Annotated in this window: 43 protein-coding genes; 9 read left to right on the forward strand and 34 right to left on the reverse strand. The window is 58.1% G+C overall.

Features of this window, described 5'->3' with window-relative positions; translation table 11 throughout:
• The 7 genes from VZP09_RS13435 to VZP09_RS13465 all read right to left on the reverse strand — a co-directional run.
• On the reverse strand, positions 1-277 hold a 277-nt coding region (locus VZP09_RS13435), incomplete at its 3' end, for an AMP-binding protein (protein ID WP_142381422.1).
• Entirely contained in the window at positions 274-1,239 is a 966-nt protein-coding gene (menC, locus tag VZP09_RS13440) for an o-succinylbenzoate synthase (protein ID WP_004214603.1), read from the reverse strand. The genes menC and VZP09_RS13435, both read right to left, overlap by 4 nt.
• On the reverse strand, positions 1,239-2,096 hold the full coding sequence (menB, locus tag VZP09_RS13445) for a 1,4-dihydroxy-2-naphthoyl-CoA synthase (protein WP_002913098.1): 858 nt from the start codon (positions 2,094-2,096) through the stop codon (positions 1,239-1,241). Before menB ends, menC begins: the two co-directional genes overlap by 1 nt.
• A 14-nt stretch (positions 2,097-2,110) precedes the next feature.
• Positions 2,111-2,869 (reverse strand): 2-succinyl-6-hydroxy-2,4-cyclohexadiene-1-carboxylate synthase, encoded by a 759-nt coding sequence (gene menH / locus VZP09_RS13450; RefSeq protein WP_032415269.1) that lies wholly within the window; start codon positions 2,867-2,869, stop codon positions 2,111-2,113.
• Positions 2,866-4,536 carry a 2-succinyl-5-enolpyruvyl-6-hydroxy-3-cyclohexene-1-carboxylic-acid synthase gene (menD, locus tag VZP09_RS13455; protein ID WP_328795212.1) on the reverse strand — a complete coding sequence of 557 codons (1,671 nt, stop codon included), beginning with the start codon at positions 4,534-4,536 and terminating at the stop codon, positions 2,866-2,868. The genes menH and menD overlap by 4 nt, the downstream gene beginning before the upstream one ends.
• Before the next feature lie 82 nt (positions 4,537-4,618).
• The gene (menF, locus tag VZP09_RS13460; protein ID WP_032415271.1) at positions 4,619-5,908 is read right to left on the reverse strand and encodes an isochorismate synthase MenF; all 1,290 of its coding nucleotides are present in this window, start codon (positions 5,906-5,908) and stop codon (positions 4,619-4,621) included.
• A 135-nt stretch (positions 5,909-6,043) separates the two neighbouring features.
• On the reverse strand, positions 6,044-6,505 hold the full coding sequence (locus tag VZP09_RS13465; RefSeq protein WP_032415272.1) for a GNAT family N-acetyltransferase: 462 nt from the start codon (positions 6,503-6,505) through the stop codon (positions 6,044-6,046).
• Positions 6,506-6,562: 57 nt separating this feature from the next.
• Here VZP09_RS13465 and rnz point away from each other — a divergent pair, with 57 nt between their 5' ends.
• Positions 6,563-7,483 carry a ribonuclease Z gene (gene rnz, locus VZP09_RS13470; protein ID WP_328795213.1) on the forward strand — a complete coding sequence of 307 codons (921 nt, stop codon included), beginning with the start codon at positions 6,563-6,565 and terminating at the stop codon, positions 7,481-7,483.
• A 54-nt stretch (positions 7,484-7,537) separates the two neighbouring features.
• On the opposite strand, the gene nuoN is transcribed toward rnz, so the two are convergent.
• The 14 genes from nuoN to VZP09_RS13540 form a co-directional block, all read right to left on the reverse strand.
• Positions 7,538-8,995, reverse strand: coding sequence for an NADH-quinone oxidoreductase subunit NuoN (nuoN, locus tag VZP09_RS13475; protein ID WP_004151107.1), 1,458 nt, complete (start codon positions 8,993-8,995; stop codon positions 7,538-7,540).
• Between the two features lie 6 nt (positions 8,996-9,001).
• Complete coding sequence (gene nuoM, locus VZP09_RS13480; RefSeq protein ID WP_002913146.1) at positions 9,002-10,531, reverse strand: NADH-quinone oxidoreductase subunit M; 1,530 nt, start codon at positions 10,529-10,531, stop codon at positions 9,002-9,004.
• A 169-nt stretch (positions 10,532-10,700) separates the two neighbouring features.
• The gene (gene nuoL / locus VZP09_RS13485) at positions 10,701-12,542 is read right to left on the reverse strand and encodes an NADH-quinone oxidoreductase subunit L (RefSeq protein ID WP_032415273.1); all 1,842 of its coding nucleotides are present in this window, start codon (positions 12,540-12,542) and stop codon (positions 10,701-10,703) included.
• Complete coding sequence (gene nuoK / locus VZP09_RS13490; protein WP_002913148.1) at positions 12,539-12,841, reverse strand: NADH-quinone oxidoreductase subunit NuoK; 303 nt, start codon at positions 12,839-12,841, stop codon at positions 12,539-12,541. Before nuoK ends, nuoL begins: the two co-directional genes overlap by 4 nt.
• Entirely contained in the window at positions 12,838-13,392 is a 555-nt protein-coding gene (nuoJ, locus tag VZP09_RS13495; protein WP_002913150.1) for an NADH-quinone oxidoreductase subunit J, read from the reverse strand. Before nuoJ ends, nuoK begins: the two co-directional genes overlap by 4 nt.
• Before the next feature lie 11 nt (positions 13,393-13,403).
• Positions 13,404-13,946: an NADH-quinone oxidoreductase subunit NuoI gene (gene nuoI / locus VZP09_RS13500; RefSeq protein WP_002913152.1), complete on the reverse strand. Its 543-nt coding sequence runs from the start codon at positions 13,944-13,946 to the stop codon at positions 13,404-13,406.
• A gap of 14 nt (positions 13,947-13,960) precedes the next feature.
• Positions 13,961-14,938: an NADH-quinone oxidoreductase subunit NuoH gene (gene nuoH, locus VZP09_RS13505; protein WP_328795215.1), complete on the reverse strand. Its 978-nt coding sequence runs from the start codon at positions 14,936-14,938 to the stop codon at positions 13,961-13,963.
• On the reverse strand, positions 14,935-17,661 hold the full coding sequence (gene nuoG, locus VZP09_RS13510; protein WP_328795216.1) for an NADH-quinone oxidoreductase subunit NuoG: 2,727 nt from the start codon (positions 17,659-17,661) through the stop codon (positions 14,935-14,937). The genes nuoH and nuoG overlap by 4 nt, the downstream gene beginning before the upstream one ends.
• A 32-nt stretch (positions 17,662-17,693) precedes the next feature.
• A complete protein-coding gene (nuoF, locus tag VZP09_RS13515) occupies positions 17,694-19,031 on the reverse strand; it encodes an NADH-quinone oxidoreductase subunit NuoF (RefSeq protein ID WP_002913158.1) in 1,338 nt (445 codons plus the stop codon).
• On the reverse strand, positions 19,028-19,528 hold the full coding sequence (gene nuoE, locus VZP09_RS13520) for an NADH-quinone oxidoreductase subunit NuoE (protein ID WP_002913160.1): 501 nt from the start codon (positions 19,526-19,528) through the stop codon (positions 19,028-19,030). Before nuoE ends, nuoF begins: the two co-directional genes overlap by 4 nt.
• 2 nt (positions 19,529-19,530) lie before the next feature.
• Positions 19,531-21,339 carry an NADH-quinone oxidoreductase subunit C/D gene (gene nuoC, locus VZP09_RS13525; RefSeq protein WP_002913162.1) on the reverse strand — a complete coding sequence of 603 codons (1,809 nt, stop codon included), beginning with the start codon at positions 21,337-21,339 and terminating at the stop codon, positions 19,531-19,533.
• An 86-nt stretch (positions 21,340-21,425) separates the two neighbouring features.
• Positions 21,426-22,100 carry an NADH-quinone oxidoreductase subunit NuoB gene (nuoB, locus tag VZP09_RS13530; RefSeq protein ID WP_002913178.1) on the reverse strand — a complete coding sequence of 225 codons (675 nt, stop codon included), beginning with the start codon at positions 22,098-22,100 and terminating at the stop codon, positions 21,426-21,428.
• A gap of 15 nt (positions 22,101-22,115) precedes the next feature.
• A complete protein-coding gene (nuoA, locus tag VZP09_RS13535; RefSeq protein ID WP_002913181.1) occupies positions 22,116-22,562 on the reverse strand; it encodes an NADH-quinone oxidoreductase subunit NuoA in 447 nt (148 codons plus the stop codon).
• 651 nt (positions 22,563-23,213) lie between these two features.
• Positions 23,214-24,140 carry a LysR family transcriptional regulator gene (locus tag VZP09_RS13540; protein WP_002913183.1) on the reverse strand — a complete coding sequence of 309 codons (927 nt, stop codon included), beginning with the start codon at positions 24,138-24,140 and terminating at the stop codon, positions 23,214-23,216.
• Positions 24,141-25,012: 872 nt separating this feature from the next.
• Between VZP09_RS13540 and alaA the strand changes: the two genes are divergently transcribed.
• Together alaA and yfbR are read left to right on the forward strand one after the other, a co-directional pair.
• Complete coding sequence (gene alaA, locus VZP09_RS13545; protein ID WP_002913185.1) at positions 25,013-26,230, forward strand: alanine transaminase AlaA; 1,218 nt, start codon at positions 25,013-25,015, stop codon at positions 26,228-26,230.
• An 81-nt stretch (positions 26,231-26,311) separates the two neighbouring features.
• Positions 26,312-26,911 carry a 5'-deoxynucleotidase gene (gene yfbR / locus VZP09_RS13550; RefSeq protein ID WP_002913188.1) on the forward strand — a complete coding sequence of 200 codons (600 nt, stop codon included), beginning with the start codon at positions 26,312-26,314 and terminating at the stop codon, positions 26,909-26,911.
• Positions 26,912-26,955: 44 nt separating this feature from the next.
• Here the strand turns inward: yfbR and VZP09_RS13555 are convergent, their stop codons facing one another.
• The 4 genes from VZP09_RS13555 to yfbV form a co-directional block, all read right to left on the reverse strand.
• On the reverse strand, positions 26,956-28,788 hold the full coding sequence (locus tag VZP09_RS13555; RefSeq protein WP_009484760.1) for an SLC13 family permease: 1,833 nt from the start codon (positions 28,786-28,788) through the stop codon (positions 26,956-26,958).
• A 76-nt stretch (positions 28,789-28,864) separates the two neighbouring features.
• On the reverse strand, positions 28,865-29,524 hold the full coding sequence (locus VZP09_RS13560) for a sugar phosphatase (RefSeq protein ID WP_004174996.1): 660 nt from the start codon (positions 29,522-29,524) through the stop codon (positions 28,865-28,867).
• An 11-nt stretch (positions 29,525-29,535) separates the two neighbouring features.
• Positions 29,536-30,030, reverse strand: coding sequence for a YfbU family protein (locus VZP09_RS13565; protein ID WP_002913193.1), 495 nt, complete (start codon positions 30,028-30,030; stop codon positions 29,536-29,538).
• Between the two features lie 87 nt (positions 30,031-30,117).
• A complete protein-coding gene (gene yfbV, locus VZP09_RS13570; RefSeq protein ID WP_002913194.1) occupies positions 30,118-30,573 on the reverse strand; it encodes a terminus macrodomain insulation protein YfbV in 456 nt (151 codons plus the stop codon).
• A gap of 337 nt (positions 30,574-30,910) precedes the next feature.
• Between yfbV and ackA the strand changes: the two genes are divergently transcribed.
• Together ackA and pta are read left to right on the forward strand one after the other, a co-directional pair.
• Positions 30,911-32,113: an acetate kinase gene (gene ackA / locus VZP09_RS13575; RefSeq protein ID WP_002913195.1), complete on the forward strand. Its 1,203-nt coding sequence runs from the start codon at positions 30,911-30,913 to the stop codon at positions 32,111-32,113.
• A 200-nt stretch (positions 32,114-32,313) separates the two neighbouring features.
• The gene (pta, locus tag VZP09_RS13580; protein ID WP_002913196.1) at positions 32,314-34,461 is read left to right on the forward strand and encodes a phosphate acetyltransferase; all 2,148 of its coding nucleotides are present in this window, start codon (positions 32,314-32,316) and stop codon (positions 34,459-34,461) included.
• Positions 34,462-34,553: 92 nt separating this feature from the next.
• Here the strand turns inward: pta and yfcD are convergent, their stop codons facing one another.
• From yfcD to yfcF, 3 genes are all read right to left on the reverse strand, one after another.
• Positions 34,554-35,105 carry an NUDIX hydrolase YfcD gene (yfcD, locus tag VZP09_RS13585; RefSeq protein ID WP_002913197.1) on the reverse strand — a complete coding sequence of 184 codons (552 nt, stop codon included), beginning with the start codon at positions 35,103-35,105 and terminating at the stop codon, positions 34,554-34,556.
• Positions 35,106-35,162: 57 nt separating this feature from the next.
• The gene (gene yfcE, locus VZP09_RS13590; protein ID WP_004174991.1) at positions 35,163-35,714 is read right to left on the reverse strand and encodes a phosphodiesterase; all 552 of its coding nucleotides are present in this window, start codon (positions 35,712-35,714) and stop codon (positions 35,163-35,165) included.
• Positions 35,715-35,776: 62 nt separating this feature from the next.
• A complete protein-coding gene (yfcF, locus tag VZP09_RS13595; protein ID WP_004180746.1) occupies positions 35,777-36,415 on the reverse strand; it encodes a glutathione transferase in 639 nt (212 codons plus the stop codon).
• 180 nt (positions 36,416-36,595) lie between these two features.
• Between yfcF and yfcG the strand changes: the two genes are divergently transcribed.
• The 3 genes from yfcG to VZP09_RS13610 all read left to right on the forward strand — a co-directional run bounded on the left by yfcG (position 36,596) and on the right by VZP09_RS13610 (position 38,565).
• Positions 36,596-37,225: a GSH-dependent disulfide bond oxidoreductase gene (gene yfcG / locus VZP09_RS13600; protein WP_004174988.1), complete on the forward strand. Its 630-nt coding sequence runs from the start codon at positions 36,596-36,598 to the stop codon at positions 37,223-37,225.
• 65 nt (positions 37,226-37,290) lie between these two features.
• Positions 37,291-37,653, forward strand: a complete 363-nt coding sequence (gene folX, locus VZP09_RS13605) for a dihydroneopterin triphosphate 2'-epimerase (protein ID WP_002913200.1) — start codon at positions 37,291-37,293, stop codon at positions 37,651-37,653.
• An 18-nt stretch (positions 37,654-37,671) separates the two neighbouring features.
• Positions 37,672-38,565, forward strand: coding sequence for a TIGR01777 family oxidoreductase (locus VZP09_RS13610; protein ID WP_002913203.1), 894 nt, complete (start codon positions 37,672-37,674; stop codon positions 38,563-38,565).
• Here the strand turns inward: VZP09_RS13610 and VZP09_RS13615 are convergent.
• Positions 38,545-38,661 (reverse strand): hypothetical protein, encoded by a 117-nt coding sequence (locus tag VZP09_RS13615; protein ID WP_004217247.1) that lies wholly within the window; start codon positions 38,659-38,661, stop codon positions 38,545-38,547. The genes VZP09_RS13610 and VZP09_RS13615 overlap by 21 nt on opposite strands.
• Positions 38,662-38,780: 119 nt before the next feature.
• Between VZP09_RS13615 and VZP09_RS13620 the strand changes: the two genes are divergently transcribed.
• Positions 38,781-39,308, forward strand: a complete 528-nt coding sequence (locus tag VZP09_RS13620) for a GNAT family N-acetyltransferase (protein WP_004140943.1) — start codon at positions 38,781-38,783, stop codon at positions 39,306-39,308.
• 5 nt (positions 39,309-39,313) lie between these two features.
• On the opposite strand, the gene hisP is transcribed toward VZP09_RS13620, so the two are convergent.
• The 5 genes from hisP to argT all read right to left on the reverse strand — a co-directional run bounded on the left by hisP (position 39,314) and on the right by argT (position 43,391).
• Positions 39,314-40,087, reverse strand: coding sequence for a histidine ABC transporter ATP-binding protein HisP (hisP, locus tag VZP09_RS13625; protein WP_002913206.1), 774 nt, complete (start codon positions 40,085-40,087; stop codon positions 39,314-39,316).
• Between the two features lie 7 nt (positions 40,088-40,094).
• Positions 40,095-40,811 carry a histidine ABC transporter permease HisM gene (hisM, locus tag VZP09_RS13630; RefSeq protein WP_002913207.1) on the reverse strand — a complete coding sequence of 239 codons (717 nt, stop codon included), beginning with the start codon at positions 40,809-40,811 and terminating at the stop codon, positions 40,095-40,097.
• Positions 40,808-41,494: a histidine ABC transporter permease HisQ gene (locus VZP09_RS13635; RefSeq protein WP_002913208.1), complete on the reverse strand. Its 687-nt coding sequence runs from the start codon at positions 41,492-41,494 to the stop codon at positions 40,808-40,810. Before VZP09_RS13635 ends, hisM begins: the two co-directional genes overlap by 4 nt.
• A gap of 64 nt (positions 41,495-41,558) precedes the next feature.
• Positions 41,559-42,341 (reverse strand): histidine ABC transporter substrate-binding protein HisJ, encoded by a 783-nt coding sequence (gene hisJ / locus VZP09_RS13640; RefSeq protein WP_002913209.1) that lies wholly within the window; start codon positions 42,339-42,341, stop codon positions 41,559-41,561.
• 267 nt (positions 42,342-42,608) lie between these two features.
• Positions 42,609-43,391 carry a lysine/arginine/ornithine ABC transporter substrate-binding protein ArgT gene (gene argT, locus VZP09_RS13645; RefSeq protein ID WP_002913210.1) on the reverse strand — a complete coding sequence of 261 codons (783 nt, stop codon included), beginning with the start codon at positions 43,389-43,391 and terminating at the stop codon, positions 42,609-42,611.
• Positions 43,392-43,404: the final 13 nt, after the last annotated feature.

Genomic DNA, 43,404 nt, shown 5'->3' on the forward strand with positions numbered 1-43,404 from the left:
CCTGCAGCAACACCGCTGGCAGCTGCGGATTCAGCGGCAGCACCCGCGCCCCGCACTGTAGCAGCGCCAGCCATGCCAGCAGAGTTTCCGGCTGGTTATAGGCCCGGAGCGCCACGCCCTGCCCTTCCATTACGCCCTGCGCGGCAAAACCAGACGCCAGCGCGTCAACCCGCGCGCATAGCTCCCGCCAGGTCAGCGGCTGGTTATTCAGACGTAAGGCGAGGGCCTCTCCGCGCCGCTGACGCCAATGCCGCCAGGGCCAGTCGTTAAAGGTCACAGCAGCGGCTCCAGCGCATCAATGTTGAGCACCGGCAGCGCACTTTCGGGCCACGGCCGTACCAGCTGGGCGCCCATCAGCGCCAGCGTATCGAGTCCGGGGATGGTCTGCGGCGTCAGCCAGGCGGCAACCCGCGCCAGCTGGGTTAACCCAAGGCTGGACTCGATCGACGAGCTGATCACTACGCTCAACCCCAGCGCATGCGCCGCGGCGACCTGTTGCTGCACCTTCTGCAAACTGCCGGTTAGCGTCGGTTTGATCACCACCGCACGCACCCCCGGCTCGGCGACAAAGCGGAAATCCGCCTCGCGCAAGCTTTCATCCCAGGCGATAGCGATCCCTGTCTCGCGGCTAAAGGCCCGAGAATCCTCCCGCGTTTTGCAAGGTTCTTCAAGAAAAGCAATGCGCTGGCGGTACGCCGGATTAACGTATTTGGCGAACTGTTGCGCTTTGAGCGGCGTCCAGGCGCGGTTGGCATCGAGCCGCAGCTGCAGATCGGGGATCGCCTCCAGCAGCAGATTGACCACCATACCGTCGCGGACCGCCTCCCAGAGGCCAACTTTGACCTTAGCGACCTTCTCGCCGGGCATCGCCGCCAGTCTGGCGAATAGCTCATCCGGATCGCCGGAGCAGAGCGGCGCCGCGCGATAATCCGCGGCCTGCGGTAGTTCGCCGCCAAGCTCCGCCTGCGCGCAGCTGATGCCAAACGCGACGGAGGGCTGCGTGGGAAGCGGCGGCTCGGCGCCGTCGCGCCAGGCCTGTGCCCACGCTAACAGCGCCATTTGCGCCTCTTCCAGCGTCTCGACACTGAATCCCGGCAGGGGAGAAATTTCGCCCCAGCCTTCGCGTTCCCCCTCCTGCAGGCGGATGAACAGCCCGTCGCGGGTTTTTAACCGCCGCTCGCGCAGCACCACGCCCGCGTCCATCGGTATCTGCCAGCGGTAAACCTGCGAAACGCGCATTATGGATTCCGTTTAAATTTGCTGAAGTCCGGCTGACGTTTCTGGTTGAAGGCGTTGCGGCCTTCCTGCCCCTCTTCCGTCATATAGAACAGCATAGTGGCGTTGCCCGCCAGCTCCTGCAGACCAGCCTGGCCGTCGCAGTCGGCGTTCAGCGCCGCTTTCAGGCAGCGCAAGGCCATCGGGCTGTTCTGCAGCATTTCACGACACCAGCGCACGGTCTCTTTTTCCAGATCCGCCAGCGGTACCACGGTATTCACCAGCCCCATGTCCAGCGCCTGCTGAGCGTCATACTGGCGGCACAGGAACCAGATTTCGCGCGCTTTTTTCTGCCCGACGATCCGCGCCATATAGGAGGCGCCCCAGCCGCCGTCGAAAGAGCCGACTTTTGGCCCGGTCTGGCCGAAGATGGCGTTTTCCGCCGCGATAGTCAGATCGCACATCATATGCAGCACGTGACCGCCGCCGATAGAGTAGCCGGCCACCATCGCGACCACCGGTTTTGGACAGGTGCGGATCTGACGCTGGAAGTCGAGCACGTTAAGATGATGAACGCCGGAGTCGTCCTGATAGCCGCCGTAGTCGCCGCGGACTTTCTGGTCGCCGCCGGCGCAGAAGGCTTTCTCACCTTCACCGGTCAGCACGATGACGCCGATATTGTCGTCATACCGGGCATCCGCCAGCGCCTGGATCATCTCTTTGACGGTAAGCGGGCGGAAGGCGTTGCGCACCTGCGGACGATTAATGGTGATTTTGGCAATCCCGTCAGTCGATTTGTGATAGCGAATATCGGTATAGCCTTCGGAGCAATCGTGCCATTCAACGGGGGCGTAGAGCATTGCTTCATCAAGAGAGATCATAGAATGTCCTTCAGTTAACTTGCCAGAATCTGCGCCAGACAGGCAATCACCGCCGCCGGGTTGTCCCGGTGCGCGTTGTGTCCGGCATGGTGAATAAGATGGAGATCCGCCGCGAGCGTCTGCGCGATGGCGCGAAACTTCGCGTCGCGCTCGCCGCACAGGTAGTGAAAAGGAAAATCGCGCGCCTGCAGAGACGCGCGCAGATCGGCCTGCGCGGCAAGGGAGGTTGCCTGCAGCATCGCCGCCAGCGTCGCGCCGTTGTTCCGGCTGCGTAAGGCGACCAATGACTCACGCTGCGCGGCATTCAGCGAAGCGAAGACCGGCTGCTGATACCAGTCGGCAAAGACCTGCTCAAGCGGCTCGCGGCGAAAACGTTCCGCCCAGGCGCTGTCATTGCTGCGCCGCGCCTGCCGCGCCTCTGCATCCTGCAGGCCCGGATGGCCGCCTTCAACGATCAGCCCGCGCATGCCTACGCGCGGCTGGCTGGCGAAGTTCATTGCCACCCGGCCGCCCAGCGAGTAGCCGATCAGCCAATACTTATGTATGTTGTAACTATTAAACATAGACTGCAGCAGAGTATTGACCCCGGCAAAGTCCTGCACCGCGATATCCGCGGAGCCGCCGTGCCCCGGCAGATCGAGGTACAGCCGCGGCCAGGCGGGAAAGGCGTCGCCCACTTTCCGCCACTCGTTGCGGTCGCCGGAAAAACCGTGCAGAAACACCAGCCAGGGATAGCCCGGCTGGCCGTTGTCGACAGCAGCGCTGAGGATCACAGGCGACTTACCTGCGCCAGCAGCTGCTGGAGGGTCTGCGCGCCGTCGGTCTCATTGACCGCCAGCTCAATCACCGTCGCCCCTGCCCTGCGCCAGGCGCCGGCCAGCGCCTCATCCAGCGACGGCCAGTCATCAGGGCAATGATAGGCCAGGCCGAACATCGCCGCCGCGTGGCTGAAATCCACGTCCTGCGGCATTAAATAGAACTGACGGCGTTCGTCCTGCGGCGTCGGCAGCATAGAAAAAATCTGCCCGCCGTTGTTATTCACCACGATCAGCACCAGCGGCGCCGACGCCTGGCGCAGCAGGGCCAGCGAGTTGAGATCGTAGAGCGCGGAGAGATCGCCAACGATGGCCAGCGTCGGTCGGGCGCTGGCGCGCTGCACGCCGGCCGCAGTGGCGATCAGGCCATCGATGCCGCTGGCGCCGCGGTTGCTGTAGACCGGATACCCGGCCGGTAGCTGCGCCAGGGCGTCGATCAGGCGCACCACCAGGCTGTTGCCAACAAACAATTGGCCCTGCTCCGGCAGATAGCCCCGAATACGCTGCGCCAGCTGCGCTTCGCCAAAAGGCTCGTTGCTGGCGACCGCAGCCTGCCACGCCTGCCCGGCAAGCTGTGGGATCACCGTCGCCCACGGCTGGCGTTTCTCCGCCGGATGTAATTCGAGCCAGCGCTCAACGCTTGAGAGCAGACGGCGACCGCGGTGCTGCGCCGGGTCGAGGCGACCGGGCAGATTATCCACCAGCCAGTATTCATCCGGCTCGCAGGTCGCCTGCCACTGGAGCACGCGTTTGCCGGTCAGGCTGCTGCCGAGTTGCACGACGATCTGCGCCTGCGCCAGCTCGCTGACCGCTTTGCCGTTGCCCAGCCACAGGTCGGCGCACGGCAGCGGCTGCCCGGTCTGCGACAGGACATCGCCGATCAGCGGCCAGCCGAGGGTCTGCGCCCACTCAGCGACCTTTTTCCCTTCCGCGGCGCTCATTCTGCCCGCCACGACGACGCCGCGTTTTTGTCGCCAGAAGAACCAGTCGCGCTGCTTCTCGCTCTCTAACTGCAGCGCCTGGCGCAGCCAGGGTTTGTCGCTCTGCCACCAGTTGNCGAGCTGCTGCTGCCACTCCACGCCGGTCTCATCCATATCACCATACAGCGGTTCAGCGAACGGACAGTTAATATGCACCCCGCCGGCGTGCAGCGCCCCCAGCGCCTGGTCGATGGTTGAGACCAGCCAGCGGGCAGGAATATCCTGCGAGGGACGTGGCAAAGAAATCGTCTGCGCAGGATGGGAGGCAAACATCCCCGGCTGGCGGATAGCCTGGTTCGCGCCGCAGTCGATCAGCTCCGGCGGACGGTCGGCGGTTAACAGGATCAGCTTTTCACCGGTGAGCCCTGCCTCAATCAGCGCCGGATAGAGGTTTGCGGTGGCGGTCCCGGAGGTGACTATCACCGCCACCGGCTGCCGGCTGGCCTTCGCCAGTCCGAGCGCCAGGTGGCCGAGGCCGCGTTCGTCGAAATGGGTATGATGGATAAAGGCGCGGTTTTCCGCCGCCGCCAGGGTTAAGGGTGTCGAGCGCGAGCCCGGCGCGATGCAGATATGCTGCACGCCATGGCGCGTTAAAGCTTCCAGGATCACCGCCGCCCAGCGTCGGTTAAATGCGCTTACTGACATGAAATTGTCCGGTATCAAATATTGATGCTAAGTATAGATAAGGCAAAGTGACGTCGTTTTGATATGCATCGTCATTCAAGCTTTATGGACACAGCAGCGAGCGCAGCCCGGCCGCTTTGTTGTCTATCTCCTGCCACTCCTGCTGTGCATCAGAGCCGCTAACGATCCCCGCCCCGGCATACAGCCGCAGGGTGTCGTGGTTCACTTTCGCCGAACGCAGCGCCACGCAAAACTCGCTTTGCGCCAGTGACAGATACCCGGAGGACCCGGCGTACCATTCGCGGGAAAACGGTTCATGACGCTGAATGAACGCCAGCGCCGCCCGGCGCGGCAGGCCGGCCACCGCNGCGGTGGGCTGCAGCTGCAGCAGACAGCGGCTGTCGTCAGGCGCCGCCAGCTCGGTCCAGATGCAGCGTCGGAGATGCTGCACCTTACGCAGCCTCACCACCTGCGGCGGCAGGACGTCCAGCGTCGAGGCCTCACTCTGCAGGCGCTGGCAGATATCCTCTACCACCAGCATGTTTTCCCGCTGGTTTTTGTCGTCTTTCATCAACCAGTCGGCCAGTTGCTGCGCCTTCGCGTCTTCCTGATGGTTCGCGACGGTCCCCGCCAGCGCTTCGGTGCGCAGCAGCGCGCCGCGCCGGCGCCACAGCCGTTCCGGCGTGGAGCCGAAAAACGCCTGCCGGGCATTGAACGCCATCAGGAAATGAAAACAGTTAAGATTGCTGCGCCGGCTAGCCGCCATGATGCTCACGGCGTCCAGCGGGGCGGCAAACTGCAGGTCGGTTGCCCGCGCCAGCACTACTTTATCCATTTCACCGGCGCTGATCGCCTTAGTCGCCCGCGCAATCATTGCCTGCCATTGAGGATAGTCGGATGAGTGGCGCTCGCTCAGCAACGGCGGTATGGCGCCGGGAGTCGCCTGAGTGGTTGTCAGGCTGGCGAGAAACGCGCGGGCCGTCGCGGCATCCTCACGCAGGGAGATATCACTATGCAGCACCAGCCGCAGCACGGCCCTGCCGCCGCACCGGCGCCACTCCAGACGCGGCAGCGCCAGGCTGCCCTGCTGCGGTTCAAACGCATTCAGGCCGCAGATACGCAGATCCTGCCGGCCGGCCTGGCGTAAAAAGCGGTTCGCCGCGTCGAGCGAGAAAAAGGTTTTTACCGCCCCCAGCGTCGCCAGTTCCTCATCGCCATTGCGCTGCTGCCAGTAAAACTGCGGCCATTGCGCCTGCTGGCCACACCATAGTAGCGGATCGAAGGCATCATTCAGCGGAAAGGCAACATCGATAATTCGCGTGCCGGGCGAGTCTGGAAATGACTCGCCCAGGCCGTCTTGCAAACGGGCCAGCGCAGTGGAAACAGACAGCACGCAAACCTCCACGGTAGTAAAACCCCACATTATAAGGGGTTCGACGGCGGAATAGCAGTACCCATGATGAGGGAGCGGGTTTTATCTTACCCGCTCGCCGGACCAGAGCTACGTGTGGACGAGGGTGCAGAGGAGTCAGACAGCGCGCTTTTCTCGCGCCATGCCAATGTGGGGGATGCCATCCTCATCATAGACCTCAGTCACCGGCGTAAAACCAAAGTGGGCGTAAAAGGATTGCAGGTGCGCCTGCGCCCCGAGGTAAATCGCCTTTTGCGGCCAGTGCTGCTGACAGCTGGCCAGCGCCTGCTCCATCAGCTGATAGCCGAGCTTCGCACCACGGGCGGCGGGGCTGACGATGACCCGGCCAATCACCACCGGCGCAAACTCCTCTTCACTTTTGAGGATCCGCGCGTAGGCCATCAGTTCGCCATCGCGCCAGCCGAGCAGATGGCGATTTTCACCAACCAAATCATCGCCGTCGACATCCTGATAGACGCACTGCTGCTCTACGACAAAGACTTCACTGCGCAATTTCAGCAGCGCATACAGCTGGGGAACGGTGAGTTCACTATGGTGGAGATCCTGCCAGGTCATCATCTGCTGCTCCTTATTGATATACTGATACTTTGCGACTCGCCCTGAGGATACTGGACGATGGAATTAACTTTTTTGGGGACATCCGCCGGGGTGCNGACCCGCACGCGTAATATGACGTCGATAATACTGAATTTGCAACAGCCGACCCGCGCTGAAATGTGGTTGTTTGACTGCGGCGAAGGGACCCAGCATCAGTTTCTTCACACGCCCTACCATCCCGGCAAACTGAATAAGATTTTTATTACCCATCTGCACGGCGACCACCTGTTCGGCCTGCCCGGTCTGCTGTGCAGCCGCTCGATGCAGGGAAACTCTCTGCCCCTCACCCTCTACGGGCCAAAAGGACTCAAAGAGTTTGTTGAGACCGCGCTGCGCCTGAGCGGTTCGTGGACCGACTATCCGCTCACCATCATCGAAGTCGGCCCTGGTCTGGTGTTCGACGAAGAGGGCTATCGGGTCACCGCGTATCCGCTCAGCCATCCGGTGGAGTGCTATGGGTATCGCATTGCGCAGCATGACAAGCCCGGCACCCTCGACGCCGCCCAGCTGATTGCCGATGGCGTACCTCCCGGGCCGCTGTTCCATCAACTCAAGCGCGGACAGCGCGTCGAGCTGGCAGATGGCCGGGTCATCGACGGCAGCCGCTATCTGGGGCCAGCGACCCCGGGTAAAACGCTGGCCATCTTCGGCGATACCGCCCCCTGCCCGCAGGCGCTGGAGATGGCTCGCGGGGCGGATGTGATGGTCCACGAAACCACCCTTGAGCAGGCGATGGCGGAGAAAGCCAATAGCCGCGGCCACTCTTCCAGTCAGCAGACCGCGGCGCTTGCCAAAGAAGCGGGGGTCGGTACGCTGATCGCCACCCACTTTAGCTCGCGCTACGATGCCGAAGGCTGTCTGCGTATGCTGGCGGAATGCCGGGAGATTTTCCCTAACACGCTGCTGGCGGAAGACTTTATGGTCTACAAGATGGCGTAAAATCCGGGCATAAAAAAACCGCCATCCCGGCGGTTTTTTATTGAGTCAATCAACTTACATCAGCGGCGTCGCCAGCTGCACGATGCTAATCAGCGGCTGCGGCCAGATACCGAGCACCAGCACCAGCAGCGCGGAGATCAGCACCACGATACCGCCGGCGCTGTACTGCCAGTTTGACGGCGCATCGCGATTCAGTTGCTCCGGCGCGCTCAGGTACAGGCTCACTGCCACGCGCAGGTAGTAGTAGAGACCGATCGCCGAGCCGACAACCACCGCGGCAACCAGCCACCACAGATGCGCATGCACACCGACGGCCAGCACGTAGAACTTACCGATAAAGCCGAGGGTCATCGGGATGCCGGCCAGGGAGAGCATCATCACCGTCATCACAGCCGACAGGATCGGACGGTGCCAGAACAGGCCGCGGTAGGAGAACAGCGAGTCAGCATCCGGGCCGCGGTACGGGCTGGACATCAGGCTGACCACGCCGAACGCGCCGAGGCTGCTGAACAGGTAACCGGCCAGGTAAACGCCCACGGCTTCCATCGACATTTCACCGCTCTGCAGGGCAATCAGCGCCACCAGCAGATAGCCGAGATGGGAGATGGAAGAGTAACCGAGCAGGCGCTTAATGTTGGTCTGGCTCAGCGCCATCAGGTTACCGAAGATGATAGAGGCGAAGGCGATCAGGCCCAGCACCACGCGTACCGCTTCGCTGTTGCCCACCGGCATGTACAGGAACAGACGCATCACTACGCCGAAGATAGCGATCTTGCTGGCGGTCGCCAGGAAGGTGGAGACCGGCGCAGGCGCCCCCTGGTAAACGTCCGGCGTCCACAGGTGGAACGGCACCAGCGACAGTTTAAAGCCAAGACCGACGATCATCAGACCGAGGCCCGCCAGCAGCAGCGGCTCGTGCAGCATGTTGTCCGCCAGGCTTTTGCCCAGCGCGAGGAAGGACAGGTTGCCGGAGTTCGCATACACCAGCGCCATACCGAACAGCAGGAAGGACGAAGCTGCCGCGGAGAGGATGGTGTATTTGATGCTCGCTTCCAGCGAACGCTTCTGGCGGAAGGCGTAACCAACCAGGCCGAACAGCGGCAGCGAAATCAGCTCAATACCGAGGAACAGCGCCGCCAGATGATTCGCACCGGCCAGCAGAATGCCGCCCAGGGCGGCGATCAGCACCAGCAGGTAGAACTCTTCTTTGTTGTCCTTGTAACCCTCAAGCCACGGGTAGGCGAAAGTACAGGTCGCGAGGCTCGCCAGCAGCACCAGACCGGTGTAAAGCATGGCGTAGCCGTCAACGCGGATCAGCGGCGTGACGTCCATCGCCCCGTTCTGGCCGACGAACCAGAGCGAGACCAGCGCGGCGTTAAGTCCAAGAACCGACAGCGTGGCATTGAGAAAATGATTGCGTCGCCACGCAATGGAGAGCATCACAACCACCACCGTCAAGCCGACGATCAGCAGCGGTAGCAGTGCGATCAGTTGTTGTGGAGTTATTGTCATGGCGAATTACGGCCTTGTAGTAGAAACAGAATTAACAAACCACTGCTGAATGTTGCTCATCGCAGCATGCGAGGTGTCGAGGATCGGCTGCGGGAAGAAGCCCAACAGCACCAGCAGCACCACCAGCAGCAGGATGATAGACAGTTCACGCAGGGACATCCCCGGCAACTCTTTCGCCGCCACTTCGCTCTTCGCTTTACCGAAGTAAGCGCGATGTAACATCGACAGCGAGTAAACGGACGCGAATACCAGACCAAAGGTGGAGATGACGGTGATCGTCGGCACCACTTTATAGCTGCCGAACAGGATCATAAATTCGCCGACGAAGTTACCGGTGCCCGGCATCCCCAGGGTGGCGACAGCGAAGAACATCGACATCGCCGGCAGCCATTTAATTTTGCTCCACAAGCCGCCCATCTGGCGCATATCGCGGGTGTGCAGACGTTCGTACAGCTGGCCGCACAGAATGAACAGACCCGCCGCGGACAGACCGTGAGCAATCATCTGGATCACCGCTCCCTGATAGGCCAGCTGGCTGCCGGTGTAGATAGCAATCAGCACGAAGCCCATGTGGGACACGGAGGTGTAGGCGATCAGGCGTTTAATATCGGTCTGGGCGAAGGCCATCCACGCGCCGTAGAAGATACCAATCACGCCCAGCCACATGGCGATGGGCGCAAACTCGGCGGAGGCATTCGGGAACAGCGGCAGCGCAAAGCGCAGCAGACCGTAGGCGGCGGTTTTCAGCAGGATCCCCGCGAGGTCGACAGAGCCGGCGGTCGGCGCCTGGGAGTGAGCGTCCGGCAGCCAGCCATGCAGCGGCACCACCGGCATTTTCACCGCGAAGGCGATGAAGAAGCCGAGCATCAGCAGGTATTCCACGCCGTGAGACATTGGGGTTTTCAGCAGATCTTCATAGTTGAAGGTCCACACGCCGGTGGCGTTGAAGTGGACGAAGGCCAGCGCCAGAATGGCAATCAGCATCACCAGACCGCTCGCCTGGGTATAGATGAAGAACTTGGTCGCCGCTGTGATACGCGTTTTACCGTCCGAGGCTTTGTGGCCCCACAGCGCGATCAGGAAGTACATCGGCACCAACATCATTTCCCAGAAGAAGAAGAACAGGAACATGTCGATGGCGAGGAACACGCCGATAACGCCGCCCAGGATCCACATCAGGTTGAGGTGGAAGAAGCCCTGGTATTTTTCGATTTCACGCCACGAACAGAGCACCGCCAGCACGCCGAGGAGACCGGTCAGCACCACCATCAGCAGCGACAGGCCGTCGATCGCCAGATGGATGCTAATGCCGAAGCGTGGGATCCACGGCAGCACGAATTCCGACTGCCATTGCGGAATACCCGCGGATTGCGTCAGAGAATAGCCGCCCTGCATCCACAGCTGCAGGCCAAGCACCAGCGTCAGTCCCATGGTAATCAGCGCGATCCAGCGCGGCACTTTCACGCCAAAGCGTTCGGTCTGCCAGCACAGGAAGCCGCCGATAAAGGGAATTAATATTAGCCAGGGTAGTAACATGGCGATTTTTATTCCTTGTTAAAGTCCCGTTCAGGACCGATTTTCAACGAATTCGACTACATTCACGTTTGAGTGCGGTTTGTTGTGTCGGGTGGCGCTTCGCTTACCCGACCTACGGTCTCGTAGGCCNGGTAAGCGAAGCGCCACCGGGCAAAACCGCGCGATCAAATCAACGCAATACCATCAGCAGCGCCAGCACCACCACCGCGCCGATGCTCATTGAAGCCACATACCAGCGCAGATAACCGTTCTCGCTCACCAGCAGGCCTTTGCCTGCGAAGCGGGAAAGGATCGCCGAGATATTCATCAACGAGTTCAGCGGATCGCGTTTCAGCAGCCAGGCAATACCGAGGAATGGTTTTACGAACACCTTGTCGTATAACCAGTCGAAGCCCCAGGCATGGAACCACCAGGTACCGAAGAAGCGGCCAGGCGCACTGTTGGCGATGGAGGTCACCAGCGTGCGTTTGCCCAGCCACAGCCATGCAGCGATCAGAATCCCGGCAATGGCGATGATCCCGGAGGCAATCTCCAGCGTCATCACGCTACCGTGGGCGAGCTCAGTGGTCTGCGGCAGTACGCCTTCCAGCGGCGGCACAATCAGCGCGCCAACGAAGGTGGATAGTACCAGCAGCACAATCAGCGGCAGATGATGGGTAATCCCCTTCCCTGCGTGCGCGTGAATTTGCTCTTTACCGTGGAATACGATGAAAATCATCCGGAAGGTGTACAGCGAGGTCATAAAGGCGCCGACCAGGCCTGCCACCATCAGATTGATATGGCCATTGGCCATCGCGCCTGCCAGAATCTCATCCTTACTGAAGAAGCCTGCGGTGATAAGCGGCAGTGCGGACAGCGCCGCGCCCCCCACCAGGAAGCAGACGTATACCAGCGGAATCGATTTGCGCAGGCCGCCCATCTTGAAGATGTTCTGTTCGTGATGGCAGGCCAGAATGACCGAACCAGACGACAGGAACAGCAGCGCTTTAAAGAACGCGTGAGTCATCAGGTGGAAAATCGCCGCGTCCCATGCCTGCACGCCCAGCGCGAGGAACATGTAGCCAATCTGGCTCATGGTAGAGTAGGCGAGAACGCGTTTGATATCGGTCTGCACCAGCGCGGCGAAGCCCGCCAACACCAGGGTGACCGCCCCGACGATACCGACCAGATGCAGCACTTCCGGCGTCATCAGGAACAGGCCGTGGGTACGGGCGATCAGATAGACGCCCGCGGTGACCATGGTCGCGGCGTGGATCAGCGCAGAGACCGGCGTCGGACCCGCCATCGCATCGGCAAGCCACGTTTGCAGCGGCAGCTGGGCGGATTTACCGACCGCGCCGCCAAGCAGCATCAGCGTCGCCCACTGCAGCGTGGTGCTGCCGTTAGCGAAGTGCTGCGGCGCCAGCTCCACCATTTCGCGGAAGTTCAGGGTGCCCAGTTCGTTATAAAGAATGAACAGCGCGAAGGCGAGGAACACGTCGCCGACGCGGGTCACCACAAACGCTTTCATCGCTGCGGCGCCGTTCTTCGGATCGGTGTAGTAGAAACCGATCAGCAGGTAAGAACAGAGGCCCACGCCTTCCCAACCGAGGTACATCAGCAGCAGGTTATCGGCTAGTACCAGAACCACCATGCTGGCGATAAACAGGTTGGTATAGGCGAAGAAGCGGGAATATCCCTCTTCACCGCGCATGTACCAGGAGGCGAACATGTGGATCAGGAAGCCGACGCCGGTAACTACGGAGAGCATGGTCAGCGACAGGCCGTCCAACACCAGGTTGAAGCCGATGTTGAAATCACCGACCGACATCCAGGTCCACAGCGGCACGCTGACCGCCTGTTTGCCGTTAGCGAAAAAGTCGACGCCAACGTACGCGGTGACCAGCGCCGCCAGGCCTACCGAGCCCATGCCAACGGTGGCGGAAAGATTTTCCGACCAGCGCCCGCGGGAGAAGGCCAGCAGCACAAAGCCAATCAATGGCAAAAGAATGGTTAAGGCAAGCATGTTCATCCACGCAACTCACTTACTGAATCGATGTTCAGGTTCTGGCGGCGACGATGGAGCTGCAGCAGCAGCGCCAGGCCGATACTCGCTTCCGCAGCCGCGAGGCTGATGGCGAGGATATACATTATCTGACCATCTGCCTGACCCCAGTAGCTACCCGCCACCACAAAGGCCAGCGCGGCGGCGTTAATCATGATTTCCAGGCTAATCAACATAAACAGCAGATTGCGGCGGATCACCAGCCCCGTCAGACCAAGCACAAACAGGATGGCCGCGAGGATCAGTCCATGTGTTAAGGGGATCATGCGTGTTCCTCCGTTTTTCGTTTGTCGCTGTCGTTCAGACGGTTGCTCAGCACCTCGCCGGCGCGCTCTTCGCGGCCAATGTGGAAGGCAACCACCAGGCCCGCCAGCAGCAGCATGGAGGCCAGCTCCACCGCCAGGACGTACGGCCCAAACAGCGCAATGCCCACTTCTTTGGCGTTAATCGCCGCACCGTCGATACCCTGGTCGTTAATGCCCAGGATGGCGTAAACGATAACCACCAGCAGCACCGCGGAGAGGATGGCCGGGCCAATCCAGATCCCCGGCTGCAGCCACTTGCGCTCCTGTTCGATCTCGGTGCCGCCCAGGTTGAGCATCATCACCACGAAGACGAACAGCACCATAATGGCCCCGGCGTAGACGATGATTTCCAGCGCTCCGGCGAAGTACGCGCCCAGCGAGAAGAACACCCCGGCAATCGCCAGCAGCGAAATAATCAGGTACAGCAGCGCATGCACCGGATTGGTGTGGGTGACGACCCGCAAGGTTGCGAGGATGGCTATCAGGCCACAGATATAAAAAGCGAATTCCATTGCCCCTCTCCTTACGGTAACAGGCTCTTGACGTCGATTGGCTTAGCTTCATTTTCCGCTTCGCCCTTATCTTTGCCGTCGATTGCCATACCCGCCATCCGGTAGAAGTTATATTCCGGGTATTTGCCCGGACCGGAAATCAGCAGATCCTCTTTTTCGTACACCAGATCCTGACGCTTGTATTCACCCAGCTCGAAGTCCGGGGTCAACTGGATCGCCGTGGTCGGGCACGCTTCTTCGCACAGGCCGCAGAAGATGCAACGTGAGAAGTTGATGCGGAAGAACTCCGGATACCAGCGGCCGTCTACCGTCTCTGCTTTCTGCAGCGAGATACAGCCCACCGGGCAGGCTACCGCACACAGGTTACAGGCGACGCAGCGCTCTGCACCGTCCGGATCGCGGGTCAGCACGATGCGGCCGCGATAGCGCGGCGGCAGGTAGACCGGCTCTTCCGGATACATCCGGGTTTCACGTTTGGCGAAGGCATGCAGGCCAATCATCCAGATACTACGGACCTGGGTGCCGAACCCCACCAATAATTCTTTTAAGGTCATGTTCAATTCACCCCTTATTGCGCCTGCCAGAGAATGACAGCCGCCGTTACCAACAAGTTGACCAGCGTTAACGGCAGGCATACCTTCCAGCCAAAGGACATTACCTGGTCATAGCGCGGACGCGGTAATGATGCGCGGATCAAAATGAACATCATCATGAAGAACGCGGTTTTCAGCGCGAACCAGATGAAAGGAGGTAACCACGGGCCATTCCAGCCGCCGAAGAACAGCGTGACGATCAGCGCTGAAACGGTGACGATACCGATGTATTCCCCGACGAAGAACAGACCGAATTTCATGCCGGAATATTCAATGTGGTAACCATCGGCCAGTTCCTGCTCCGCTTCCGGCTGGTCGAACGGGTGACGGTGACACACCGCCACGCCGGCGATGGCGAAAGTCACGAAGCCGAAGAACTGCGGGATAACGTTCCACAGATGCGCCTGGTTGTTGACGATATCGGTCATATTGAATGACCCCGCCTGCGCCACCACGCCCATCAGGGAGAGACCGAGAAACACTTCGTAGCTCAGGGTCTGCGCGGAAGCACGCATCGCCCCCAGCAGCGAGTATTTGTTATTGCTCGACCAACCGGCGAACAGCACAGCGTAGACCGCCAGGCCTGCCATCATCAGGAAGAAGAGGATGCCGATGTTCAGGTCGGCCACCACCCACGTCGGGCTAACCGGCACGATAGCGAAGGCCAGCAGCAGCGAGGTAAAGGCGATAACCGGCGCCAGAGTAAAGATCACGCGATCGGAGAAGCGCGGGATCCAGTCCTCTTTAAAGAACATCTTGATCATGTCGGCGACCAGCTGCAGCGAACCGCCCCAGCCGACGCGGTTAGGTCCGTAGCGGTTCTGGAACAAGCCGAGCAGACGACGCTCGCCGAAGCTCATGAACGCGCNGCAGGTGACAACCACCAGCAGAATGACCACGGCCTTCAGGATGCTTAACAGAATGTCGATAAGATCCGGCGTTAACCAGCTCATGCTTTCGCCTCCTGCAGTGAATCAATACGCGATCCGGTCAGCACCGGCGCAATGCCCGGCATGCCCATCGGTAAGCCAACCTGTCCCGCGGTCAGGCCTTCAGAGATAACCAGCGGCAGACGCAGGGTCTGGCCTTCCACGCTAAAGGAGAGCATTGCGCCTGGGTTGACGCCAAGCTTCGCGGCATCCGCCGGGTTCAGCTTGATGTACGGCTCAGGCATCCGGCTCTGGAACACCGGCGCGCGCTGAGACAGCTCATCGCTGCCGAACAGATGGTAGTACGGCGCAATTCGCCATTTGCCCTCTTCCGCCTGGAAGCTGGCCGGCACCGCCGTGAAGTACTCCAGTCCGCTGGTGGACGCTTCAAACAGACGAACGCCCGGATCGCCGTGGCGCAGTTTCCCGCCCACTTCATCCTGGAACTTGTTCCATGCCTGCGGGGAGTTCCAGCCCGGCGCCCAGGCGAACGGGATCTGCGAACGCGGGGCGGACGGCTGGTTGTTCCCTTCCATGGAGAAGGCGAACATCGTGTCTTTATCCTGCGGCTGACGCGGCTCGTGCACGCTGATGTTAGCGCGCATCGCCGTGCGGCCGCTGTAGCGGTGCGGTTCACGCGCCAGCTTCTGGCCGCGAATGCGGAAGGTCGCATCCGGCGCGGCGTCTTTAATGCCCGCCAGCTGCGGCAGCGCCGCAATCGCCGCATCAATGACGTGGTCCAGCTGAGTCCAGTCAACCTGACGGTTGTTGACGGTGCTGTGCAGCGAATGCAGCCAGCGCCAGCTTTCCAGCATTACGGTTTTCGCGTCGTAGTAAGCCGGATCGTAAACCTGGAAGAAACGTTGGGCGCGGCCTTCGTTGTTCACCACGGTACCGTCGCTTTCCGCAAAGCTTGCCGCGGAGAGCACCAGGTGCGCTTTGTCCATAATCGCGGTGCGCTGATGATCCACCACCATCACCAGCGGCGCTTTCGCCAGCGCAGCGTCAACGCGCGCGGCGGAAGCATGACGGTGAAGGTCGTTTTCCAGCACGATAACCGCGTCTGCGGCGCCGCTTTCCAGTTCGTCCAGCGCCTCTTCAAGCGAGCCGCCGCCGATCATGCCCAGTCCGACGCTGTTAACCGCCCGGGCGACCATGGTCACCCCGACATCGGCGCCGCGGCCTTTCAGAGCTTTCGCCACGTTAGCGGCGGCCTGGATGATCTCCATGCTGCCGGCGTTGGTCCCGGAGATGATCAGCGGTTTTTTCGCCCCGGCCAGCGCCTGAACGATAACGTCAACTTTACCCTGCAGGTCCTGGCTCAGGCCGTCAACCGCCGGCGCGCTGTCGTCCAGCGCATGGGCAATAGCAAAGCCGAGACGCGCCTGATCTTCTACCGGCGCGCGGTAGGTCCACGCCGCGATGTCATCCAGGCGGGTGTCATCGACGTTGGTGACGAATAGCGGGTGCTTGGCGCGCTGGCCGATGTTGAGGATCGCGGCGATCTGCCAGTCGGCCACTTTCTGCGCCGCCGCCATTTCGCGTGCTTTCCCTTTCACTGCCTGGCGTACCGCCAGGGCCACGCGCGCGCCGGTCTGGGTAATGTCTTCGCCCAGCACCAGTACCGTATCGTAGGATTCGATATCGCGCAGGCTTGGCGTGTGGATCCCGCCCTCGCGCAGCACTTTCAGCATCATCTGCAGGCGCGCTTGTTCGCCTTTGGCGATACCGGTATAGAAGTTGTCGGCGCCCACCAGCTCGCGCAGCGCGAAGTTGCTTTCAATGCTGGCGCGCGGGGAACCGATGCCGATCACTTTCTTCGACTGGCGCAGGATATCCGCCGCCCCCTGCATCGCCTGCTCGGCGTTAAGGGTGATCAGATCGTCGCCGCGGCGCTGTACCGGCTGACGCGGACGGTCTTTCAGGTTCACGTAGCCATAGCCGAAACGACCGCGGTCGCACAGGAAGTAGCGGTTCACGGTACCGTTATAGCGGTTTTCGATACGACGCAACTCGCCATAGCGTTCGCCCGGGCTGATGTTACAGCCGATGGAACACTGCTGGCAGATGCTCGGCGCAAACTGCATGTCCCACTTACGGTTATAGCGCTCGGAGTGGGTTTTGTCGGTGAAAACGCCGGTCGGGCAGACTTCCACCAGGTTGCCGGAGAACTCGCTCTCCGGGGTGCCATCTTCCGGGCGGCCGAAGTAGACGTTGTCGTGCGCGCCATAGACGCCCAGATCGGTGCCGTCGGCATAATCTTTGTAGTAGCGCACGCAGCGGTAGCAGGCGATGCAGCGGTTCATTTCGTGCGAAATAAACGGCCCCAGATCCTGATTGCGGTGGGTACGCTTGGTGAAACGATAGCGGCGGAAGCTATGACCGGTCATCACCGTCATATCCTGCAGGTGGCAGTTGCCGCCCTCTTCGCAGACCGGGCAGTCGTGCGGGTGGTTAGTCATCAACCACTCCACCACGCTTTCGCGGAACTGCTTCGCTTCGCTGTCGTCGATAGAAATAAAGGTGCCGTCGGATGCCGGAGTCATACAGGACATCACCAGGCGACCACGCGTGTCTTCCGCGTTCTGATATTGCTTCACCGCACACTGGCGGCAAGCACCGACGCTCCCTAGCGCCGGGTGCCAGCAAAAGTAGGGAATATCAAGACCAAGAGAGAGACAAGCCTCTAGCAGGTTGTCCGCCCCGTTGACCTCGTATTCTTTGCCGTCTACATGAATCGTAGCCATTTGCGTGCTTCCAAAAATAAAAAACCTTTAGATTACCAGCGCGTCTTAAGCAGGTTCGGCTGAATCCCGTTGATTGCATGGGTATTGCTGAACTGCTGCTTAATGCCAGCCTCGAATTCTTCGCGGAAATATTTAATCGCGCTCTGTAGCGGCTCGACCGCGCCCGGCGCGTGCGCGCAGAAGGTTTTACCCGGGCCCAGGAATCGACACAGTTGCTCAAGGGTTTCGATATCGCCAGGCTGGCCTTCGCCGCGCTCCAGGGCGCGCAGGATCTTCACGCTCCACGGCAGACCATCGCGGCACGGCGTACACCAGCCGCAGGACTCGCGGGCAAAGAACTCTTCAAGGTTGCGCACCAGCGAGACCATGTTGATCTCGTGGTCAACGGCCATCGCCAGCGAGGTGCCCAGACGGCTGCCCGCTTTACCAATGCTTTCGAATTCCATCGGCAGATCGAGGTGCGCTTCGGTGAGGAAGTCGGTCCCTGCTCCACCCGGTTGCCAGGCTTTAAACTTCAGGCCATCGCGCATACCGCCGGCGTAATCTTCGAGGATCTCGCGGGCAGTGGTGCCGAACGGCAGCTCCCAGACGCCCGGATTCTTCACCCGGCCGGAGAAGCCCATCAGCTTGGTGCCAGCATCTTTGCTGGTGGAAATGTTCTGGTACCACTCGACGCCGTTGGCGAGGATCGCTGGCACGTTGCACAGGGTTTCTACGTTGTTGACGCAGGTCGGCTTGCCCCAGACGCCGGAGCTCGCCGGGAACGGCGGCTTGGATCGCGGGTTGGCGCGGCGGCCTTCCAGGGAGTTGATCAGCGCCGTCTCTTCGCCGCAGATATAGCGCCCTGCCCCGGTGTGCACGAACAGCTCGAAGTCAAACCCGGTGCCGAGGATGTTTTTCCCCAACAGACCCGCTTCGGTGGCTTCAGCAATCGCGCGACGCAGATGCTGGGCCGCTTCAATATATTCCCCGCGCAGGAAGATGTAGCCGCGGTACGCTTTCAGCGCAAACGCGGAGATCAGCATGCCTTCCACCAGCAGGTGCGGCAGCTGCTCCATCAGCAGGCGGTCTTTATAGGTGCCCGGCTCCATTTCATCGGCGTTACACAGCAGGTAACGGATGTTCATGGATTCGTCTTTCGGCATCAGGCTCCACTTCAGACCAGTGGAGAAGCCCGCGCCGCCGCGCCCTTTCAGGCCAGCGTCTTTTACCGCCGTGACAATCTCATCCGGGGCCATCCCGGTCAGGGCTTTACGCGCCCCTTCATAGCCATTTTTACTGCGATACTCGTCCAGCCACACCGGCTGCTTGTCGTCGCGCAGGCGCCAGGTGAGCGGATGCGTTTCCGCAGTACGAATTACGGTTTTCATTTGTACTGCTCCAGCAGGTCAGGAATTGCCTCCGGCGTCAGATGGCTGTGAGTATCCTCATCAATCATCATGGTCGGTCCCTTGTCGCAGTTACCCAGGCAGCAGGTCGGCAGCAGGGTAAAGCGGCCATCAAAGGTGGTCTGCCCCGGCTTGATATTCAGTTTCTTCTCAATGGCGGCCTGAATACCCTGATAACCGGTGATGTGGCATACCACGCTGTCGCAGTAGCGGATCACGTGACGGCCAACCGGCTGGCGGAAAATCTGGCTGTAGAACGTCGCCACGCCTTCCACGTCGCTGGCCGGGATCCCCAGCACATCGGCGATAGCGTAGATCGCGCCATCCGGCACCCAGCCGCGCTGTTTCTGAACGATTTTCAGCGCTTCGATGGACGCCGCACGCGGGTCTTCGTAGTGGTGCTTCTCGTGCTCAATAGCCTCACGCTCTGCCGCACTCAGCTCAAAAGCCTCGGTTTGTGGTTGTTGATTCTCGTGCATAATTAGCGGTCCACGTCTGACATAACAAAATCGATACTACCCAGATAGACGATCAGGTCGGATACCAGGCTGCCGCGGATCGCCGACGGGATCTGCTGCAGGTGCGCAAAGCTCGGCGTACGCACGCGGGTACGGTAGCTCATGGTGCTGCCGTCGCTGGTCAGGTAGTAACTGTTGATCCCTTTGGTCGCCTCAATCATCTGGAAAGATTCGTTGGCCGGCATCACCGGGCCCCACGATACCTGTAGGAAGTGGGTGATCAGGGTTTCGATATGCTGCAGCGTGCGCTCTTTCGGCGGCGGCGTGGTCAGCGGGTGATCCGCTTTGAACGGGCCTTCCGGCATGTTATCGAGGCACTGCTGAAGAATGCGCAGACTCTGGCGCAGCTCTTCTACTTTCAGCATCACGCGGGTGTAGCAGTCAGAGACGCCCCCCCCGGTCGGGACTTCGAAGTCGAAGTTTTCATAGCCAGAGTAAGGACGCCATTTACGCACGTCGAAGTCGATACCGGTGGCGCGCAGGCCTGCGCCGGTGGTGCCCCACTCCAGCGCCTCTTTGGCGGTATAGGCTGCCACGCCGACGGAACGGCCTTTCAGAATGGTGTTGCGCAGGGCGGCCTTCTCATAGGAGTCCAGACGCTTCGGCATCCACTCGAGGAACTCACGCAGCAGGCGATCCCAGCCACGCGGCAGATCGTGCGCGACGCCGCCGATGCGGAACCACGCCGGGTGCATACGGAACCCGGTAATCGCTTCCACCAGATCGTAAATTTTCTGCCGATCGGTAAAGGCGAAGAAGACCGGCGTCATCGCGCCGACGTCCTGAATAAAGGTCGAGATATACAGCAGGTGGCTGTTGATGCGGAACAGCTCGGAGAGCATCACGCGGATCACGTTCACGCGATCCGGTACGGTGATCCCAGCCAGTTTTTCCACCGCCAGCACGTACGGCATCTCGTTGACGCAGCCGCCGAGATATTCAATACGGTCGGTATACGGGATGTAGCTGTGCCAGGACTGACGCTCGCCCATCTTCTCGGCGCCGCGGTGGTGATAACCGATATCCGGTACGCAGTCGACGATCTCTTCGCCGTCCAGCTGCAGAATAATGCGGAACGCACCATGCGCCGATGGGTGGTTCGGACCGAGGTTGAGGAACATGAAGTCCTCGTTGTCGGTGCCGCGCTTCATGCCCCACTCTTCCGGTTTAAAGGTCAGCGCCTCCATCTCCAGATCCTGTTTGGCTTTGGTCAGCTCAAACGGGTCGAACTCGGTGGCACGCGCCGGATAATCTTTACGCAGCGGGTGACCTTCCCAGGTCGGCGGCATCATGATGCGACGCAGGTTCGGGTGACCATCGAAGGTAATGCCAAACATTTCCCAGGTTTCACGCTCATACCAGTTGGCGTTGGGGAACAGTTTGGTGAAGGTCGGCAGATGCAGATCGTTTTCCGACAGCGCCACCTTGAGCATGATGTCGCGGTTGCGATCGATAGAGATCAGGTGATAGAAAACGGAAAAATCCGCGGCGGGCAGGCCATCGCGGTGCGTGCGCAGACGTTCGTCCATGCCGTGCAGGTCAAACAGCATCACGTAAGGCTTCGGCAATTTCTTCAGGAAATCACCCACCTCCAGCAGCTGTTCACGCTTCACCCATACCACCGGTACGCCGGTACGGGTTGGCTGAACGGTAAAGGCATCCGGCCCAAAGCGGTTGCGCAGTTCGCCAATCACCGGGTCATCAAGGTGATCGCGGGTTTGCCAGGCTGGTGCGGCGTCATGCGCGGTTAAATCGGTCATATTGTTCACCATTGCAAAAGGTCCGTGGTGACTGCCGGCGAGACTTCGCGCTGTTGTAGATTGATTTGCGAAGTGGTTCTCCCGCCCGCAGGCGCAAATTAAATCTCGTCCGGCGTCCGCAGATTGGTCACTGCAATACGTTCGCCGCGTTTACGCTCGCGTTCCGACTGCATATTGGCGCGATAAACGCCCTGATCGCCAACCACCCATGAGAGCGGACGACGTTCTTTACCAATGGACTCCTGCAGCAGCATCAGCGCCTGCATATAGGCCTCCGGACGCGGCGGGCAGCCCGGGATGTACACATCGACCGGAATGAATTTATCCACGCCCTGGACGACGGAATAGATGTCGTACATCCCGCCTGAGTTGGCGCAGGCGCCCATGGAGATCACCCACTTCGGCTCCAGCATCTGATCGTAGAGACGCTGAATAACCGGCGCCATTTTGGTAAAGCAGGTTCCCGCGACCACCATCAGGTCCGCCTGACGCGGAGAGGCGCGCAGAACTTCTGCCCCAAAACGCGCAACGTCATGCACCGCAGTGAATGACGTCACCATTTCCACATAACAGCAAGAAAGGCCGAAGTTGTACGGCCAAATTGAGTTCTTACGGCCCCAGTTCACCATGTCATGCAGCGCGTGTTCGAGTTTCCCCATATACACGCTTTTATTGACTTCCTGCTCCAGAGGATCGGTAACGATCTCCTGTTTCTGCAGGGGGTAACGGTCGTTCTCACCGTTAGGATCTATGCGGGTGAGCGTATAATCCATCTTATTGCCTCGCTTTTACTGCATATGACGGTTAGTGGGACTGTCTGTTTCCGGGTTAACCAGCGTGCGACGGGAACGCGCAGGCGTCCAGTCCAGTGCGCCGATGCGAACGAGATAAACCAGACCAGCCAGTAGCACTAAAATGAAAATTGCGGCTTCCACAAAGCCGACCCAGCCGCTCTCGCGGATAGAGGTCGACCATGCGTAGAGATACAGGGCTTCCACGTCGAAGATAACGAAGAACATGGCAACCAGATAAAACTTCGCAGAAAGACGTAAGCGGGCCGAACCGACGGAGTCGATCCCCGATTCAAACGGCGTGTTTTTACTACGCGCGCGCGCGCGACCGCCAAGGTACCAGCCGCCGACGAGCATGAGGCAGCACAGGCCGATAGCGATGATGAGAAATATAGCGAATGCCCAATGATGAGCGATGACTTCAGTGGATGTTGACATACGCATTGCTTAACCAAAAAAGTGTAGCGCCAAAACCCTCTGCTCTTACTGGCAGATGAACGCCACAGCGTTTCACGGGAGGAATAAAAAATAACCGTGCAAAAAAGCGTCCCTGGTCGATGTGAGAAGCCCAGATGCCGTGGCTTTTTACCCCTTTCTTTAACCTTTTGTCAACTTTAACAAAAGTTTTCATAACATTAATTTACATTGGAATCTTTTCATTAACATTAAATGCCCTTTTCTGCGAAATAACCTTGCATACTGTTCGGTTTTAGTGTTGTTGAATCGTGTCCGTTTCCGTCGTAAATCAAAAATCCCTTCTATTTTGACAGGATTTAGCCTCGATTCCTCCCCCCAAAGAGGGGTATTTTCTTGATCTGCGACACGGTTTTGTTAATTACCCCAGGAAATCGGCAACAATCCATCCGGTTTTTTAACATTAGCAGGAAGTGTTGAAAGTGCAGGGAAAAGTCGACAAGCTGAGCGCCTTGTCACGCCAATACGCTGATTTTTCTGCAAAGAAATACAAAAAAGATTCAAAACATCAATAAGAGTGCAAAAAAAAGAGCCGCCAGGCGGGAAACCAACTCCTGAGGCTCTTTTTGGGCACTTACATTCTGTTACCAGTTTTTGTGATCTTTGTTAGCAAGAATACCCTTACAAAACCAAGGTATTCCCTCCCTCTTCCGGAGTAAGTGCTGTGCCCGTTTCCCAGGGATGGATCTCCTGGCTCAGAGACTGAAAAATCGCCTGCGGCAGTTCGCTCACCGTCCGCGGATTGCAGCTGACGACGTACCGGGTGTCCGGCAACGCCGGTAACCCCTCACTGATGCCAGCCACGCGTAGATCCGGGCTCATCATTTCGACCGGGCGCGCAGTCACGCCCAGCCCGGCCTTCACCGCCGCTTTCACGCCCGATAGCGAGGAAGCTCCGTGGGCCAGATGCCAACTGACGCGAGCAGTTTCCAGCGCGGCGATAATATCCTGGCGGAATGGACTTGGCTCTTCGAGCAGGATCAGGGGGATAGATTCCCCCTTCGCCAGCACATATTCCGCTGCACAATACCAGAGAGTAGGTGATGTTCTCAGGGTAAAAGAGGTAAAGCCGGGAGGCTGATGGGTGGTCAACGCCAGATCGACCAGCCCCTCGGCCAACATCTCCATGATGGCGGCATGGGGGTGAACTTTGATCTCCAACGTCATTCTGGGATAGAAACAGCCGATGCGGTTTAACAAAAACGGCAGGATGGTGTCAGCCGTTTCTTCTGACGCACCGATGCTCAGAGCCCCCTGCAGGCTGCCATACATCAGCGACATACAGGCTTCATCGTTAAAACGGAGAATTTTGCGGGCATAGCCCAGCAGCTGGATCCCCTGCTCGGTCAGCAGCTTATTGCGGCCGTGGCGGGCGAAAAGCTCTTTGCCCACCAGCTGTTCCAGGCGTTGCATTTGCTGACTGACCGCGGACTGAGTACGACACACTGCGGCGGCGGCGGCGGCAAAAGTGTTCAAATCAGCGACCGCGACAAAGGTACGCAGCAGATCGAGATCGAGGTTGAGTATGGGACGTGTTGTATTAATCATCTTTCTTCACTTACAGGTGGCTAACGCTGACCTGCCTTGTTGATGCTTTACGCCAGGTTTCCGGCTATTCCCTGAGCCTCGTGCTCACCGTCTGACGGCGGATAAACAACTGGACGAACGTTATTACATGCCAAAGTACTCGTCTGGGCAAATGCGCAGAACTGCGGAGTAATATATTGTTCGTATTTCTCATTATTATTTATTACCACGACCAGCCAGGCGCCATACGTCGCCGCGGGAACCCGGTCAGTGATGCTGAGAAAATCGCTCTTCTGGCGTAACTTTCCGGCAGAAAAGGAACAATAAAATCCTGTAATAACAATATATTAAATCTCAATGCAACCGCAGTTCTTGGCGGTTAACACGGATATTAACGGTGATATTCTAACCTATCCCCCTCCTTTTTATAAGCCTTAATAAGGATTAACTGAGACAATTTTAAATTTTTTTCAACATTTTATATTAATTAACAAACCTCAGATTATTACCCGNTAAAAATAATAATAATGTGGTCGCACGCTGTTTTTTATTAAAATTATTTAACATCAAAATTACAAGCCAATCGCGCTTGTATGCAGGATAGCGTTTTTTAGCGACTCCCCCTTCTCCCTCCCCATATTACCGGGCAAACAAACGAGATAAATGATGGCAAAACCGCTACTAAATCTATATTTACGACCAAAAAATCGACATAAAAAGGCATAAGCCACAGACCAAATCCGCAATCGGTAGATAAATCAATTGCGCTTAAAATCCGGCGTTAGCAAAATCTTCTCCTGCAAAGCCTTCAAAACAGCGGGGAGGGGGAGTACATTGTTCCGTGCTGACTTCCACGGCAGGGAGTGGCGATAACAGCTAAAAGGTCAAGATTCATGTCCCCCATCGAAAAATCCAGCAAGTTAGAGAACGTCTGTTATGACATCCGCGGCCCGGTTCTGAAAGAAGCCAAACGTCTTGAAGAAGAAGGCAATAAGGTTCTGAAACTGAACATCGGCAACCCGGCGCCATTCGGCTTCGAGGCCCCTGACGAGATCCTCGTCGACGTCATCCGCAATTTGCCTACCGCCCAGGGTTACTGCGATTCGAAAGGATTGTACTCGGCGCGTAAAGCTATCATGCAGCATTACCAGGCCCGGGGTATGCGCGATGTCACGGTGGAAGACATCTATATCGGCAACGGCGTGTCCGAACTGATTGTGCAGGCGATGCAGGCGCTGTTAAACAGCGGCGATGAGATGCTGGTTCCCGCCCCGGACTACCCGCTGTGGACGGCGGCGGTGTCGCTTTCCAGCGGCAAAGCGGTGCACTATCTGTGTGACGAATCCTCTGACTGGTTCCCGGATCTGGACGACATCCGCGCAAAAATCACACCGCGCACCCGCGGGATCGTGATCATTAACCCTAACAACCCCACCGGCGCGGTCTATTCCAAAGAATTGCTGCAGGAGATCGTGGAGATCGCTCGTCAGCATAATCTGATCATTTTCGCCGATGAAATTTACGACAAGATCCTCTACGACGAAGCCCAGCATCACTCTATTGCCGCCCTGGCGCCGGACCTGCTGACGGTGACCTTTAACGGATTGTCGAAAACCTATCGCGTTGCCGGCTTCCGTCAGGGCTGGATGGTGCTGAATGGCCCGAAAAAACACGCGAAGGGCTATATCGAAGGGCTGGAGATGCTGGCTTCAATGCGTCTGTGCGCCAACGTGCCGGCCCAGCATGCTATCCAGACGGCGCTGGGCGGCTATCAGAGCATCAGCGAATTCATCATCCCCGGCGGACGCCTGTATGAACAACGCAACCGCGCTTGGGAGCTTATCAACGATATTCCGGGCGTCTCCTGCGTGAAGCCAAAAGGCGCGCTGTATATGTTCCCGAAAATCGACGCCAAACGCTTCAATATTCATGACGACCAGAAAATGGTGCTCGACTTCCTGCTGCAGGAGAAAGTCCTGCTGGTGCAGGGCACCGCCTTTAACTGGCCGTGGCCGGATCACGTACGCATCGTGACCCTGCCGCGCGAAGACGACCTGGAGATGGCTATCTCCCGCTTTGGCCGCTTCCTCTCCGGCTACCATCAGCTTTAATCGCGCCGCCGCCGGCATTTGCATCCGGCGGCGATCCCTGCGCACAATGGAACCCGATGTTGTCACTGATTAAGGGTCCCTATGAGTCAGAGTCATTTCTTTGCCCACCTCTCCCGCCTGAAACTGATTAACCGCTGGCCGCTGATGCGCAACGTGCGCACCGAAAATGTCTCCGAACACAGCCTGCAGGTGGCGATGGTCGCCCACGCGCTGGCGGCGATTAAAAACCGCAAATTTGGCGGCCAGGTCAACGCCGAGCGTATCGCCCTGCTGGCGATGTACCATGACGCCTCGGAAGTACTAACTGGCGACCTCCCTACTCCGGTGAAATATTTCAACTCCCAGATTGCCCAGGAATATAAGGCGATTGAGAAAATTGCTCAGCAAAAGCTGGTGGATATGGTCCCTGACGAGCTGCGCGATATTTTCGAGCCGCTGATTGATGAGCATCACTACAGTGAGGAAGAGCAGTCGATCGTTAAACAGGCTGACGCCCTCTGCGCTTACCTGAAGTGCCTCGAAGAGCTGTCTGCAGGCAATAACGAATTTCTGCTGGCCAAAGGTCGGCTGGAAAAGACCCTGGCATCGCGGCGCAGCGCGGAGATGGATTACTTTATGCAAGTGTTCGTCCCAAGCTTCCAGCTGTCGCTGGACGAAATTAGCCAGGATTCGCCGCTGTAAGGTTCTGGCCGGGCGGCGGTTGTGCTCTACCCGGCCAGAATATCTTAAAACGGAAACAGTACCGGGATCAGCAGGACGCAGACCACCATCACCAGTATGGTAAAGGGCACGCCTATTTTGACAAAATCGCTAAATGAGTACTTGCCCGGGCCAAGCACCAGGGTGTTAACCGGCGAGGAGACCGGGGTCATAAACGCCGCCGAAGCCGCCATCGCCACCACCATGGCAAAAGGATAGGGTGAGACGCCCATTGACTTCGCCGCCGCTAAGGCAATAGGCGCCATCAGCACCGCCGTGGCGGTGTTTGAGATAAACAGCCCAATCGCCGCGCACATCACGAACAGGCAGCCGAGCATCAGATAAGGCCCCTCGCCTCCGGCGACATCCATCAGCCCCTTCACCACCAGATCCACCCCGCCGGTTTTTTGCAGCGCCAGGGCAAACGGCATCATCCCAACAATCAAAATAATGCTCGGCCAGTGGATCGCCTTGTAGGCGCTCTCGGCATTGATGCAGCGGAATTTGCCCATCAGCAGACAGGCGATAATCGCGGCAATCGGGTTGGGAATTTCATCGGTGAGCATCAGGGCTACCATCAGCACCAGGCAGAAAATCGCATGCGGAGCCTGGCTGTGGGCCGGCGAAGCGTCATCGACCTCAACCGGCATATTGAGCACCACGAAATCCCGGCCGCGCTTCGCCAGCAGGGCAATTTGCCGCCAGTTGCCGACCACCAGCAGGATATCGCCGAGCTGCAGCGGCTCGTCGACCACCGAACCATCCATCGCTTTGCCATCGCGCTTCATGCCGACGATATTGAGACCAAACCGGGTGCGGAAGGCTATCTCTCGCACCGTTTTGCCCATCATCTCTGAATCCGGGATCAGCGCCACCTCCGCCATCCCCACATCCAGCGCCTGATCGGCAAAATACTCGCCGCGCAGCACCATCGGCTCAAGCATTTGCTCGCCGCAGAACTGGCGTAAATCGACATCGGAGGCGGACATATCGATTAGCAGGACGTCGCGGGCGCGAAATTCCGATACCCCGTTGACGTTGACAATTACCCGGCGGAACCGCCGCCAGCGTTCAACGCCGATCACGTTGGCGCAGTAGCGCTCACGCAGCTTTAAATCATCCAGCCGCTGACCGATCATCGGCGAACCCGGGCGGATGGCCAGCCGGCGAGCGCGGCCGGTGAGGTGATATTCGCGGATCAAATCGCGGAAGGTGCTTCTTTTTCGCCCATCGCGTGCGGAGTCGCCATTATCCGTCTTCAGCATAAAGCGCACCGCCAGCATATAGACGATGCCCAGGATCAGCACCACCAGGCCAATCGGCGTGACGCTGAAAAAGCTGAAGCCGTGCAGTCCCTCGCGCAGCAATTCACTGTTGACCACCAGGTTGGGCGGCGTCGCCACCAGGGTCATCATCCCGCTGATAAGCCCGGCGAAGCTCAGCGGCATCATCAGCCGCGATGGCGAGGTATTCATCCGCGCCGAGACGCTAAGTACCACCGGGATGAAAATGGCGACCACCCCGGTGGAGCTCATAAACGCGCCCAGACCGGCGACGGTGAGCATCAGGTAGATCAGCATCTTGGTTTCGCTGTTCCCCGCCACGCTCACCAGCCATGCCCCCATTTTGGTGGCGACTCCGGTGCGCACCAGGCCATCGCCGATAATAAACAGGGCGGCAATCAGGATCACGTTAGGATCGCTGAATCCGGAAAAAGCTTCATTTAACGTCAGCGTTCCGCTGAGGACAAAGGCGACAATGACCATCAGGGCGATAGCATCCATGCGCACCTTGCCGGTAGCAAACAGCACAACCGCGATGGCCAGGAGGGATAAAACCCAAATCAATTCACCGTTCACAACGTTTCCTTGTCACAAGTGGGAGTCGACATAGTGGCGTAAAAAAGCCCCGACGACGCGGGGCGAAATCATGGGTTTACGCTTTAAGACGCACATTTACCACGCCGTCAGTCTGGCGTTCAACCACCAGATCTTCCAGGCTGCTCAGCACGAGGTCGGCTTCATCCAGGCGAGGGGCATCGGCGGGCACGTTGACCGCGATAGTGCGACAGCCGGCCGCCAGTCCGGAGAGGAGCCCCGCCGGCGCATCTTCCACCACCGCGCACTCCCCGGCAGGCAGACCCAGCCGCTCGGCGCCCAGCAGATAGGCGTCCGGCGCCGGTTTGCCGTGTTTCACCTGCTCGGCGGTGACGAACACCTCAGGCATCGGCAGGCCCGCCGCGCGGTGACGCGCGTGGGCAACCGGAATCGAGCCGGAGGTGACAATCGCCCACGGGATCCCGGCCTCATTGAGCGTATTCAGCAGGGCTAATGCCCCCGGCAGCGCGACGATACCCTCAATATCAGTGGCTTCTATCTGCTCGAGGTAGCGAAATTCGGCCTGGATATCCTCCTCGCTGCGCCCCGGCATAAAATGGCGAATGGAGGTAATGGCCTGCTTGCCGTGAATAAAACTGAGAATTTCATCATGGTCAATGGCGAAACGATCCCCCCACTTGCACCATGAACGCTCCACCACCGGCAAGGAATCCACCAGCGTCCCGTCTAAATCGAACAGGAAACCTTTACACTGCACGGGCACCTCCCTCAGGCGTTGATAATTTGATTAATTTCATTACTGCTCAGATGATACTGGCGCGGGCAAGCGTGCCAGACGCTCAGCATCCGCTGATATTTCTCCCACATCGGGGTCTGCGAGTTAAAGCCATGGGTACCGGCGTCAAAATGGCTGTAGCGGCCTTCAACGTTGACCATAAAACGCACATAGCCGAGATAACGCGCTTCGGTGGCGGCATCAAATCCGAGGAAGGTGACCCGGCGTTCATCGATACCCGCCGCGTCTTTCAGGTTGGTCCAGGAGACGTGCAGCGCGTGGTACATCTCCATGATATCAATAACGGTACGGCAGGTTTCTTCCGTCAACTGGCCAAACTCGCGGTCCAGTTCACGCATCTGTAGCCCATACCCACGCTCTATGATGGTTTGCAGACGACGGTAGCGTTCCGCATTATCCGGGTCGAGCATCGTCATCATTTTGTACTGATTGGATAAAATCAGACGCTGCGCATTGGTCATTTCCATGTTGTGACTCCTGTAGCACGGTAGGGCGTGAAATAAAGAAGGCGCATAAATCATGCGCCTTCTTTTATATGCGTTTTCCGTAGTGAATTACAAATCATCAAGGAAAGTTTTATCCAGTTGTTTGAAGGCGCGCTTAAGCGTGTCAGCCAGCGCCTGATAATCGGGCTTGCCTTCGACCGGTGCCAGCGCCTGCCCCGCCTCCTGCAGTTTACCGCGCACTTCATAGAACCAGTTAAGAATGGAGGGCGGCAGCGGCGTCACCGAACGCTTACCCAACCACCAGAGTCCCTGCATCGGCAGGCTCAGCGCAAACAGCGCGGTAGCGACGGCGGGGCCCAGCTGGCCGCCAAGAGCTATCTGCCAGCAGAGGGTAAAAATGGCGATTGGCGGCATGATGCGGATAGCATAGCGGGTGGCACGAATAATGCGGTTTTCAATAAACACCGGCGCGAGGCGCTTGTCGAGAGGCCAGGTCTTTGCGTAATGCTGCCCGCGGTTGAACAAGCTAAAGAAGCTAACGGGGCGTTTCTCAGGGGTCGACATGGCTTTACCTCAACTTTACATATAAAACTTAAAAAATTCGTGCAAAACACCAACTATGCATGACATCGTTCAAAAGATTTTGGCAAAGGATGCCGCAATCAGGTATCCTGTGCCCGCCTGAAAGGGCGGTTAGACTCTTTGCCAGGCTAGTCAAATTATCGCATATTCTGCCATTGGCTGAAAATTATGCAAAATGGCATAAAATCAAATGTACTTCTCTCATCGTGCCCGAAAACAGAACAAGGCATGATGTTAATCATAAATGTCGAGGTCATCCTGCGCTACGCTAATGACACACTGACGTTTTTTTAGCCACGTATCATAAAAAGGTACTTCCATGTCGAGTAAGTTAGTACTGGTTCTGAACTGCGGTAGCTCCTCTCTGAAATTTGCTATCCTTGACGCCGTGAACGGCGACGAATATCTGTCCGGTTTAGCGGAATGCTTCCACCTGCCGGAAGCCCGTATCAAATGGAAAATGGACGGCAGCAAACAAGAAGCCGAGTTAGGCGCGGGCGCCGCGCACAGTGAAGCGCTGAACTTTATCGTTAACACTATTCTGGCACAAAAACCAGAACTGTCTGCTCAGCTGACCGCAATCGGCCACCGTATCGTACACGGCGGTGAAAAATACACCAGCTCCGTGGTGATCGACGAGTCCGTAATTCAGGGTATTAAAGACGCCGCGTCTTTCGCACCGCTGCACAACCCGGCACACCTGATCGGCATCGCTGAAGCGCTGAAATCCTTCCCGCACCTGAAAGACAAAAACGTGGCTGTATTCGATACGGCGTTCCATCAGACCATGCCGGAAGAATCCTATCTCTACGCCCTGCCGTACAGCCTGTACAAAGAGCACGGCGTTCGTCGTTACGGCGCGCACGGCACCAGCCACTTCTACGTGACTCAGGAAGCCGCTAAGATCCTCAACAAGCCGGTGGAAGAGCTGAACATCATCACCTGCCACCTCGGCAACGGTGGTTCTGTTTCCGCTATCCGTAACGGTAAATGCGTTGACACCTCCATGGGTCTGACCCCGCTGGAAGGCCTGGTGATGGGTACCCGCTCCGGTGACATCGATCCGGCCATCATCTTCCATCTGCACGACACCCTGGGCATGAGCGTTGACGCGATCAACAAAATGCTGACCAAAGAGTCCGGCCTGCTGGGTCTGACCGAAGTCACCAGCGACTGCCGCTACGTGGAAGACAACTATCAGGAAAAAGCCGACGCTAAACGCGCGATGGACGTTTACTGCCACCGCCTGGCGAAATACATCGGTTCCTACACCGCGCTGATGGACGGCCGTCTTGACGCCGTTATTTTCACCGGTGGTATCGGTGAAAACGCCGCGATGGTGCGTGAGCTGTCGCTGGGCAAACTGGGCGTACTGGGCTTTGAAGTTGACCATGAGCGTAACCTTGCTGCCCGCTTCGGCAAGTCTGGCTTCATCAACAAAGAAGGCACACGTCCTGCCGTGGTTATCCCGACCAACGAAGAGCTGGTCATCGCGCAAGACGCCAGCCGTCTGACCGCATAATTCCACATCGCCAGCCCTGACCCGCAATAATTCGAGCTGCAGGAAGGCGGCGACACAGCAAAACCCCGGCCGCGTACAGCGCGTACGCCACCGGGGTGAGCAAGTAGAGCCAACGCACCTGCAACTTGAAATATGACGGATAGCTGGCGGTGCTGTTTTGTATCCCGCCTGATACTGGCGGTAACGAAAGAGGATATACCGTGTCCCGTACTATCATGTTAATTCCTACCGGTACCAGCGTAGGTCTGACCAGCGTCAGCCTCGGTGTGATCCGCGCTATGGAACGCAAAGGCGTTCGTCTGAGCGTCTTTAAACCTATCGCCCAGCCGCGTTCCGGTGGCGATGCCCCAGACCAGACCACCACCATCGTTCGCGCCAGCTCCTCCACCACCACCGCCGCTGAACCGCTGAAGATGAGCCATGTTGAGTCTCTGCTCTCCAGCAATCAGAAAGATGTGCTGATGGAAGAGATCATTGCCAACTACCACGCGAATACTCAGGACGCGGAAGTGGTGCTGGTGGAAGGCCTGGTACCGACCCGTAAGCATCAGTTCGCCCAGGCGCTGAACTTTGAAATCGCCAAAACGCTGAACGCTGAAATCGTCTTCGTGATGTCTCAGGGCACCGACACGCCAGAACAGCTGAACGAGCGTATCGAACTGACCCGTAACAGCTTTGGCGGCGCCAAAAATACCAGCATCACCGGCGTTATCGTCAACAAACTGAATGCCCCTGTCGACGATCAGGGCCGTACCCGTCCTGACCTGTCGGAAATTTTCGACGACTCGTCGAAAGCAAAAATCGTGAAGATTGACCCGGCTCAGCTGCAGAAAGGCAGCACGCTGCCGGTGCTGGGCGCAGTGCCATGGAGCTTCGATCTGATCGCGACCCGCGCGATCGACATGGCGCACCATCTGAATGCGACCATCATCAACGAAGGCGATATCAATACCCGCCGCGTGAAATCCGTGACTTTCTGCGCGCGCAGCATCCCGCACATGCTGGAACACTTCCGCCCTGGTTCTCTGCTGGTTACCTCCGCAGACCGTCCTGACGTGCTGGTTGCGGCCTGCCTGGCGGCAATGAACGGCGTGGAAATCGGCGCCATTCTGCTGACCGGCGGCTATGAAATGGACGCGCGCATCAGCAAGCTGTGTGAACGCGCTTTCGCGACCGGCCTGCCGGTATTCATGGTCAACACCAACACCTGGCAGACCTCCCTGAGCCTGCAGAGCTTTAACCTCGAAGTACCGGTTGACGATCACGAGCGTATCGAGAAAGTTCAGGAATACGTGGCCAACTACATCAACGCCGACTGGATCGAATCGCTGACCGCGACCTCCGAGCGCAGCCGCCGTCTCTCTCCGCCAGCCTTCCGCTACCAGCTGACCGAGCTGGCGCGCAAAGCCGGCAAACGTGTCGTTCTGCCGGAAGGCGACGAACCGCGTACCGTGAAAGCGGCGGCGATTTGCGCCGAACGCGGGATCGCCACCTGTGTCCTGCTGGGTAACCCGGATGAGATCAACCGCGTAGCCGCGGCCCAGGGCGTGGAGCTTGGCGCCGGCATTGAAATCGTCGATCCGGAAGTGGTTCGCGAAAGCTATGTGGGTCGCCTGGTCGAACTGCGTAAGAACAAAGGCATGACCGAAGCGGTCGCGCGTGAGCAGCTGGAAGACAACGTGGTTCTCGGCACCCTGATGCTGGAACAGGACGAAGTCGACGGTCTGGTATCCGGCGCGGTTCACACCACTGCCAACACCATTCGTCCGCCGCTGCAGCTGATCAAAACCGCGCCGGGCAGCTCGCTGGTCTCCTCCGTGTTCTTCATGCTGCTGCCGGAACAGGTTTACGTTTACGGCGACTGCGCGATCAACCCGGACCCGACCGCCGAGCAGCTGGCGGAAATCGCTATTCAGTCCGCTGAATCCGCGATTGCCTTCGGCATCGAACCGCGCGTAGCGATGCTCTCCTACTCCACCGGTACCTCCGGCGCGGGTAGCGATGTCGAGAAAGTCCGCGAAGCGACCCGTCTGGCCCAGGAAAAACGTCCTGACCTGATGATCGACGGCCCGCTGCAGTATGACGCCGCGGTGATGGCTGACGTAGCGAAGTCCAAAGCGCCGAACTCACCGGTAGCTGGCCGCGCGACCGTGTTCATCTTCCCGGATCTGAACACCGGTAACACCACGTACAAAGCGGTACAGCGCTCTGCCGACCTGATCTCCATCGGGCCGATGCTGCAGGGTATGCGCAAGCCGGTCAACGACCTGTCCCGTGGCGCGCTGGTAGACGATATCGTCTATACCATCGCACTGACCGCGATCCAATCGGCTCAGCAGCAGAAGTAATCTGCCGCTGTAGTCAAAGCAAAAGGCAGCCGAATGGCTGCCTTTTTGTCGTCAGGAGGCGAGCGACGATTGCTGCCGCGCGTTTGCGATCTTTATTCGCGCTCGCTCTCTTCCGCATCATCATACTCATTACCGGCGTTGCGGGTCATCCACAGCGCCAGCGCTTTCAGGGAGTCCGGCGTGAACTCATCGCAGCGGGCGGTGATCTCTTCCGGCGTTAACCAGCACACCTCGCTGACCTCTTCTTCCTGCAGGGCGAACGGCCCGTGGGAGACGCAGCTGAACAGGCTTCCCCAGACGCGGCAGAATTTGTCTTCGTAATAAAACTGGCCGTGATCGGCAAACGGCACCCCGGCGATGCCTAACTCCTCTTCCGCCTCGCGACGGGCCGATTCCAGCAGCTGCTCATCAGCCTGCACGACGCCGCCAGCGGTGGCATCCAGCATGCCCGGATGAAAGTCTTTTGTCTCGGTGCGTCGCTGCACCAGAATTTTCCCCATTCCGTCATGAACGACGATATAGGTCGCCCGGTGGCGCAGGCACTGCGCGCGCATTTGCTCGCGGCTGGACTGTGCTATCACCTCATTGTTTTCATTAACAATATCGACCCATTCTGTGCTTGCCAAATGATTCTGTTCCGCCATCAGGAAACCTTACTTTAAATGCGCTCTCGCGGCGCGTCTTTATGATTGAGGGCTAAATTACGGGTAAATTGCAACCTCTGCAATAACCTGATTATCATTGAGTGCTAAAACCTGCAGCCGCCCCTGATCCAGCAGCCCATAGCTGGCGGAATATCCCCCTTTCGGGATACTCACTGAGCCGGGATTAAAGAGGTAAATTGCGCCGCGTTTTTCCGCGACCGGTATATGAGTATGGCCATATGCCAGGACATCGCCAGCGGCCAGCGGCGGCAGATTATCCGGACTATAGAGATGCCCGTGGGTCAGAAACAGGCGATAGCGTTCGCTAAGCACCTGCTGCCAGGGCGCGGTCATTGGAAAACGAAGCAGCATCTGATCCACTTCGCTGTCGCAGTTGCCGCGAACAGCAACAATGCGTTCCGCCACGCTGTTCAACCGCTCCGCCACCTCACCCGGCGCATACCCCTCAGGCAGCGCGTTGCGCGGACCGTGATTGAGCACATCGCCGAGTATGATCAGCCACCTGGCGCCGCTTTGCGCGAACCGTTCAAGCACGCGTTCCGTGGCGGGCAGCGAACCATGAATATCGGAGGCAAACATCAGCTTCATAGGTTCCATCTCCACTGGTTACGATGCCTCTATGATAGCGGAAGCGCGGCGGGTTATCAGCCTCAGCGTTTGGCGGAAAGCGCCACGTAACGCTGGATTGAGGCCCGCTGCCACTGGAAAGACGCATAATCAGCCAGCGCCTCCGGTACCTTATCGCCATTGAGAACCAGGCGATTGAGCATCAGCGCCAGGTCTGCGTCGGCAATAGACCATTCGCCAAATAAATTTTGCCCGCCGTGGGCCAGTAGCGTGGTGGCGGTGGCAAACAGCTTTTCCGCAGATTGCCTGCCGGCCTCGCTGAGGTCCGGCATTTTCGCCCCGTCAAACACCACAGCGGTGGATCGCTCTTCACGAATTGGCATCAGATCGCTGCGCAGCCAGGCCTGGATCTGCCGGGCGCGGGCTCGTTTTTGCAGATCATGCGGGTAGATGCGCTCCCACTCCGGCGGCGCAAAACGCTCATCCAGATACTCGGTAATCGCCGAAGACTCACTTAGCGCGAAATCATCAACCTCCAGCAGCGGTACGCGACGGGTGGCGGCATAGCCTGTCCAGCCCGCCTGCAGATGTTCGCCGCGGTTCAGGTCGACGGTTTTAAGGGTAAAAGGCAGGCTTTTTTCCTGCAGAGCGACATAGACAGACATCACGTACGGTGAGAAAAAATCGGCATCGGACCACAGGGTAATGACAGGCTGGCTCATAGCTTCCTCAAGGGTGGTAGACAGGACAATAAGCCAACATAGCCTGTCTTACAGGCGATGTCACTGCTCGAACGCAGACGACTCGTCGCCTAGCTGCCGGGTCGCTTGCGGAATTTCTCCCGGGTGGCGCAGCTTCACCTATACTCGAACAGTTTGCGACCCACGACGGCGGGAAATATTATGATCGATCTTTACTATGCACCCACCCCAAACGGCCACAAAATCACCCTGTTCCTCGAAGAGGCGGAGCTAGCCTATCGGCTAATTCGGGTCGATATCGGCAAAGGGGAACAATTTCATCCGCAGTTTCTGGCGATTTCGCCGAATAATAAAGTTCCGGCTATCGTCGACCACATGCCTGCTGACGGCGGGGCGCCATTGAGCGTTTTCGAGTCCGGCGCCATCCTGCTCTATCTGGCGGAAAAAAGCGGTAAGCTGCTGAGCGGCGAGCTGCGGGAACGCTACGTCACGCTGCAGTGGCTGTTCTGGCAGGTCGGCGGGCTGGGGCCGATGCTGGGGCAAAATCAACATTTTTCCCACTCCGCGCCGCAAACCGTGCCCTACGCTATTGAACGTTTTCAGGTGGAAACCCAACGACTGTATGGGGTGCTAAATCAGCGTCTGGGATGCAGCCCGTGGCTTGGCGGCGACCACTACAGTATCGCCGACATCGCCGCCTGGCCCTGGGTGAACTGCCATGTCCGACAGCGTATCGATCTGGCGAACTATCCGGCGGTGCACAACTGGTATGAGCGCATTAAGCAGCGGCCGGCAACGGCGGAAGCGATGTTAAAAATTCAGCTTTATTAACCCCCTGCTCGCCCGTCGCGCTTTGTTGTATGATTGCAGGACTTACACCACGGAGGAAGCCTGCAATGTCTCAACCAGACGCCATTATTCGTATTAAGAACCTGCGCCTGCGGACTTTTATTGGTATTAAAGAGGAAGAGATCGCCAACCGCCAGGACGTGGTAGTGAATGTAGCCATTCACTACCCTGCCGATAAAGCGCGCGACAGCGAGGACATCAATGATGCGCTGAACTATCGCACCATTACCAAGCGCATAATCAGCCATCTTGAGAATGGCCGTTTTTCGCTGCTGGAAAAATTAACTCAGGATGTGCTGAATATCGCATGCGAACATCACTGGGTCACATATGCTGAAGTGGAGATTGATAAACTTCATGCGCTGCGCTATGCCGACTCGGTGTCCATGACCATGAGCTGGCGTCGCTAACCATGTCAGGGAGGTGGTATGAAGATCCTGCTTACTGGTGGTACCGGCCTGATTGGCCGACATCTGATACCCAGATTGCTGGAGCTCGGGCATAGCGTCACGGTCTCCACGCGACATCCGGATACCGCCCGCGCCCGTCTCGATCCGCGCGTCACCCTGTGGCGCGATTTCGAGGGCCATCACCACCTCAATGATATTGATGCCGTCATCAACCTGGCGGGTGAACCCATCGCTGATAAACGCTGGACGGCCGAGCAGAAACAACGCTTGTGCCATAGCCGCTGGGATCTCACGCAGCGGCTGGTGGGCCTGATCCACGCCAGCGACACCCCTCCCTCCGTGCTGATCAGCGGGTCTGCCATCGGCTACTATGGCGACCTCGGCGAGGTGGTGGTGACCGAAGAAGAGCCACCGCACAATGAGTTTACCCATAAGCTGTGCGCCCGCTGGGAACAAATTGCCTGCGAAGCGCAAAGCGAGCGCACCCGCGTCTGCCTGCTGCGCACCGGCGTGGTACTGGCTCCGCGGGGCGGTATTCTCGGCAAAATGACACCCGCCTTTAAGCTCGGCCTCGGCGGGCCTATCGGCAACGGCAGACAGTACCTGGCCTGGATCCATATCGACGATATGGTTAACGGCATTCTGTGGCTGCTGGATAACGATCTGCGCGGTCCGTTCAATATGGTTTCTCCCTACCCGGTGCATAACGAGCAGTTCGCCCATGCGCTGGGTCATGCGCTCCATCGACCGGCGATTTTCCGCGTTCCCGCCGCCGCTATCCGCCTGTTGATGGGGGAATCCGCCGTCCTGGTGCTTGGCGGCCAGCGCGCGCTGCCAAAGCGTCTGGAGGCCGCCGGCTTTGCCTTCCGCTGGTACGATCTGGACGAAGCGCTAAAGGATGTGCTGAGTTAATGGCTGACACAGGGGAGCATTGGCTCCTCTGATTCCATTCTGCTGGCTCATGCTCCACGCCTGGATGGCCTCACCCTGGCGCTGCAGCATCGCCATATTCAGGACAACCAGCGCCCTTAATCGCCTGAATTCACCGCCAGCCGGCCGGTTCGCCGGTGTTACCTGGCAAAGCAAAGTGCTAAGGTAGGCTTTTCTTTCTGCGTATTGACTGCTTTATGACGACCATCACCACACCACGCCTTTCGCTTACCCGCTTTGTTACCGATGACTGGCCCTTTTTTCTGCGCCTGCGCCAGGATCCGCAGGTGATGCGTTTTATGGGGGAGGTGTTAAGCGAGGAGGCGCTGCGCAGCGTCTTCGTCAGTCGCTGTGCCGATCCCGGGGTGTTTGTATTGCGCGATAAATTCGGCGAGGCGCTGGGCGATATTGGGCTCCGCATCAGTCCGAAAAATCCGCACGAAGCTGACGTCGGCTACGCGCTGCTGCCTCAGGCTCAGGGAAAAGGCTATGCCAGCGAAGCGCTGCGGGCGGTCTGCGAGTATGGTTTCACCACCCTGGGGGTGCAGGCCATCAATGCCTGGGTGCTGGGTGAAAACCGTGGCTCATCGCGCCTGCTGGAGAAGCAAGGCTTTGTGCGCACCCAGGTGCTGGAGAAAGCCTATCATCTGAACGGCGTCGATTACGATGACTGGATCTATCGGCTGGAGCGGGAAGCTCATCCGGCGTCCGCAGACGCCGGATGAGCCGATTATTTCAGCGAACCTTTCAGAAACTGCTGCAGGCGCGGGCTTTTCGGCGCGCCAAACAGCGCATCCGGATGCCCTTCTTCTTCAATTTTACCCTGATGCAGAAAAATGACATGTGAAGAGACGTGGCGGGCAAAGCCCATTTCATGGGTCACCACCACCATGGTTTTTCCCTCTTCCGCCAGCTGCTGCATAATGCGTAACACTTCGCCCACCAGTTCCGGATCCAGCGCGGAGGTCGGCTCATCAAACAGCAGCACTTCCGGTTCCATCGCCAGTGCGCGGGCAATAGAGACACGCTGCTGCTGGCCACCGGAAAGATGCACCGGATACTTCGCCTGCTGACGTTCGTCTATCCCGACCTTGGCCAGATATTTTACCGCCCGTTCGCGCGCTTCCTGTTTGCTTAAGCCCAGCACCTGAATCGGTGCTTCCATGACGTTCTCCAGCACCGTCATGTGGCTCCACAGATTGAAATGCTGAAACACCATGGTCAACCGGGTGCGCAGCAGGCGCAACTGGTTCTTATCGGCCACCTTCAGCTGGCCGTCTTTATCCCGTACCAGACCAATATTTTGGCCGCTGACGACGATCGTGCCTTCGCTCGGTTTTTCAAGGAAGTTAATACAGCGCAAAAAGGTACTTTTTCCGGAACCCGATGAACCGATGATGCTGATAACGTCCCCGGCTTTCGCCTGCAGCGAGACGCCCTTCAGCACCTCGTGTTCCCCATAGCGTTTATGCAGATCGATAACGTTTAATTTATTGTCGGACATGGCGTTCTCAATGCGTCGAAGAAGGTTTGATATGCTGCAACCAGCGCTTTTCCGCTTTACGGAACAAGCTAATCAGCACATACGAGATAATTAAATAGAGCACCGCGGCGATGCCAAACGCGGTGAACGGCTGATAGGTGGCCGAGTTGATATCGCGGGCGATTTTCAGCAGATCCGGTACCGTAGCGGTAAACGCCAGCGCGGTAGAGTGCAGCATGAGGATCACTTCGTTACTGTAGGCCGGCAGTGCAATCCGCAGCGCGGAAGGCAGAATAATGCAGCGGTATAGTTTGACCGAAGAGAAGCCGTAGGCCCGCGCCGCTTCAATTTCTCCGGCGGGTACTGAGCGGATCGCGCCGGCGAAAATTTCAGTGGTATAGGCGCAGGTATTCAGGGTTAACGCCAGTACCGTGCAGTTTAGCCCGCTGCGGAAAAAAGCGTTCAACAGCTCCGTGCCTTTGACGATTTCCAGGGTATACATGCCGGAGTAAAAAACCAGCAGTTGCACATACAGCGGCGTGCCGCGAAATATGTAAGTGAACAGCCAGATGGGGAACTGGATAAACTTATTGCTCGAGACGCGGCCGATGGCCAGAAACACCGCCAGGATGCCCCCCATTACCACTGAAGAGATCAGCAACCATAAGGTAATCGCCACGCCGGTAAAGCGATAGCCGTCGGTCCACAGTAGTGATTTCCAGTACTCCTGAATAATTTCAATCACAGGTCAGCCCTCTTCACGCCAACGGTATAGCGGCGTTCGAGCAGCAGCAGTACGCCATTAGAAACGGTGGTAAACACCAGATAAATCAGGCCGCAGACGATGGCGAAGTAGAACGGCTGCCAGGTGCTTTTCCCGGCCAGCTGCGTGGCTTTGACCACATCCTCCAGCCCCAGCAACGAGACCAGCGCCGTCGCCTTGAGGATAACCTGCCAGTTGTTGCCTATCCCCGGCAGCGCGTAGCGCATCATCGCCGGGAAGAGAATACGCCGGAACGTCTGCCCGCCGCTAAAGCCAAAGGCGGTAGCCGCTTCGATATGCCCCTTCGGCACCGCCAGGTAGGCGCCGCGGAAGGTTTCCGTAAAATAGGCGCCATAGATAAAGCCAAGGGTAATAATCCCGGCGATCATCGGATCGATATCAAACTGGGCCATACCCAGCGCGTCGGTAACGCTGTTTAGCGCAATCTGCAGGCCGTAGAAAATCAGCAGCATCAGCACCAGATCGGGCACGCCGCGGATCAGAGTGGTATAGCCTTCAAATACCAGCGCCAGTGGACGGTTGCTCGATAACTTTGCGCCAGCGCCCGCCAGCCCAATCAGGACGGCGAGAACGACCGAGCTGAGCGCAAGCTCCAGGGTGACGAGCGCACCCTGCAAAATAACCTGTGAAAACCCATACAGCATGCTGCCTACCCTGTCTGTCATTCACCATTGCGCGCGAAACGCACGCAATGGCGAGGCGTGAGAATTATTCGCCGTATACGTTAAAATCGAAATATTTTTTCGCCAGCTTGTCGTAGGTGCCGTCCTTACGCATCTCTGCAAACGCCTTATTCAGCGCTTCACGCAGTTCGTTGTCTTCCTTACGCAGCCCCATACCGGTGCCAACACCAAACAGTTTCTCGTCTTTGATTGACGGGCCACCAAACTGGTAATCTTTACCAATAGGCTGTTTCAGGAACCCTTCGCTGGCCGCGACCTCATCCTGGAACGCGGCGTCGATCCGGCCGGCGGTCAGGTCGGAATAGATATTGTCCTGCCCCTGATAGGAGACAATTTCGATACCTTTCGGCGCCCAGTGCTCATTGCCATAGGTTTCCTGAGTCGTCCCCTGCAGCACGCCCACGCGCTTACCCTTGAGGGTGGCGAGATCCGGCGTTACCGGGCTGCCCTTTTTCACCACCAGACGCGAATCTGCCGCATACAGCTTGTCAGTGAAGGCAATTTCCTGCTGGCGCTTTTCAGTAATCGACAGCGAAGACATAATCGCGTCGATTTTCTTCGCTTTTAAGGAGGGGATCAGCGCATCCAGCGGGTTTTCAACAAAGGTACATTGCGTATTAATACGCTTACACAGCTCTTTTGCCAGATCGATATCAAAACCGACCAATTCTCCCTGCGCATTCTTCGATTCGAAGGGAGCATAAGTCGGATCGGTACCGATACGAATTTTTTGCGGGATGGCGGCAAAGACCGTGGAAACGCTGGAAAGGGCCAGCGCTAAAGAGAGAGACAACGCCAGTTTTTTCATAACTATCCTCGACAGACTGTCATTCTAACGGGTTTATTAGAACTATTTACGCCAGTTATCGTGCCATTATTCGCCCCTTAAGGGCAAAGATTTATGCACCAGAAAGGCCGATTTTTTGCATCAGAAACGCTTAACTATGCATTTTTTAGCCAAAAAACTGGCTGCTTTTGCACTGAAATGATCCACGGCGCGTTTAGATGCACCCTTTTGGGGCATGGATACGAACCTGGCGGCAGGCCCACCCCATTGTGCGGGCCTGCAGCAGTCTTAGTCGCCGTACACGTTAAAATCGAAATATTTCTTCGCCATTTTGTCGTAGGTGCCGTCTTTACGCATCTCGCCCAGCGCTTTATCAAACGCGGCTTTCAGCTCGGCGTCGTCCTTACGCAGGCCGATACCGGTGCCGTCGCCAAAGTACTTTTTGTCTTTAACGGACGGGCCGGCGAAGGCGAAATCTTTCCCGGCAGGCTGTTTCAGGAAGCCTTCGCTGGCGGCGACTTCATCCTGCAGCGCCGCATCCAGACGGCCAGCTGCGAGGTCTGAATAGATCAGATCCTGGTTCTGGTAAGCCACCACGTCAACGCCCTGGCTGCGCCAGCGGTCGTTAGCATAGGCTTCCTGAGTAGAACCCTGCAGCACGCCGACGTGCTTGCCTTTCAGCGCCTCCAGCGTCGGCTGGATCGGCGACCCTTTGGCGGCGATCAGACGCGAGTCAGCGGCATATAGCTTGTCAGAGAAGGCGATCTCTTGCTGGCGCTTCTCGGTAATAGAGAGGGAAGAGATGATGGCGTCGATTTTCTTCGCTTTGAGGGAGGGGATCAGGGAGTCAAAATCACTGCCGACCCAGGTACATTTCACCTTAATTCGGGAGCACAACTCATTGCCTAAATCGATATCAAAACCAACAAAGTCCCCTTTCGCGTCTTTCGACGAAAATGGCGCATAGGTCGCGTCAGTGCCAATGCGAATGCTCTGCGGCAGAGCAGCAAACACGCTGGCCGTGCTGCTCATTCCCACGAGTAAAGAGAGAGCCAGAATCGTCTTCTTCATACAGTACCCTTAA

This window comes from Klebsiella sp. EMBS2024 (genome assembly GCF_036233805.1).
Taxonomy (GTDB): domain Bacteria; phylum Pseudomonadota; class Gammaproteobacteria; order Enterobacterales; family Enterobacteriaceae; genus Klebsiella; species Klebsiella pneumoniae.

Coding starts and splice junctions, on each gene's coding strand:
- menC (WP_004214603.1), bottom strand. CDS start 1,239: ATGCGCGTTTCGCAGGTTTACCGCTGGCAGATACCGATGGACGCGGGC.
- menB (WP_002913098.1), bottom strand. CDS start 2,096: ATGATCTCTCTTGATGAAGCAATGCTCTACGCCCCCGTTGAATGGCAC.
- VZP09_RS13465 (WP_032415272.1), bottom strand. CDS start 6,505: ATGATGACCTGGCAGGATCTCCACCATAGTGAACTCACCGTTCCCCAG.
- nuoN (WP_004151107.1), bottom strand. CDS start 8,995: ATGACAATAACTCCACAACAACTGATCGCACTGCTACCGCTGCTGATC.
- nuoM (WP_002913146.1), bottom strand. CDS start 10,531: ATGTTACTACCCTGGCTAATATTAATTCCCTTTATCGGCGGCTTCCTG.
- nuoL (WP_032415273.1), bottom strand. CDS start 12,542: ATGAACATGCTTGCCTTAACCATTCTTTTGCCATTGATTGGCTTTGTG.
- nuoK (WP_002913148.1), bottom strand. CDS start 12,841: ATGATCCCCTTAACACATGGACTGATCCTCGCGGCCATCCTGTTTGTG.
- nuoJ (WP_002913150.1), bottom strand. CDS start 13,392: ATGGAATTCGCTTTTTATATCTGTGGCCTGATAGCCATCCTCGCAACC.
- nuoI (WP_002913152.1), bottom strand. CDS start 13,946: ATGACCTTAAAAGAATTATTGGTGGGGTTCGGCACCCAGGTCCGTAGT.
- nuoG (WP_328795216.1), bottom strand. CDS start 17,661: ATGGCTACGATTCATGTAGACGGCAAAGAATACGAGGTCAACGGGGCG.
- nuoF (WP_002913158.1), bottom strand. CDS start 19,031: ATGAAAACCGTAATTCGTACTGCGGAAACGCATCCGCTCACCTGGCGC.
- nuoE (WP_002913160.1), bottom strand. CDS start 19,528: ATGCACGAGAATCAACAACCACAAACCGAGGCTTTTGAGCTGAGTGCG.
- nuoC (WP_002913162.1), bottom strand. CDS start 21,339: ATGGTGAACAATATGACCGATTTAACCGCGCATGACGCCGCACCAGCC.
- nuoB (WP_002913178.1), bottom strand. CDS start 22,100: ATGGATTATACGCTCACCCGCATAGATCCTAACGGTGAGAACGACCGT.
- nuoA (WP_002913181.1), bottom strand. CDS start 22,562: ATGCGTATGTCAACATCCACTGAAGTCATCGCTCATCATTGGGCATTC.
- VZP09_RS13540 (WP_002913183.1), bottom strand. CDS start 24,140: ATGATTAATACAACACGTCCCATACTCAACCTCGATCTCGATCTGCTG.
- alaA (WP_002913185.1), top strand. CDS start 25,013: ATGTCCCCCATCGAAAAATCCAGCAAGTTAGAGAACGTCTGTTATGAC.
- yfbR (WP_002913188.1), top strand. CDS start 26,312: ATGAGTCAGAGTCATTTCTTTGCCCACCTCTCCCGCCTGAAACTGATT.
- VZP09_RS13565 (WP_002913193.1), bottom strand. CDS start 30,030: ATGGAAATGACCAATGCGCAGCGTCTGATTTTATCCAATCAGTACAAA.
- yfbV (WP_002913194.1), bottom strand. CDS start 30,573: ATGTCGACCCCTGAGAAACGCCCCGTTAGCTTCTTTAGCTTGTTCAAC.
- ackA (WP_002913195.1), top strand. CDS start 30,911: ATGTCGAGTAAGTTAGTACTGGTTCTGAACTGCGGTAGCTCCTCTCTG.
- yfcD (WP_002913197.1), bottom strand. CDS start 35,105: ATGGCGGAACAGAATCATTTGGCAAGCACAGAATGGGTCGATATTGTT.
- yfcE (WP_004174991.1), bottom strand. CDS start 35,714: ATGAAGCTGATGTTTGCCTCCGATATTCATGGTTCGCTGCCCGCCACG.
- yfcF (WP_004180746.1), bottom strand. CDS start 36,415: ATGAGCCAGCCTGTCATTACCCTGTGGTCCGATGCCGATTTTTTCTCA.
- yfcG (WP_004174988.1), top strand. CDS start 36,596: ATGATCGATCTTTACTATGCACCCACCCCAAACGGCCACAAAATCACC.
- folX (WP_002913200.1), top strand. CDS start 37,291: ATGTCTCAACCAGACGCCATTATTCGTATTAAGAACCTGCGCCTGCGG.
- VZP09_RS13610 (WP_002913203.1), top strand. CDS start 37,672: ATGAAGATCCTGCTTACTGGTGGTACCGGCCTGATTGGCCGACATCTG.
- VZP09_RS13615 (WP_004217247.1), bottom strand. CDS start 38,661: ATGGCGATGCTGCAGCGCCAGGGTGAGGCCATCCAGGCGTGGAGCATG.
- VZP09_RS13620 (WP_004140943.1), top strand. CDS start 38,781: ATGACGACCATCACCACACCACGCCTTTCGCTTACCCGCTTTGTTACC.
- hisP (WP_002913206.1), bottom strand. CDS start 40,087: ATGTCCGACAATAAATTAAACGTTATCGATCTGCATAAACGCTATGGG.
- VZP09_RS13635 (WP_002913208.1), bottom strand. CDS start 41,494: ATGCTGTATGGGTTTTCACAGGTTATTTTGCAGGGTGCGCTCGTCACC.
- hisJ (WP_002913209.1), bottom strand. CDS start 42,341: ATGAAAAAACTGGCGTTGTCTCTCTCTTTAGCGCTGGCCCTTTCCAGC.
- argT (WP_002913210.1), bottom strand. CDS start 43,391: ATGAAGAAGACGATTCTGGCTCTCTCTTTACTCGTGGGAATGAGCAGC.